The sequence below is a fragment of the Burkholderia anthinoferrum genome, assembly GCF_002925705.1.
In the GTDB taxonomy this organism is placed as follows: domain Bacteria; phylum Pseudomonadota; class Gammaproteobacteria; order Burkholderiales; family Burkholderiaceae; genus Burkholderia; species Burkholderia semiarida.
In genome coordinates this window covers 1-57,671 of record NZ_LFZP01000049.1, presented here as the reverse complement: position 1 = coordinate 57,671, position 57,671 = coordinate 1, and the positions used below count along the sequence as shown (strand labels likewise).

Annotated in this window: 48 protein-coding genes and 2 pseudogenes (1 of these 50 running past the window's edge); 20 read left to right on the top strand and 30 right to left on the bottom strand. The window is 68.7% G+C overall.

What is annotated here, in order from left to right:
* Window positions 1–564, bottom strand: partial view of an amino acid adenylation domain-containing protein gene (locus tag C5F75_RS19290; protein WP_104012646.1) — the start only. 3,450 nt of this gene lie to the left of the window's left edge; 564 of the gene's 4,014 nt are visible here — the first part of the coding sequence; its start codon is at window positions 562–564; its stop codon lies beyond the left edge, outside the window.
* 218 nt (window positions 565–782) lie between these two features.
* Here C5F75_RS19290 and gntB point away from each other — a divergent pair, with 218 nt between their 5' ends.
* The 10 genes from gntB to C5F75_RS19235 all read left to right on the top strand — a co-directional run bounded on the left by gntB (window position 783) and on the right by C5F75_RS19235 (window position 11,611).
* Window positions 783–1,790, top strand: coding sequence for a guanitoxin biosynthesis L-arginine gamma (S) hydroxylase (gntB, locus tag C5F75_RS19285; RefSeq protein ID WP_104012608.1), 1,008 nt, complete (start codon window positions 783–785; stop codon window positions 1,788–1,790).
* Between the two features lie 530 nt (window positions 1,791–2,320).
* Complete coding sequence (locus C5F75_RS19275; RefSeq protein WP_059584621.1) at window positions 2,321–3,469, top strand: acyl-CoA dehydrogenase family protein; 1,149 nt, start codon at window positions 2,321–2,323, stop codon at window positions 3,467–3,469.
* Window positions 3,470–3,504: 35 nt separating this feature from the next.
* Complete coding sequence (locus C5F75_RS19270; protein ID WP_059584619.1) at window positions 3,505–3,909, top strand: thioesterase family protein; 405 nt, start codon at window positions 3,505–3,507, stop codon at window positions 3,907–3,909.
* Window positions 3,910–3,926: 17 nt separating this feature from the next.
* Entirely contained in the window at window positions 3,927–4,946 is a 1,020-nt protein-coding gene (locus C5F75_RS19265; protein ID WP_081075380.1) for an NAD(P)H-dependent flavin oxidoreductase, read from the top strand.
* Complete coding sequence (pheA, locus tag C5F75_RS19260; protein ID WP_104012607.1) at window positions 4,943–6,085, top strand: prephenate dehydratase; 1,143 nt, start codon at window positions 4,943–4,945, stop codon at window positions 6,083–6,085. Before C5F75_RS19265 ends, pheA begins: the two co-directional genes overlap by 4 nt.
* Window positions 6,086–6,159: 74 nt before the next feature.
* Window positions 6,160–6,753, top strand: coding sequence for a hypothetical protein (locus tag C5F75_RS19255; protein WP_144029757.1), 594 nt, complete (start codon window positions 6,160–6,162; stop codon window positions 6,751–6,753).
* On the top strand, window positions 6,750–7,274 hold the full coding sequence (locus C5F75_RS19250) for a shikimate kinase (protein ID WP_226094029.1): 525 nt from the start codon (window positions 6,750–6,752) through the stop codon (window positions 7,272–7,274). Before C5F75_RS19255 ends, C5F75_RS19250 begins: the two co-directional genes overlap by 4 nt.
* 154 nt (window positions 7,275–7,428) lie before the next feature.
* Window positions 7,429–8,874, top strand: coding sequence for an efflux transporter outer membrane subunit (locus C5F75_RS19245; protein ID WP_104012606.1), 1,446 nt, complete (start codon window positions 7,429–7,431; stop codon window positions 8,872–8,874).
* Window positions 8,871–10,070, top strand: a complete 1,200-nt coding sequence (locus tag C5F75_RS19240) for an HlyD family secretion protein (protein ID WP_104012605.1) — start codon at window positions 8,871–8,873, stop codon at window positions 10,068–10,070. Before C5F75_RS19245 ends, C5F75_RS19240 begins: the two co-directional genes overlap by 4 nt.
* Before the next feature lie 2 nt (window positions 10,071–10,072).
* Window positions 10,073–11,611 carry a DHA2 family efflux MFS transporter permease subunit gene (locus tag C5F75_RS19235; RefSeq protein WP_059639816.1) on the top strand — a complete coding sequence of 513 codons (1,539 nt, stop codon included), beginning with the start codon at window positions 10,073–10,075 and terminating at the stop codon, window positions 11,609–11,611.
* A gap of 214 nt (window positions 11,612–11,825) precedes the next feature.
* On the opposite strand, the gene C5F75_RS19230 is transcribed toward C5F75_RS19235, so the two are convergent.
* Genes C5F75_RS19230 through C5F75_RS19210 form a run of 5 tightly spaced genes read right to left on the bottom strand, consistent with a single transcriptional unit; the run spans window position 11,826 to window position 15,414 of the window.
* Window positions 11,826–12,137 carry a DUF1330 domain-containing protein gene (locus C5F75_RS19230; RefSeq protein ID WP_059584607.1) on the bottom strand — a complete coding sequence of 104 codons (312 nt, stop codon included), beginning with the start codon at window positions 12,135–12,137 and terminating at the stop codon, window positions 11,826–11,828.
* The gene (locus C5F75_RS19225; RefSeq protein WP_059585100.1) at window positions 12,134–12,490 is read right to left on the bottom strand and encodes a non-heme iron oxygenase ferredoxin subunit; all 357 of its coding nucleotides are present in this window, start codon (window positions 12,488–12,490) and stop codon (window positions 12,134–12,136) included. Before C5F75_RS19225 ends, C5F75_RS19230 begins: the two co-directional genes overlap by 4 nt.
* Window positions 12,491–12,504: 14 nt before the next feature.
* Complete coding sequence (locus tag C5F75_RS19220) at window positions 12,505–13,032, bottom strand: aromatic-ring-hydroxylating dioxygenase subunit beta (protein ID WP_059584605.1); 528 nt, start codon at window positions 13,030–13,032, stop codon at window positions 12,505–12,507.
* A complete protein-coding gene (locus C5F75_RS19215) occupies window positions 13,033–14,292 on the bottom strand; it encodes an aromatic ring-hydroxylating oxygenase subunit alpha (protein ID WP_050018149.1) in 1,260 nt (419 codons plus the stop codon).
* Between the two features lie 15 nt (window positions 14,293–14,307).
* Window positions 14,308–15,414 (bottom strand): 3-deoxy-7-phosphoheptulonate synthase, encoded by a 1,107-nt coding sequence (locus C5F75_RS19210; protein WP_063896793.1) that lies wholly within the window; start codon window positions 15,412–15,414, stop codon window positions 14,308–14,310.
* 207 nt (window positions 15,415–15,621) lie between these two features.
* On the opposite strand from C5F75_RS19210, the gene C5F75_RS19205 reads away from it, so the two are divergent.
* Window positions 15,622–16,062: an acyl-CoA thioesterase gene (locus C5F75_RS19205; protein ID WP_060011819.1), complete on the top strand. Its 441-nt coding sequence runs from the start codon at window positions 15,622–15,624 to the stop codon at window positions 16,060–16,062.
* Window positions 16,063–16,103: 41 nt separating this feature from the next.
* On the opposite strand, the pseudogene C5F75_RS19200 reads toward C5F75_RS19205, so the two are convergent.
* The 3 genes and pseudogenes from C5F75_RS19200 to C5F75_RS19190 all read right to left on the bottom strand — a co-directional run.
* Window positions 16,104–16,301, bottom strand: a pseudogene (locus C5F75_RS19200) (LuxR C-terminal-related transcriptional regulator); the annotation flags it as partial.
* A 306-nt stretch (window positions 16,302–16,607) separates the two neighbouring features.
* Window positions 16,608–17,546 (bottom strand): LysR family transcriptional regulator, encoded by a 939-nt coding sequence (locus tag C5F75_RS19195; protein ID WP_059584601.1) that lies wholly within the window; start codon window positions 17,544–17,546, stop codon window positions 16,608–16,610.
* Between the two features lie 1,028 nt (window positions 17,547–18,574).
* On the bottom strand, window positions 18,575–19,012 hold the full coding sequence (locus tag C5F75_RS19190; RefSeq protein ID WP_059584599.1) for a hypothetical protein: 438 nt from the start codon (window positions 19,010–19,012) through the stop codon (window positions 18,575–18,577).
* A gap of 297 nt (window positions 19,013–19,309) precedes the next feature.
* On the opposite strand from C5F75_RS19190, the gene C5F75_RS19185 reads away from it, so the two are divergent.
* Entirely contained in the window at window positions 19,310–20,047 is a 738-nt protein-coding gene (locus C5F75_RS19185; RefSeq protein WP_059584597.1) for a sulfite exporter TauE/SafE family protein, read from the top strand.
* 280 nt (window positions 20,048–20,327) lie between these two features.
* Here C5F75_RS19185 and C5F75_RS19180 read toward each other — a convergent pair whose 3' ends face one another.
* From C5F75_RS19180 to ftrA, 5 genes are all read right to left on the bottom strand, one after another.
* On the bottom strand, window positions 20,328–20,906 hold the full coding sequence (locus tag C5F75_RS19180) for an NnrU family protein (RefSeq protein ID WP_104012604.1): 579 nt from the start codon (window positions 20,904–20,906) through the stop codon (window positions 20,328–20,330).
* A gap of 301 nt (window positions 20,907–21,207) precedes the next feature.
* On the bottom strand, window positions 21,208–21,831 hold the full coding sequence (locus C5F75_RS19175; RefSeq protein WP_104012603.1) for a TfoX/Sxy family protein: 624 nt from the start codon (window positions 21,829–21,831) through the stop codon (window positions 21,208–21,210).
* The gene (locus tag C5F75_RS19170) at window positions 21,828–22,937 is read right to left on the bottom strand and encodes a malate/lactate/ureidoglycolate dehydrogenase (RefSeq protein WP_060012004.1); all 1,110 of its coding nucleotides are present in this window, start codon (window positions 22,935–22,937) and stop codon (window positions 21,828–21,830) included. The genes C5F75_RS19175 and C5F75_RS19170 overlap by 4 nt, the downstream gene beginning before the upstream one ends.
* Before the next feature lie 60 nt (window positions 22,938–22,997).
* Window positions 22,998–24,452, bottom strand: coding sequence for a M20 family metallopeptidase (locus C5F75_RS19165; RefSeq protein ID WP_059639823.1), 1,455 nt, complete (start codon window positions 24,450–24,452; stop codon window positions 22,998–23,000).
* A 269-nt stretch (window positions 24,453–24,721) separates the two neighbouring features.
* Window positions 24,722–25,684 carry a transcriptional regulator FtrA gene (gene ftrA / locus C5F75_RS19160; protein WP_059584588.1) on the bottom strand — a complete coding sequence of 321 codons (963 nt, stop codon included), beginning with the start codon at window positions 25,682–25,684 and terminating at the stop codon, window positions 24,722–24,724.
* 113 nt (window positions 25,685–25,797) lie between these two features.
* On the opposite strand from ftrA, the gene C5F75_RS19155 reads away from it, so the two are divergent.
* Complete coding sequence (locus C5F75_RS19155; RefSeq protein WP_060012006.1) at window positions 25,798–26,217, top strand: rhodanese-like domain-containing protein; 420 nt, start codon at window positions 25,798–25,800, stop codon at window positions 26,215–26,217.
* A gap of 90 nt (window positions 26,218–26,307) precedes the next feature.
* Window positions 26,308–26,634: a superinfection immunity protein gene (locus C5F75_RS19150; RefSeq protein WP_006480800.1), complete on the top strand. Its 327-nt coding sequence runs from the start codon at window positions 26,308–26,310 to the stop codon at window positions 26,632–26,634.
* Window positions 26,635–26,664: 30 nt separating this feature from the next.
* Here the strand turns inward: C5F75_RS19150 and C5F75_RS19145 are convergent, their stop codons facing one another.
* The 7 genes from C5F75_RS19145 to C5F75_RS19115 form a co-directional block, all read right to left on the bottom strand.
* Window positions 26,665–27,825, bottom strand: a complete 1,161-nt coding sequence (locus C5F75_RS19145) for a cytochrome P450 (RefSeq protein ID WP_060012008.1) — start codon at window positions 27,823–27,825, stop codon at window positions 26,665–26,667.
* 115 nt (window positions 27,826–27,940) lie between these two features.
* Window positions 27,941–28,207: a YodC family protein gene (locus C5F75_RS19140; RefSeq protein ID WP_059584584.1), complete on the bottom strand. Its 267-nt coding sequence runs from the start codon at window positions 28,205–28,207 to the stop codon at window positions 27,941–27,943.
* Window positions 28,208–28,550: 343 nt separating this feature from the next.
* A complete protein-coding gene (locus C5F75_RS19135; protein WP_059584582.1) occupies window positions 28,551–29,411 on the bottom strand; it encodes an isocitrate lyase/PEP mutase family protein in 861 nt (286 codons plus the stop codon).
* 144 nt (window positions 29,412–29,555) lie between these two features.
* Entirely contained in the window at window positions 29,556–31,223 is a 1,668-nt protein-coding gene (locus C5F75_RS19130; RefSeq protein ID WP_104012602.1) for an ankyrin repeat domain-containing protein, read from the bottom strand.
* 202 nt (window positions 31,224–31,425) lie between these two features.
* Window positions 31,426–31,851 carry a GNAT family N-acetyltransferase gene (locus C5F75_RS19125; protein WP_104012601.1) on the bottom strand — a complete coding sequence of 142 codons (426 nt, stop codon included), beginning with the start codon at window positions 31,849–31,851 and terminating at the stop codon, window positions 31,426–31,428.
* A 54-nt stretch (window positions 31,852–31,905) separates the two neighbouring features.
* Window positions 31,906–32,766: a MurR/RpiR family transcriptional regulator gene (locus C5F75_RS19120; RefSeq protein ID WP_027781175.1), complete on the bottom strand. Its 861-nt coding sequence runs from the start codon at window positions 32,764–32,766 to the stop codon at window positions 31,906–31,908.
* Between the two features lie 55 nt (window positions 32,767–32,821).
* A complete protein-coding gene (locus C5F75_RS19115) occupies window positions 32,822–33,175 on the bottom strand; it encodes a NirD/YgiW/YdeI family stress tolerance protein (RefSeq protein ID WP_104012600.1) in 354 nt (117 codons plus the stop codon).
* 233 nt (window positions 33,176–33,408) lie between these two features.
* Between C5F75_RS19115 and C5F75_RS19110 the strand changes: the two genes are divergently transcribed.
* The 3 genes from C5F75_RS19110 to C5F75_RS37260 are packed head-to-tail and all read left to right on the top strand — an operon-like array spanning window position 33,409 to window position 35,643.
* The gene (locus C5F75_RS19110; RefSeq protein WP_059584573.1) at window positions 33,409–34,071 is read left to right on the top strand and encodes a response regulator; all 663 of its coding nucleotides are present in this window, start codon (window positions 33,409–33,411) and stop codon (window positions 34,069–34,071) included.
* On the top strand, window positions 34,068–35,444 hold the full coding sequence (locus C5F75_RS19105) for a sensor histidine kinase (protein WP_104012599.1): 1,377 nt from the start codon (window positions 34,068–34,070) through the stop codon (window positions 35,442–35,444). The genes C5F75_RS19110 and C5F75_RS19105 overlap by 4 nt, the downstream gene beginning before the upstream one ends.
* Before the next feature lie 46 nt (window positions 35,445–35,490).
* Window positions 35,491–35,643, top strand: a complete 153-nt coding sequence (locus C5F75_RS37260) for a hypothetical protein (protein WP_258048570.1) — start codon at window positions 35,491–35,493, stop codon at window positions 35,641–35,643.
* 834 nt (window positions 35,644–36,477) lie between these two features.
* Here the strand turns inward: C5F75_RS37260 and blaPEN-B are convergent.
* A complete protein-coding gene (blaPEN-B, locus tag C5F75_RS19095; RefSeq protein WP_104012598.1) occupies window positions 36,478–37,416 on the bottom strand; it encodes a PEN-B family class A beta-lactamase in 939 nt (312 codons plus the stop codon).
* A gap of 136 nt (window positions 37,417–37,552) precedes the next feature.
* On the opposite strand from blaPEN-B, the gene penR reads away from it, so the two are divergent.
* The gene (gene penR, locus C5F75_RS19090) at window positions 37,553–38,443 is read left to right on the top strand and encodes a beta-lactamase transcriptional regulator PenR (RefSeq protein ID WP_099317717.1); all 891 of its coding nucleotides are present in this window, start codon (window positions 37,553–37,555) and stop codon (window positions 38,441–38,443) included.
* Window positions 38,444–38,927: 484 nt separating this feature from the next.
* On the opposite strand, the gene C5F75_RS19085 is transcribed toward penR, so the two are convergent.
* The 5 genes from C5F75_RS19085 to mreB form a co-directional block, all read right to left on the bottom strand.
* Window positions 38,928–39,179 carry a hypothetical protein gene (locus C5F75_RS19085; RefSeq protein WP_006482135.1) on the bottom strand — a complete coding sequence of 84 codons (252 nt, stop codon included), beginning with the start codon at window positions 39,177–39,179 and terminating at the stop codon, window positions 38,928–38,930.
* A 96-nt stretch (window positions 39,180–39,275) separates the two neighbouring features.
* Window positions 39,276–41,498, bottom strand: coding sequence for an amylo-alpha-1,6-glucosidase (locus tag C5F75_RS19080; RefSeq protein ID WP_059584565.1), 2,223 nt, complete (start codon window positions 41,496–41,498; stop codon window positions 39,276–39,278).
* Window positions 41,499–41,653: 155 nt separating this feature from the next.
* Window positions 41,654–48,754, bottom strand: a complete 7,101-nt coding sequence (locus C5F75_RS19075; protein WP_104012597.1) for an autotransporter-associated beta strand repeat-containing protein — start codon at window positions 48,752–48,754, stop codon at window positions 41,654–41,656.
* 711 nt (window positions 48,755–49,465) lie between these two features.
* The gene (locus C5F75_RS19065; RefSeq protein ID WP_059584562.1) at window positions 49,466–50,125 is read right to left on the bottom strand and encodes a YdcF family protein; all 660 of its coding nucleotides are present in this window, start codon (window positions 50,123–50,125) and stop codon (window positions 49,466–49,468) included.
* A 187-nt stretch (window positions 50,126–50,312) separates the two neighbouring features.
* Window positions 50,313–51,347, bottom strand: a complete 1,035-nt coding sequence (gene mreB / locus C5F75_RS19060; protein WP_059584560.1) for a rod shape-determining protein — start codon at window positions 51,345–51,347, stop codon at window positions 50,313–50,315.
* 272 nt (window positions 51,348–51,619) lie between these two features.
* Here mreB and C5F75_RS19055 point away from each other — a divergent pair, with 272 nt between their 5' ends.
* Entirely contained in the window at window positions 51,620–54,022 is a 2,403-nt protein-coding gene (locus C5F75_RS19055; RefSeq protein ID WP_059585097.1) for a patatin-like phospholipase family protein, read from the top strand.
* Window positions 54,023–54,117: 95 nt separating this feature from the next.
* Here C5F75_RS19055 and C5F75_RS19050 read toward each other — a convergent pair whose 3' ends face one another.
* Together C5F75_RS19050 and C5F75_RS19045 are read right to left on the bottom strand one after the other, a co-directional pair.
* On the bottom strand, window positions 54,118–55,248 hold the full coding sequence (locus C5F75_RS19050; protein ID WP_104012596.1) for an ATP-binding protein: 1,131 nt from the start codon (window positions 55,246–55,248) through the stop codon (window positions 54,118–54,120).
* Between the two features lie 64 nt (window positions 55,249–55,312).
* Window positions 55,313–56,023 carry a response regulator gene (locus C5F75_RS19045; RefSeq protein ID WP_059584557.1) on the bottom strand — a complete coding sequence of 237 codons (711 nt, stop codon included), beginning with the start codon at window positions 56,021–56,023 and terminating at the stop codon, window positions 55,313–55,315.
* 220 nt (window positions 56,024–56,243) lie between these two features.
* Here C5F75_RS19045 and C5F75_RS19040 point away from each other — a divergent pair, with 220 nt between their 5' ends.
* A complete protein-coding gene (locus C5F75_RS19040) occupies window positions 56,244–57,158 on the top strand; it encodes a glutaminase (protein WP_059584555.1) in 915 nt (304 codons plus the stop codon).
* A gap of 97 nt (window positions 57,159–57,255) precedes the next feature.
* Here C5F75_RS19040 and C5F75_RS19035 read toward each other — a convergent pair.
* Window positions 57,256–57,597, bottom strand: a pseudogene (locus C5F75_RS19035) (transposase); the annotation flags it as partial.
* Between the last annotated feature and the right edge of the window lie 74 nt (window positions 57,598–57,671).

Genomic DNA, 57,671 nt, shown 5'->3' with positions numbered 1-57,671 from the left:
CTGCCTGCCACGCTCCGCGTTGTAGAAGTGACTCAATTCGCGCAGGAACAAACGAAACGACCAGCCATCGTGAATCAGGTGGTGCTCGATGTGCAGCAGCGCATGATCATGCTCGCTGCGCTTGAACAGAACCCAGCGCACCAGCGGCAGCGTGCCGACGTCGATCTTGGCGCCCGTTTCTACCCTGATCAGCGATTCGATGTACGCGTCGCGCGCGTGCTCGGCCGTCTTCGACATGTCGACGACTGGCACCGTGACGGGCCATGCGGGTTCGATGCGCTGCACCGGCTCGCCGTCGTGCTCGACGAATACCGTCGACAGGCTCTGATGGCGCTGAACGAGCCGCCCGAGCGCACGCTCGAGCGCGCCGATGTCGAGAGCGCCGCGCAGGTTGAGGACCGCCTGGAAGTTGTACGCGATGCTGTCCGGCACCAGCATCTCGAGAAACCACGCCTGCTCCTGCGACATCGACAGCCGCGCCTCCGTTCCCGCCGGGTAGCTGCGGCCGGCGGATTCGCTCAACCGATCAAGGACATTGCCCGTCTCATCGAAATGTTTGCTCACGACCACTCCCTTGTTTTCTCGTTGCTGAAAATTGGCATGCGACCGTACTCGATCGACATGCCTGAAAGTCCGAATCACAATGGAAGAAGAACACGGGACATGGCCGTCTCACAACCTGCGAAATTTCACTGTCAATTTCCACAGCGAAATTTCACAGATGCTGTGCAAAACACGTTCGTATAACTTGGTTCGCATTTCAAAACAGGCAAGGAATCGATATGCGCGAACAGAATACGGGCGTGTTGAGGAAGTTCCGGATAGACGCCGTACTCAAGGCCGATCTCGACCCGCTGTACCGGAAGAACAACTGGCGCGGGCTACTGGGCTGGATGGGCGACCTTGCGACGATCGCCGGCGCGATCTGGATGACAAGGCTGACGCCGTACGCGTATCCGCTGACCGTGCTGATCGTCGGATCCCGCCAGCGCGCACTCGCGTCGCTATTGCACGAAGCGGCGCATCTGACACTCGCACGCAATGGCCGCTTGAATCGTTTCATCGGCGAATATCTTTCCGGTCTCCCGGTTTTTCAGGATTTCGAATCGTATCGCCAGTCTCACGTCATGTCGCATCACCGGTTTCTCGGCGATCCGACGCGCGATCCGGACTACATCTACTATATCGACTCGGGCCTTCAGCGCGCCGAGGATCGATTCGAGTTCTGCTTCGGCCACGTGCTTCGTACCCTGATGTTGCTGAACGTGTTCAGCTACGCCAACTACCTCGTCCGTCATCGCGTTGCGTCGCTGCTCAAATCGCGGCGTGGCGCGATAAAGCTGATCCTGGTCCATGCCTTCCTGTTAGCAGTCCTTGGCATTGCCACGAACCCCGCAGGGTACCTGCTCTTCTGGCTGATTCCGTACCTGACGTCGTTCCAGGTCATCGGGTGGCTATCCGAGGTATCCGAGCACTTCGGCCTGTTCGGCAGGGAAACCGACGAATTGCTGATGACCCGCAACCGATTTCCGTCATGGTGGGAACGCTGGTTCATCGGCATGCATGGCGACAATCTACACCTCACGCATCATCTTCTCGCGGCCATCCCGTACTGGAACCTGCCTGCGGCCCACCGAATCCTGATGCGGGACGAACACTATGCGCGCGCCAACGCCCGCACCGGCGGAATCGTGTCGCGCGGAAGCCACCCGCTGTCGGTAATGGAACAGATCCTCGAAGGCTACAAGGCACCGGCCACCCCGTCTCACGCACCGCAGTCGAACTCATGAGCGTACGTGTAATCGTCCTCGTCGCCCGCATCGCCGCGGCCATGTCCACGCGGTCCTGCCGACAGGATCGACCGATCATGGCGGCACGCATGCGATCCCGTCGTGGTTTGCGCGCGCGGCAGCGTCGTTAGTCGAGAAGTCCGTCGGGCACCTGGCACGCGATTTCAGTCGCGATGCGGCACGAACACGGTGCCGTGTCGGTACCGCACGCTCGGCGAGCGGCTCGCGCCGCGAGTATCGGATCGACCATGTACGCCCGCCGGCGGCGCATCACGTCGGCCTGCGCGAGGTCGGCCCTCCGGTGCCCGGCGGGCGTTTCAAAACAAAGAGACCATCCGCGAGCGCCGATGTACGCGACGCGCGTCAAGATCCCCTCCGGCAATCGCGCTCCGCCGCGCCCATCGCCTCGCCGATCACGCTCGCTTCACTCCCCGCTGCGCGCCGTATCGAAGTGCAATAACTGACAGTTTCTCGTCCGGGCGCTTTTCATTAGATTGGCGACACGATCCCTGCAAAGCCCGCGCCCCGACATGACTCTCACCGACAGCGAAGCACAGCACACGACGACCGCCGCGTACCGGGACATCGCCGAACGCCATGCGCGTTCCGCCCCTTGCGGCGCCTTCCATCGCGACGCATGGGATGCCTTGTCGGACGCGGGACTGTGGCGCCTGCCGGTACCGCGCGAACTCGGCGGCGCGGGCGGCACGTGGCACGACTTCGTCGATGCCTTCGAAGCGGTCGCCGCGGCGCTGCGCTCCGTCGGCTTCGCAATGGCGCTCGCCAATCAGGCGACGCTGATTCGCGCGATCGCCGCATACGGTTCCGACGCGCAGCGCACACGGCATCTGCCGTCGCTGCTGTCCGGCGCCATCGGCGCCACGGCGATCTCCGAGAAAGGTACCGGCACCGAAGTGCGCGCGCTCGAAACGTGCCTCGTTCGCGACGGCGACCACTACCGGCTCGACGGCCACAAGTACAACATCAGCCACGCGCCCGAAGCGCGCCTGATGATGATCGTCGCGACGCTGACCGGCGACGGCAAGCCGGCCACCGCGCTGGTGCTGATCGATCCCGAACGCGCGGGCGTGCGGCGCAGCGCCCCGCAGGCGACGTTCGGCGTCGCGGATCTTCCGATCGGCGATCTCGCGCTGTCCGGCGTGCGCGTCGACGCCGACGAACTGCTCGGCACGCCCGGCGACGGGCTGCGCCTGCTGATGGACATCGCGTCGATGAATCGCGCGCTGTTCGGCCTGCTGTGCGCGAACGTCACCCAGCCGTTTCTCGCCGACGCGCTCGCGCATGCCAGCGGCCGCAAGACGCTCGGCGTCGCGCTGGACGCCCATCAGCACGTGCAGCGCCGGCTGGTGGACGTCCAGGTCGGCATCGAACGCACGCGCTGGACGGCGCGCGCGGCGCTCGATCAACTCGTCGGGCAACGTCCCGAGGCGCTCGCGAACTGTTCGATCGCGAAGCTCGCGGGCGCGCGCGATCTCGCGCAGGCCGCGCTGCACCTGCTCGCGATTCACGGCAGCGACGGCTACCGGCGCGGCCCGCTCGCCACCTTCGTCGCCGACGCGCTGGCGATGGGCTCGGCCGGCGGCACCGAGGAAATGCATTACCGCAACATCTTCAGCCAGATGCAACGACGCGCGGCCGCCACGGCGCGCGCGGCGTGAGCGTTCACCCTTCCATCCCCCTTCAGGAGCTGCCCTTGACTATCCAGACTGGCCTGCGCGCCCGCGCCACTCACCGCGTCGACACGATTTCGCTCGCCGATCAATGGGGAGGCGAAGCGCACGCGCTCGCGAGCCCGATCATGATCATCTTCATCGAACAGACCTGCATGCAGGCGACCGACCATCTGCTGCCGGCCGGGCAGATGACGGTCGGCTACAACTTCGAGATCAAGCATCTCGCGCCGACGCCGCCCGAATGGGAGGTGACGGTCGACGCCGAACTGATCGAGGTCGACGGCCGCATGATGACGTACCGGGTCGAGGTGCGCGACGCGGTGGGCGTCGTCGGCGAAGGCGTGCATACGCGCTGCGCCGTCAGCCGCGACGGCTTCCACCGCCGCCTGGACGAGCGGCGCGACAGCGCGGCGCTCGTGCGCTGACGAGCCGGAGCCTGACCATGATTCCGCTTCCGCTGCAGGGTCTCCGGCTGCCGGTGATTGCGTCTCCGATGCTGATCGCGAGCTATCCCGAGATGGTGCTCGCCCAGTGCAGGAGCGGGATCGTCGGCGCATTTCCGGCGCTCAACGCGCGGCTCAGCGCGCAGCTCGGCGACTGGATCGACACGATCGACGGCACGCTGCGCGCGTACCGGGAGGCCGATCCCGATGCGCCGGTCGGCCCGTACGCGGTCAACCATATCTGCCATCCGTCGAATCCGCGCGTCGAACAGGATCTGCGCATCTGCATCGAGCGCCGCGTGCCGCTGATGATCACGAGCCTGCGCGCGCCGTCGCGCGACGTCGTCGACGCGATCCACGCCTATGGCGGGATCGTGCTGCACGACGTCACGACGGTGCGACATGCGCAGAAGGCGCTGGAAGCCGGCGTCGACGGCCTCGTCCTCGTCGCGGCGGGCGCGGGCGGCCACGCCGGCACGCTGTCGCCGTTCGCGCTGGTCACGGAAGTGCGGCGCTTCTACGACGGCTTCATCGCACTGTCCGGCGCGATCGCGACGGGCGACGCGATCGCCGCCGCGCGCGCGCTCGGCGCCGACTTCGCGTACATCGGCACGCGCTTCCTGGCGTCGCACGAAGCCAACGTGGTGCAGCGCTACAAGGACACGATCGTCGAAGCCAGCGCTGCCGACATCGTCTACACCGATGCATTCACCGGCGTCCACGGCAACTACCTGCGCCAGAGCATCGAGGCGGCCGGGCTCGACGCGCGCCGGCTCGCACGGGTCGACGGCGCGCAGCTCGATTTCTCGCCGGACGGCGGCGCGAAGCAGTGGCGCGACATCTGGGGGGCCGGCCAGGGCGTCGGCGCGATGGACGCGGTGCTCAGCGTGGCCGACATCGTCGAACGCCTCGCGGCCGAATACGCGCGCGCCGTCGCACGCATGCAGCCGGGCGCGGCGGCGCACGTCGCCGCGCACCGGCCGGCCGTTTCCCCCGCTTCACGGATCGACACGCCATGACGCCGACCGAACTTGCCGCGCCGTCGTCCGTCGACGATGCGATCGCACGACGCCGCGCGCGGATCGACGTGATCGACGACCAGCTTCTCGAACTGATCGGCCAGCGCATCGCTCACGCAACCGAGATCGGTCATCTCAAGCGGCATGCGGGGCTCGCGGTGCGGCAGCCCGCCCGCGAAGCGTCGATCGTGGCCGAGCTGTGCACGCGCGCGCCGTGGGGGCTGCGCGACCGCGACCTGCGCGCCATCTGGCAGACGCTGTTCAGCGCGAGCCGTGACGCGCAAGCGCTGCCGTCCGTCGCGTTCCTCGGCCCGTCGGGCACCTACACCGAAACCGCGATGCTGCGTCATTTCGGCGAATTCGCCCGCGGGCAGGCGCACGAGACGATCGACGCCGTATTCGACGCGCTCGCGCGCGGCGACGCGGAATGCGCGGTCGTACCGATCGAGAATTCGTCCGAAGGCGCCGTGACCCGCACGCTCGACCTGCTGATCGCGCAGGCGGCGAGCGTCACGGGCGAGATCGAACTGCCGGTCGCGCACTGCCTGCTGAGCGCCAGCGGATCGCTCGCCGGCGTCGACAGCGTGGTCGGCCATCCGCAGGCGCTCGCGCAATGCCGCGAGTGGCTCGACGCGCATGCGCCCGGCCTGCGCCGCATCCCGGTGTCCAGCAACGCGGTGGCCGCGCGCGAGGCGGCGCACCTGTATGACTGCGCGGCGATCGCCGGTGAGCCCGCGGCCGCGCTTTACGGACTGCGAATCGTTGCCAGCGCGATCCAGGATCACCCGGACAACCACACGCGCTTCGTGATCGTCGGTGGCCAGGCGCCCGCGCCGACCGGCCACGACCGCACGAGCATCGTGCTGCGGCCGACCGATGCGCCCGACGCGCTCGCGCGCGTATTCGACGCGCTCGCCCGACACCGCGCCCCGCTGCTGTGGGTCGGCGTGCGCCCGGCACGCGGCGCCGGCCATGCGTATCGGTACTGCATCGATTTCGGCGGGCACCTGCTCGATCCGAACGTGCGCGCGGCGCTCGACGAGATGGCGCTCGCCGCGTCCGAGCTGCGCGTTCTCGGCGCCTATCCGCGAGCCGCGGGTTGTCCCGACCGGCACGCCGACGGCCCGGCCGCATCATGACGACGGCGCCCGCTTCGTCCCGCGTCGCCGCCCGGCTGCTCGCGATTCGCGACGGTCGCGACGATCGCCTGCTCGTGCTGTGCGGCATCGCCGCGGCGGACTGCCTGTCGCTCGCCGCCGGGCGATGGCTGCGCGCGTTGCGCGCCGAATACGACGACGAACTGGAGCTGCTGCCGTTCGTGCGCGGCACACCCGACGCCGCCGGCACCGCGTGCCTGCTGCGGCGCTGCGAGCGCCTCCGGCTTCCCGCGGTGGCGATCGGCGACAGCCTGGCGACCGCCTATGGCCGCTGGCGCGCATGCCTGCCCGCGGCGCCGCTGACCTGGCGAGTGCTCGAGACGTCCGCCGCACGGGCCGCGACGCCGCTGCCCGGCGGCCTCCTGGCGCGCTGGCCGGTACGCCCGGCCGAGCCGGTCGACTGGCCGCGCTCACGCCGCGTCGTTGCGGATCTCGGCGTGGCGTCGCCGGCACTCGGCGCGCGAATCGGCGCGCTCGCCGACGCACTGTGCGACGGCACGCTCGTCATCGCCGGCATTGCGCTGGACACGGCTCCGGGCGCGCCTCACACCTTCGTCACCGATGCGCTGGACCCGCTCGCCAACTACGTCCGGATGCAGCGCATCGCCGCCGTGACCCGCCGCGCGCCGTCGCTTCGGAGCCGCCTGTGAGCCCGCGCCCGCAAGCCGGCCCGATGCGCATCGCGCTCGTCGGCATGCCCGGTGCCGGCAAGACGACCGTCGGCAGCGCACTGGCCCGCGCACTCGCGCTGCCGTTCGTCGACGCTGACCGGGAACTCGAACGCCGCTTCGGCGCGCCCGTCGCCGCGCAATTCCATGCGGGCGACTTCCGCGCACGCGAAGCCGACGTCATCGACGCGCTGACCCGCGGGCCGGCGCTCGTGCTCGCGACCGGCGGCGGCGCCGTGCTGCGCGACGACACGCGCGCCCGGCTCGGCCAGCGCTGTTTCGTGATCCATCTCGCGAGCGATCTCGACACCCTGTGGCACCGCACGCGCGGCGACGCGTCCCGCCCGCTGCTGAACGTCGCCGACCCGCGCGCGGCGCTCGCCGCGCTGCACGACACGCGCGAATCGCTGTACCGCGCGTGCGCGCACTGCCGCATCGATACCTCCGGCCAGTCCGTCGCACAAACGCTCGCGGCCGCGCTCGACGCACTCGCCATCGCGTAACCCGCGCGCCTCTGTCCTTCCCTTTCCGCTTTTCGACGATGCCGGCCGCCGGTGCGGCCGACTGCCATTTCTACCAGTTGCCGACCGTCGAATAATATCTAAAGATATATTTTTAGATACAGACCGTTCGCCTTCACGCGACAGGAAATCGACCATGCCCCTCCTCATCGACCGAGCGTGCGGCGCGCGCCGCCTGGTTCCCGCGCTCGCCGCGCTCGCGATCGCCGGCTGCGCCCCGTTCGGCCCGCAACGCCCGGCGGCGTGGATCACGCCCGTCGAGCAACTCGATGCGGGCGCCGCGATTCGCTCCGCCGGCGCCGGCTCGCCGACGATCATCGAACGCTGGTGGACCGCGTTCGGCGACGCGCAGCTGGATCGCCTCGTCGACGATGCGCTGGCCGGCGCACCGACGCTGCAGGCGCAGCGCGAACGTGTCGCGCAGGCGCTGGCCGACGCCGACGTCGAAAACGCCGCGCTGCTACCGCAGCTCGGCGCGACGGCGAGCGCGGTGCCGACGCGCCTGCCGGGCAGCTATCGGACGCCGCCGCCCGCGGCCGGACACTGGCAGGTCGACGCGCAGGCGCTCCTCGGTGCGTCGTGGGATCTCGACATCGCCGGCCGGCAGCACGCGCTGGCGCGCGCCGCCGCGCTGCGCGCGGATCAGCAGCGCGCGCTCGAGCATGCGGCCGCCGTGTCGCTGCAGGCGGCGATCGTCGAAACGTACCTGCAGCTCGCGCTCGAACAGCAACTGCTCGCGATCGCGCGCGATACGCTGCAGCAGCACAGCTATCTGCTGCGCCTCACGTCGCAGCGCGCCGACGCCGGCCTCGACATGCAGGTGGCCGTGCTCAGGGCGAGCGAACCCATTCCGCACGCGCAGGCCGACATCGACACGCATGCGGCTGCCTCGGCCCGGCTGCGCCACCGGCTCGCCGCGCTCGTCGGTCGGGGGCCCGGTTACGCCGACGCGCTGACGCCCGCCGGGCCGCCGGCGGCGGCGTTGCCGATGCCGGCCGTCCTGCCCGCGGCGCTGATCGGCCGCCGGCCGGACGTCCTGGCCGCGCGCTACCGGGTCGAAGCCGAAGCGGCGAACATCGATGCCGCGCGCGCCGCGTTCTATCCGGATGTCAATCTGCTGGCCTTCGCCGGCGTGCAGAGCTTCGGGTTCCGCGCGCTGTTCCACGGCAACAACGGCACCCTCGGCGCGGGCCCCGCGATCACGCTGCCGATTTTCGAGGGCGGGCGCCTGCGCGCCGGCCTGCGCGCGCAAACCGCCGCCTACAACGCCGCCGTCGCGACGTACGACGACACGGTCGTCAACGCGCTCGCGCAGGTCAGCGACACCCTCGTCCAGATCGACACGCTCGGCCGGCAGCGGGCGCTTCAGCGCGAAGCGCTGGCGCGCGCGCAACGGACCTACACCATCGAAACGCAGCGCTACCGCAAAGGCATTTCCGGCTATCTCGACGTCCTGCTCGCCGAAGGCCGGCTGCTCGAGGATCGCGCATCGGTCGCCCGCGCGGATGCGTCGTTCGCGATCGAGCACGCCCGCCTGATCGCCGCGCTCGGCGGCGCCACTTCCACTGGAGTCGCACAATGAACCGTCCCGAATCCCCCGCCGCCGAGCCCTCGCTGCAACGCGCGCGCCGGCGCTACTTCCGCTGGTTCTTCATCGCGCTCGCCGGCGCGGCCGGCCTCGCCGCCGCCGCGTGGGCTACCACGCGCGGCACCGAGACGACCGACGACGCATACGTGTCCGGCGACGTCGTCCAGATCTCGCCGCAGATCGGCGGCACCGTCGACGCCGTGCGCGTGCAGAACGCCGACTGGGTCCGGCCCGGCGACCTGCTGTTCAGCGTCGACAAGACCGATGCGCGGCTCGCGCTGGACGAAGCGGTCGCGCAACTTGCGCACGCGGTGCGCCAATACCGCACCGCGCATGCGGACGTGGTGCGCGAGGAAGCGCAGATCCGGGTGCGGCGCACCGAATGGGCCAAGGCGAACGACGACCTGCAGCGCCGGCTGAGCCTCGCGCAAGACGGTGGCGTGTCGCGCGAGGATCTTCGCCATGCACGCGACGCGATGGACGGCGCGGCAGCCGCGCTGAACGCGCAGCAGGCCGCCTACGACGCGACGCTCGCGCGCACCGACGGCACGTCGATCGACACGAATCCGCTCGTGCGCGCGGCGGCGGCCCGCGTTCGCAGCGCGGCGCTCGCGCTGCGCCGCACCGAAATACACGCGCCGCTCGGCGGGCTCGTCACGCGCCGGGCCGTGCAGGTCGGCCAGCACGTGTCGCCCGGCACGCCGTCGCTGGCGCTCGTGCCGCTCGATCACGTGTGGGTCGAGGCCAACTTCAAGGAATCGCAACTGCGCGGCATGCGCGCCGGGCAGCCGGTCGAGCTGTTCTCGGACCTGTACGGCAGCGACGTGGTGTTCCACGGGCGCGTCGTCGGGCTCGAAGCCGGCACCGGCGCCGCCTTCGCGGCCGTGCCCGCGCAGAACGCGACCGGCAACTGGATCAAGGTCGTCCAGCGCGTGCCGGTCCGGATCGCGCTCGATCCCGCCGAGCTGCGCGCGCACCCGCTGCGTATCGGCCTGTCGATGACGGCCTCGGTGCCGGTCGATCGCGGCCCCGGCACCGCGTCGGCGTCGCCGCCCGCCCGTGCGCCAGAAGCGCGCCGGTCGATCGACGCCACGTCGATCTATCGTGAGGATGACGAAGCGGGCGACGCGCTCGTCGCCGAGACGATTCGCGCGAACAGCGGCGCCCGTCCGCTCGCGCCGGGAGCCTGACGATGCGCTTCTTCTCCAGGAACGCGGCGCCGAAACTGCCGCTGGAGCCGCTTGCCGGCATGCCGCTGGCGCTCGTCGCGATCGCGGTCAGCGTCGCGAATTTCATGCAGACGCTCGACCTGACGATCGCGAACGTCGCCGTCCCGACCATCGCGGGCGATCTCGGCGTCGCACCGGACATGGGCACGTGGATGCTGACCTCGTTCGCGACGCCGCTCGCGATCACGCTGCCGCTCACCGGCTGGCTCACGCAGCGCTTCGGCCAGGTGCGGCTGTTCCGCGTGTCGGTGCTGCTGTTCGTGGTCACATCGATCCTGTGCGGGATGGCGCCGAACTTCGAGTCGCTGCTGGTGTTTCGCGCGCTGCAGGGCGCCGCGTCGGGCCCGATCACCGCGCTGTCGCAGGCGCTGCTGATGGCGGTGTTCCCGTCGACGCGCCGCCACGTCGCGCTGGCCGTGTGGCAGACCACGACGTTCGTCGCGCCGGTGCTCGGGCCGATCGCCGGCGGCTGGATCACCGACAACCTGAGCTGGCCGTACATCTTCTACGTGAACGTGCCGCCGGGCGTACTCGTGCTCGGCGTGCTCGCACGGCTGCTGAAGGGGCGCGACAACGCGACGCGGCGGCTGCCGGTCGACGTCGTCGGGCTGCTGCTGCTCACCGCCGCGTTCGGGTCGTTCCAGTTGCTGCTCGATCGCGGCCAGAACCTCGACTGGTTCGCCTCCGACGAAATTCGCATGCTGGCGGTCGTGGGCATCGCGTCGTTCGTCGCGCTGGTCCTCTGGGAGCTGACTGACGACCATCCGATCGTCGACCTGCGGCTGTTCGCGGACCGCAACTTCACGACGAGCACGCTCGCGATCACGGTCGGCTTCGGGCTCTACTTCGGCGCGCTGGTGCTCGTGCCGCTGTGGCTGCAGACCCAGCAGGGATACACGGCCACCTGGGCCGGCATCGCCACCGCGCCGCTCGGCGTCGCCGGGATCGTGATCGCGCCGCTGCTCGGCCGCTTCCAGGGCCGCACCGATCCGCGCCTGCTCGCGACCGTCGCGCTCGTCGGCTGGGGCGCCGCGTCGTTCTGGCGCATGCATTTCAACAGCGACGTGACCCTCGGCGACATCGCCGCCAATTCGCTGCTGATGGGCGCCGCCACCGCGTTCTTCATCACGCCGCTCGTGTCGCTTTCGCTCGCCGGGCTGCCCCGCGAGCGGCTGCCCGCGGCATCCGGGCTGCAGAACGCGCTGCGCCGGATCGGCACGAGCGTCGCGACCTCGGTCGCGCCGACCTACTTCGAGCGTCGTTCCCGCGTGCACAACACCTATCTCGTCGACCACATCACGCCGTACGATTTCGCGTCCGCCGACTGGTTCGCGCGGCTCGATCACGCGGGGCTGTCGCCGTCCGGCGCACTCGCGTCGGTCTCGCATGCGATCGACGTCGAAGCGCACATGCTCGCGCTGAACGATTTCTCGTTCGGCTGCCTGCTGCTGTTCGGCGCGACGCTGCTGGCGGTCTGGTCGATCCGCTCCCGCCACGCGTGACGCGCGACGGAAAACATCCGGAAGCCGTCTCGCCCGGCAGGAGCGACTGACCGGCTAACCGGGCGGCGGGCGGCGCAAGCCCCTGCCGGACCGCATCGCCGTCATGGATGAATCGGCCTGGCGGGCCGCGCTCGACGGCACCGCGAATGAAAAAAGGGGCTGCGCGCCGATCGACACGGCGCGCAGCCCCTTCAACTGCGCCGCTTAACGCGGATCAACGCGGGTCGCTGGGCGCCGGCACGTAGCCGTCGGCGAGGATGCCGATCGTCCGCGCGGCCGGCTCGCGCAGGCGCTTGGCTGCCTGATAACCCTCCGACCGATACCACTCGCGGGCGCGCTCCGCCGACTCGAATTCGAGCACGACGACGCGCTTGGGCGCCCAGTCTCCTTCCAGCGTCTCGACTTCGGCGCCGCGCACGAGGAAGCGCCCGCCGTACTCGGCCACCGTCGGCGCGCCGAGCCGGCGGTACGCCTGGTAAGCGTCGACGTCGTGCACGTCGATGTCGAATATCACGTACGCGCTCATGATCGCGCCTCCGCGGGCGCCGGCGCCGCCGCGTCGGCCGGCGCGAGCTGCACGAACACGCGGCCGTTCTCGATCTTCACCGGGTAGGTGTGCACGCACGTCGTCAGCGGCGCGCACAGCGCCATGCCGGTCCGCACGCTGAAGCGCCCCTGGTGCAGCGGGCATTCGATCTCGTCGTCGAGCAGGAAGCCGTCGCTCAATCGCGCGTCGCCATGCGTGCACTGGTTCTCGGTCGCGAAGATCTCGTCGCCGACCGCATACAGCGCGATGTCGCGGCCGCCCACCCAGACGCCGAGTATTCCGTCGGCGCGCACCGTTTCCGGCGCGACTGCATCGATCCATTCCGTAGTCACGTTCGGCACCTCGTTCAGATCGGGTAAATCAGCGAGTTCGGAATCATCTCGCTGTCGTAGACGCAGATGCGCGACTCGAAACGCAGCCCGTGCGGCGTCCGCAGGATGCGGTCCAGGTAGCGCCCGGTGTTGTACACGTCGCTCATCTGCTCGGTCTTCGTGCGCAGCACCGCGTAGTTCGTCTCCGCCTCGATCACCGTGTCGTCGAGATACGTGACGAGCGGCAGCCCGATCACGTGGCGCTGATAGTACGGATCGAAGAACAGCGTCTCCTTGATCCCGTAGACGCGATCCTTCAGCATGCCCTTGCTTTCGAAATCCATCACCGCCAGCGGCAGGTTGCGCTCGTGGTTCTCGCGCGGCACCACCGTGTACCGGCATTGCTCGATGAAGAATTCCGGCCACGCGTCCCAGTCGCCGCCGTCGAGCACGGCCGCATATCTCGCGTTGAGCTGGACGAGCGAATAGAAATCCTCGAAGGTCGCGCCGCCCGCGTGCGGCTCGGCGGCCGGCCGGGCCGTTCTTGTCGTGATCGTGCTCATTCAGGCCTCCATCACTTGGCGCCAGTACTGGTACATGCCGCGCACCAGCGTTTCGCTGACCATGTGTTCGGTCTGCTCGTCGATCTGCCGGCCGCCGAGCTCGTTGTAAACGTTGCCGTGCTGGATCTGCTCGAAGCTCTGCTGCACGCATTCGATGACCTCGCCGTCGTCCGCCGACACGAAGCCGGCCGGCCCGAACAGATTGGCCTGGCGCAGGCGGCGCCGCGTCATCTCCTCGGTGTCGGTCTCGAAACCGAAATGCGTCCACACGTAGTCGAACACGCCCGGGCCGATCGGCCGGATGCGCCGCGTCGACAGCGCATTGACCTGCTGCTGGATGATGACGCTCGGCATCAGCGTGAGCATCACGACGGTCGGATCGCCCCACCACGGTTCGTGCACGACGTCGAGGAAGCGGTCGTCGTGCAGCGTCATGCGTTCCTTGAAGCTCGTCACGTTGTGGGTCACTTCTCCGCCGCCGCCGCCGCTGCGGATCGACACCATCGCGCCGTGCCGGTGATGCGCATCGGTCACGAGCCGGGCGGGATTGTCCGCGCGCCACAGGCCGAAGTTGACGAACCAGGTGTGCAGCAGCCCCGCGTGATACGGATCCTTGATGTTCTCGACCATCAGCTTCCAGTTGCTCGGCACGCGCTGCCGCGTATAGCCGAGCACGGTCAGCTTCGGGCCGTGGAACAGGCGGTCGTAGTAAGGCAGGATGCGCGGGCCGAGGAAATCCTCGAACGATTCGACGTTCTCGTCGAACGACGCGAACACGGCGCCGCCGCGCGTCGACACGCGCAGGCGCCGCAGCGCATGCTTGCCCGGCTCGAAATCCGCCGGCATGCCGCCGTTGATCGTGCCGCCCTGACGCACGCCGCGCCGGAACGGCACGCCGATCAGGTTGCCCTTCAGGTCGTAGTTCCACTGGTGATACGGGCAGTGGAAATCCTTCGCCTTGCCCGAGCGCTCGCGGCAGAACTGCATGCCGCGGTGCGCGCACGCGTTTTCGAAGACGACGATCTCGCCATCCTCCGTGCGCGTCATCACGACGGATCGCTCGCCGACTTCCGTGCGCTGGAAATCGCCGGGAGACGGCACTTCGGCTTCGAGGCCGATGTAGCACCAGTGATTCGCATAGAACAGGCGCTCGAGTTCCCGCTGGTACAGCGCTTCACTCGTATACGCCTCGTATGGCGTGCGGCTGGCGCCGTCGCCTTTCCAGTCGAGCGCGCGGGCGATGTCGATGGGTGAGTTCAAGAGAGCTCCTTTCATTCAGTAAGAAACGGCCTGCCTCGCGACGGCGGCACCGTGCGCGATGAAGCCGGCTGGCGAACGCCGCCGCGCAACCGCCGCGGCAGCCAACTGCTCGATGAGTTCGGCCGTGTGATCCCAGCCGAGACATGCGTCGGTAATGCTTTGGCCGAACACCGGCGGCGTGCCCGGCACCAGGTCCTGCCGCCCCTCGACGAGAAACGACTCGATCATCACGCCCACGATCGCGCGTTCGCCGCGATGCAGTTGCGCGGCGAGGTTGCCGCAGACGTCGATCTGCGCGCGGGTCTGCTTGCCGCTGTTGCCATGGCTCGCGTCGATCACGACGTACGGGGGAAGATGCGCGTCGCGCAGCGCGGCGCAGGCGGCCGCGACGCTGGCGGCGTCGTAGTTCGGGGTCTTGCCGCCGCGCAGGACGATATGCGTGTCGGGATTGCCGGACGTGGTCGCGATTTCCACGCTGCCGGAAACGGAGGGCCTCAGGTAACTGTGCGACACGCGCGACGCGCGGATCGCGTCGATCGCGACCTTCACGTTGCCGTCGGTGCCGTTCTTGAAGCCGATCGGCAGGTCGAGCCCCGAGGCCGCCTGGCGATGGATCTGCGATTCGGTCGTCCGCGCGCCGATCGCGCCCCAGGACACGAGGTCGTCGAGATACGGCGCGGTCATCGGATCGAGAAATTCGGTCGCGGCCGGCAAGCCCAGCGCATTGATGCCGAGCAGCACCTTGCGCGCGACGCGCAAGCCGTCCTCGATCCGGAAGCTGCCGTCGAGATACGGGTCGTTCACGAGCCCTTTCCAGCCGACCGTGGTGCGCGGCTTTTCGAAATAGACGCGCATCACGATCTCGAGCACATCGGCGTACCGCTCGCGCAGTGGCGCGAGCCGGCGCGCGAACGCCAGCGCGGCGTCCGCATCGTGGATCGAACACGGGCCGACGATCAGCGCAAGCCGGTCGTCCTCGCCCGCGATGATGCGCGCCAATGCGCGCCGCGCATCGCCGATCGACCGTGCCAGGCCGGGATCGCACGGCAACTCGGTGCGCAACCGCTGCGCACTGATCACCGCCACGCCTTGCGTCAACGCTGCCTCAACGGGTTTTTCCATTTAACGCTCCACTCTCGCTGATCGGATGCCGATTTACGGAGGCAATTAGAGCGCGGTCAAATCCCCGGTGATACTGTCATTTATCTCAGAAGCATTTCACATGGTGGATATCTGTGATTTCCGACAGTATTCCGATATGCGGATCACGTCTAACTTAACTCCTGACAAAACACGTTCTCACCTGCTGTTCTGCCAAGGAGCCTCGCAATGACAAGAAAATATTTTGAAACGCGAATCGACGTGAAGTATCGGGAAACGGACGCGATGGGCCATGTGAGCAGCCCCGTCTATTACGACTATCTGCAGCACGCGTACCTGACCTACATGCACGATCTGCTCGAGCTGCCCTATTCGGAAAAGCTGCCGCACATCATGGTCAAGACCTCGTGCGAATATCTGAAGCCCGCGCAGTACGGCGATACGATCACGGTCCGCAGCAGCGTCACGCGCTTCGGATCGAAGAGCTTCGAACTGGAATACCTGATGGTGCGCGACGGGCAGGCGGACGCCGACGATTCGGCCGACGATCATGCGGTGGTTGCGCGGGCCGTATCCACGCACGTGATGTTCGACTACGGCAGCAAGACCACGGTGCCGGTGCCGGAAGAGTTCAGGACGCGCGTGCTGTCGTTCCAGGGCGCGATCTGATGCCGCAGCCGGGGGGCCACGAACGGCCACCCCGGCGCCGTTCAAGCAAACACGATCAGGCCCATCAACACGGCTTTCACGACCGCATTGGTCTTGTTGGACGCGTTGAGCTTGACGATCGATCTCGAGATGTGGAAATTGATCGTCCGCTCGGTCAGGCCGAGAATGATGCCGATCTCATACGCGGTCTTCCCCTCCGCCGCCCATCGCAATACCTCGCATTCGCGCATGCTCAACGCGACATCCACGGGAGCCTCTATATTCGCCGCACACTGAATCATTCGTTTCTCCATCCAGAATAAGACGCCAATGTTTCAGATTCATTTCCGCCGCTCATCTCGATTCACATGCCCCTCGGATTGGATGTTTATTATTTAAAGGCGTCACGAATATTCGGCGAATTCAAAAGCAACGATCTTCCCACCCATTATCTCCGGTGTTGTCACAATGGAATCGAGCATACCGAATCGATTTACGCTTCGGAAGATGCACGAGACGCAATGTATCAATGACGTTGACGCACGCCACCAGAGTTGCACGACACGTCATATCGAAACGGCCGCACGACTGGCGGGCGCGATCGCATCGGCCACGCGCGGCGCGCAGATACTGCGCACGCAATCGCGCAGCCAGCGATGCGCGGGGTCGCGATCGAAACGCGGGTGCCAGATCTGCGAGACGGTCAGGTCCGCGATCGGCAACGGCAGCGTGAAGCTGTACATGCCGGCGCGGGACCGCTCGGTCTGCCGCTCCGGCACGCTGGCGACGAAGTCCGAGCTGCGCGCGAGCGACAGCGCGGTCGGGAAGCTCGATACGACGGTGGTCACCGAGCGCACGATGCCGAGGGAATCGAGCAGCGTATCGATCGGGCCGTTGAACTGCCCGCGGCGCGACACGCCCACTTGCGGGAACGACGCGAAGCGTTGCGGCGTGATTTCGCCGGTCGCCAGCGGATGATCCGCGCGGACCACGCCGATGAAGCGGTCGCGAAACAGCGCCTGCACGCGCAGTTCCGGGCCGGCCTGGCCGATCACGCCGACTTCGAGATCGATGTCGCCGTTGCGCAGCGCATCGACATGCTTGTTGGGTTTCGGCGCGAAGCGCAGCCGCACGTCGGGCGCGACGCGCGACGCGTGTTCGAGCAGCGCCGGCGCGAAGGTCTCGACGAAGGCCTCGTTCGCGCGAATCGAGAACGTGCGCTTGAGCGTACGCATGTCGACCCGCTCGCACGGGCACATGACCGAATGCGCCTCCACGACGAGCGCATGCACCCTGTCGCGCAACTCGAGCGCACGCGGCGTCGGCACGAGATCGCGCCCGGCCCGCACCAGCAACGGATCGCCCGTCATCACCCGCAGTCGCGCGAGCGACCGGCTGAGTGCGGACGGACTGAGGCCGAGCGCGTTGGCCGCGCCCACGACGCTGTTCTCGGACAACAACGCGTCCAGAACGACGAGAAGATTGAGGTCGATGGAAGTCGCCATGTTGCGCTCTTGCTGTACTGTCGGGACCGGCCGGCCGATGGGCCAGCGGCATCGTGCCTCGGGCGTATGTGCTCCGTGATTCGCGATAGACCGGAAATCGGCAGTCGCGCCGCCGAGCCCGACGCACGATCGTGCGTCCGCCGAAATGGCGGGCAGTGAATGGCGGGGAGTATTCGTGCCGCTGAGAAAAATCCGCTGCGGATTTATTGCACTTGTGAACGATTGTGCACCGCGTTGCAATAAATCGCAACCCGACACGATGCGTATCAGGTTTAAATGAAACGATGAACGCGAATGAACAATAAAACAAAACCGATTCGATTGCGTCGCGCCGCGCATCGCGCACGCAAGCAGGCCGGTGAAGCAAGGCCTGCCTCGGCGGAGCCCGCGCGAGCCTTGACAGGCGCTGCGCGGCCGGCCGGCACGGCGTGCGCGCAAAGCACCGCACGGTCCGCTCATCGCGATCGAATAACAGAACTTTTAGACTCTTCTATTGACTTTCTCGACAATATTCCGTCTTGGCTCGCATACGTTTCACGAAACAAATCCCGATCAACCGATTTTGCGAAAATCTTCCGGCGATTCGAGAAAACCGGCTGGAGTGTCCGCCGCGCCCGTTTTGCGACTCGATCGGCATTTCACCGGAGTTCGGTGATGTTTCGTCCGACTCGCCCGGCTGGAATGTCCACCGTTGTCAAAACCGCGCTTCAATCTGCTCGGTCCGGCCGCGCATGCAATCGGCGCTGCACTCGCCCATACCTCGCTGCTGCAGCTTGCCCGTGCGCTCTCCCGCGAACCGTCCGCCCCAGGGTGAACGATTCCGCTGTGGCCTCGCCCGCGCCGCAAACAACAGGAATCCTCATGAAATTCGTCGACGCCGGATTACCCGGCGTCCGTCGCGATTCATGCTCGGCGATCACGGAGGCTTGCCGGGCCACCCGGCGCCATCGGCGCTTGCCGGCGGACGTGCGAAACGACGGCGCGACGATGTGCGCTCGACCCATCGCCGCTCGCGGGCGAACCGCCGGTCAGTCGTCGTGCTTGTGGCGCTTTTTGTTCTTGTGCTTGTTGCCGTGGTAATGATCGCTGGAACGCGAGTTGTTGCGCGACACGTGGCCGCCCAGCGCCGCACCTGCGCCGCCGCCCACGGCAGCGCCGACGAGGCTGCCGGCCGTGCCGCCCATCGCGTTGCCCGCAGCGGCGCCGGCGCCGCCGCCCAGAGCGCCGCCGACGACCGCGCCCGTGCGTTCCCGCTTGTTCGACGTCACCGCACCGCCTGCGCCACCGCCCACGGCCCCGCCGATGATCGCCCCCGTGCTCCCGCCGACCGCGTTGCCGACCGCCGCGCCGGCGACGCCACCCAGCGCGCCGCCCAGTGCGTTATTCGTGTCGCCTGCCACGGCAGGCAGCGACGCCACCGCAGTCGCACCGACCACCACTGCCATCCCGGCCAATTTCTTCAGCATTTTTTTGCCCCTTCCGCTTGATGAGATATCGGTGCGCGAATCTAGCACCTTTCCGCTAAGCCCATCGTAATGAAGCGTTAAATCGGGTGTTTTTTCTGACCGGGATCGCCGCGACGGCGCATCCCGTCGGCACGTTCGCCCCCTGCCACGACGCGACGGACGCTTCGTATCGCAGCCCCGGCCTCTCCCGCCGCGTCGGTCCTTCCCGCGCCCACGATCCTGCATTACCATCGTGCGTCCGCCGCGCCTGCCCGCTTCCGGCTGGCGAGCCCAGCCACCTCCCCGTTCCCGCAACCGATGCTTGCCCTCATCATCCTCGCCGGCCTCTGGGCCGGCCTCCAGAACGCCCTCGCGGGCGGCGGCTCGTTCATCACGCTGCCCGCGCTGATCGTGTCGGGGATGTCACCGCTCGCGGCCAACATCACGTCGACGGTCGCGCTGTTTCCCGGCCAGGTCACGACGGGCTGGGCGAGCCGGAACATGGTGAGCGGCGTCGGCAGGCTGCCGTTTCGCGCACTGTTCGCGATCAGCGTGGCCGGCGGCGCGCTCGGCGGCCTGCTGCTGCTCAAGACGCCGTCGTCGATCTTCTCGCACCTGGTGCCGTGGCTCGTGCTGTTCGCGACGGTCGTGTTCGCGTGGGGCAGTTTCTTCCGCAAACCGGGCGCGGGCGCGCAACATCTCGGCCCCGTCGCGGCCGGGGTCTCGCAGTTCCTGATCGCGGTCTACGGCGGCTACTTCGGCGGCGGCATCGGGTTCCTGATGATGGCCGCGCTGACGATGGCCGGCCTGCCGCCGCGCCACGCGATGTCGACGAAGAATGCGCTCGCGGGCGTGATGAACGCATCGGCCGTCGTGCTGTTCGTGACGTCGCCCGAACTGCACTGGCGGGCGGCGATCGCGCTCGGTGCGGGCGCGATCGTCGGCGGCCTGCTCGGCGCGTGGGCGCTGCATCGCGTGAACGAACGCGTGCTGCGCATCGCGATCGTCTGCATCGGCGCGCTGCTGACCGTCGGGTTGTTCGTCAAACCGATCTGACGCACGCCCGTTGCCGCCGCGATCGCGGCACGCGACGCGCAAACCGCAACACGTCTTTCGCGATCCGGTGCCGAACCGGGTCGCGCTGCCAGGGCTTGTCGCCGTGCCGGAGTCGTAGGCGTTCAACCCGGATTCGCGCGTCCCGTGTCGGTTCGCGGTCCTGACGGCGCGCGCGAACGTCGCGGCGCATTGCTTGCGGCGAAGGCAGCCGTCGTTCGGGCCGGCCGCCGGCGTGAAGCATCGCAGGCCGGCGCAAGGCCGACCGGCGTTCGCACTCCGTTCAGCCGAACGGCCGCACGCCGATCAGCGGGCCGTGCAGGAACCGCGCGAACACGGCCCAGGCGACGAGTCCGGCCGCAACGGCCGCGACGTCGCCGGCCAGCCCGCCGGCCGGATAGCGGACACCGTCGCGGCGATCCCGCGCACGCGACACGACGAAATCGACGATCGACCACACGAAGAACGCGCCGAACAGCACGACTGCGTGCACGGTGCCGTTCACCAGCAGGTGCGCCACCGCCCAGACCATCACGCCGGCCAGCATCGGATGGCCGACGAGCGTCTTGATCCGGTTGCGCGGCACGTACGACGCGGCGATCAGCACGAACGCGACCGCGGTCAGCATGCCCGTCAGGTGGCGCACGCCGACCGGCGACACCCACAGCAGCGTCGCGCCCGCCCGGGCGATCCCGTACCCCCAGATGATCAGCGCGAAACCGACGATCGACGCGATCGCGTAACCGCCCTTCCAGGCCTTCTCGCCGATCCGCTCGATCGTCGCGGACCGCCAGCCGTCGGCGACGATCCGGATCGAGTGCACACCGAGGAAGATCGCTAAACCGAGAATCAGGACGAGCATCGGCTGTCTCCGTCTGGGATGGTGAGTGGGGAAGCGTTCCGCGCGGCGTACGGTGCGCCGTTCGCGGGGCCGGCGGCGAGGCCGGTGCGGGTCGCCAGGCACGGGCGCAACCCGCGCCGATCATAAACGCCGGGGCGGCCGTTGTGAAGCATGCAGGACGTGCGGTGCGTCAAGCTCGATGCATTCGTGCGCCGGATCGTGCGGGCGAGTCGGCACGCGCAGCGTGCGGGTGGGCCGCGACGGGCATACCTGAAATTCAGGAACGCGAAAATCGCGACGCCGTCGCTTCTCGTAACCGGTACTACGCCTGCTTGCGCTTCGCCGCAGGTTTCGGTGCCGGCGCGGGCGATGATTTCGATGCCGGTTTCGCTTTCTGCGCCGACACCGGTTTCGATGCGGATTTCGCCGCCGGCTTCGTTTTCTGTGCCGACGCGGGTTTCGTTGCCGGTTTCGTTGCCGGTTTCGTTGCCGGTTTCGTTGCCGGTTTCGTTGCCGGTTTCGACGCAGCCTTCGCAGCAGCTTTCGGCGCGGCCTTCGGCCCCGCCCCGGCTACCGTCTTCGACGCCGCCCTCGCCTTGCGCTTCGGCGGCCCGGCCAGCAGCGCCGCGCGATACGCGCCGCGGCACCAGTCGAACAGCGCGCCCGCATCCTCGAGCACGTCGGCCGGCGTTTCGTAATAGCCCTCGAGTGCGACGGTGCGCGTGGGCCGCGCATACGAGAACGGCCCCATCCCCGCCGCGACGAACGCCGGCCGGTTCACGTCGTCCACACGCAGGAACAGCGACCCGCGCGACAGGAAGCCGAACATCACGCCGTCGAGCCGCAACGCCGCACCGCTGAAGAACCGTGCAACGGTGACCGTGCCGAGCGGCGCAAGCCGATACGCGATTTCCTCACCGTGCGCCTTCTCCGCCTGCCAGCTCATGCGGACACCTCGCAGCGCCGCGTCCACGCATCGAACTCCGCCGCGTCGACACCCACGGCCGCCGCGCTCTCGCGAATCTGCCGCCACGTCGCGCGGTCGACCGGAATGCCGGCCGTGCCGCGCGCGGCGCGGCTCGCTTCTTCAGGTTCTCCAGGCATCCGCACCGGCGTATCGCCGGCCTGCGGCGACGCCTTCGCCCATGCAACGAATGCATCGGCTTCGCGTTCGGCATCGGCCGCGTCGAACGCGTTCGGATCGATCAGCACCGACAGCATCCCGTTGACGATCGCACTCGTCTTCTGCAGCGTATCGCCGTACGTCGTATGCCCGCCCACCAGCGCACCGCCGAAGATCTCGCACATCGCCGCGAGCGCATAGCCCTTGTGCAGCCCGAACGGCAGCAGCGCGCCGAACGGCTGCTCGTGCATCACGGCCGGATCGTCGGTCGGCTGGCCGCGATGGTCGATCAGCGACCCGGCCGGCACGCGCTTGCCCTGGTTGTAGGCGACGCGCGTCTTGCCGTACGCGATCGCGCTCGTCGCGAAATCGAGCAGCAGCGGCGGCTTGCCCGCTCGCGGATACGCGGCGCAGAACGGGTTCGTGCCGAAACGCGGATCGGTGCCGTGCAGCGGCGCGACCAGCAGGTCGCCCGGCACGTTGACGAAATGGAACGACACGAGCCCCGCGCGCGCGCACTGTTCGGCCCAATGCCCGATGCGGCCCAGGTGGTGAACGTCGCGCAGCCCGATCGCGCAGATGCCCATGCGTCGCGCGCGCTCGATCCCTTCGACCATCGCCTCGAACGCGATCACCTGGCCGAAGCCGCGCCCGCCGTCGATCGTCAGCACCGCGCCGCCGTCGCGGACGATCGACGCGTGCCCGTTCAGTTGCAACTGCCCTTCCCGCCACGACGCGACGTAATTCGGGATCATCCCGATCCCGTGCGAATCGTGTCCGGCGAGATTCGCGCCCACCAGATGATCGGCGACGAGCGTCGCCTCGCGCGGGTGGCTGCCGGCCCGTTCCCAAAGTGCCGCGACGAATGCATGCAGCGGTTCGGCGCGCATGCGCAGCGGTTCGGTATCGGGCGTCGGCAGTGCGGTCATCGGCAACACTCCATCCAGTCGGTTCGGCTCGGGCAATCGATACGTCGAACGCTGCGACGATCAGCGTGCGGTCGCGATCACGTCGGCCACCGCCGCCGTCAGCTTCTTCGCGTACGGCACGTGCAGGAACTCATTCGGACCGTGCGCGTTCGACTTCGGCCCGAGCACGCCGCACACCATGAACTGCGCCGCGGGGAAGCCTTCCTGCAGCACGTTCATCAGCGGAATCGTGCCGCCGAGGCCCATGTACGCGCAGTCGGCGCCGAAGTGGCGGCGCGACGCGGCGTCGAGCGACGACGCGAGCCACGGCGCGAGATCCGGCGCGCTCCAGCCGGTCGCGGCGCCCGCGTCCGGCTTGAACGTGACCTTCGCGTTGTACGGCGGATCGAGTTCGAGCAACGCCTTCAGTTGCTGTACGGCCTGCGCGGCGTCGACGAGCGGCGGCAGCCGCAGCGACAGCTTGAACGCGGTGCGCGGACGCAGCACGTTGCCCGCATCGGCGAGCGCCGGCATGCCGGCCGCGCCGGTGACCGACAGCGACGGACGCCACGTCGAATTCAGCAGCGCCTCGCGCGGATCGGTCGTGGTCGGCAGCACGGGCTTGCCGTCCTGGCCGCACGCCCACGGCAGCCCCTTCCACACCGTGTCGCCGAGAATCGCGGCGGCGGCCTCGGCTTCGCGCACGCGGCTGGCCGGAATCTCGCAATGGAACGCGCCCGGCAGCAGGTTGCCGTTCTTCGCGTCCTCGAGGCGTTCGAACAACTGGCGCATCACACGGAAGCTCGACGGCGCGATGCCGCCATAGACGCCCGAATGAATGCCTTCTTCGAGTACCTCGACCTGCAGGTCGCCGGACACGAGGCCGCGCAGCGACGTGGTGAGCCACATCTGGTCGTAGTTGCCGGCGCCCGAATCGAGGCACACGACGAGCGATACCTGGCCGAGCCGGTCGCGCAACGCGTCGACGTACGGCAGCAGGTCGTAGCTGCCCGACTCTTCGCAGGTCTCGATCAGGCCCACGCAGCGCGGCCGCTCGATGCCCTGCTCGTCGAGCGCGCCGAGCGCCGCGAGGCTCGCGTAGATCGCGTAGCCGTCGTCCGCGCCGCCGCGGCCGTACAGCTTGCCGTTCTCGAACTTCGGCGTCCACGGGCCGAGGTCCGCGCGCCAGCCGTCGAATTCGGGCTGCTTGTCGAGGTGGCCGTACAGCAGGATCGTATCGGTGCTGCCCGAGCGCGTGGCCGGCGACTCGAAGAAGATCACCGGCGTGCGGCCCGGCAGACGGACGATTTCGAGCTTCAGGCCCTTCACCGGCTGCCGTTCGGCCCACTGCGCGGCGTCGGTGACGACGCGCTCGAGATAGCCCCGCTTCGCCCAGTCGGGGTCGAATGCGGGGCTCTTCGCGGGAATCGCGATGTAGTCGGTCAGCGCGTGGAGGATTTCATCGTTCCACTTGCGCTCGATGAAGGTCACGAGCTTGTCATGGTCGAGGACGCGGGTAGTGTCGACGGATGTCATGGTGGGGGTGCCTGGATCGGGCTGACGAAAACCCAGATCATACGCCGATGCTCCCCCGCCGGCGCCCCCTTCCCGGCTGTTCGGACCGCGTTCGGCAACGCGTCGCGCAGCCCGGCCGCGCAGGCGAGCGCGTCGCGCCACAGGCGCCGCGTCGGTTCACCCGCATCCTTCTTCGCGTGCGGGACGGCATCGTTGTTCGGAATGAGCGGCCGCCGCCACATGAGTCGCGCTTTTCATCGTCGCGCACGCGCGGCCCTGCCCGGCGCGCGCTACGTGCCGCCGCGATCCATCCCGCGCCGGTACGCGGCCGGGCTCGTCGCCGCGACGCGCCGGAAATGCCGGCGCAGCGATTCCTCGGAACCGAACCCCGCGCGCGCCGCGATCTGCGCGAGCGACAACGCGGGCTGCGCTTCGAGCATGTCCTTCGCGACGTTCACGCGTTCGCGGATCAGCCACGCGAGCGGCGACATCCCCGTCGCATCCGCGAACTGCCGCTGCAGCGTGCGCGTGCTCATCGCGGCCTGCGCGGCGAGCGATGCGAGCGTGTGCGGCTCGGCCGCATGCGCGCGCATCCAGTCGATCAGCTTCGCGAGCCGGTCGGTGCCGCCCGGTGCGACCGGACGCGGCACGAACTGCGCCTGCCCGCCGTCGCGATGCGGCGGCAGCACGAGGCGCTGCGCGACGCGGTTCGCGATCGCGCCGCCATGATCGCGGCGCACGAGATGCAGCAGCATGTCCAGCCCCGCCGCCGAGCCGGCCGACGTGACGATCCGCCCTTCGTCGACGTACAGCGCATCCGGATTCACGCGCAGCGCCGGATAACGCGCCTGCAGACGTTCCGCATACCGCCAGTGAGTCGTCACGGTCAGGCCGTCGAGCACGCCGGCCGCCGCCAGCACGAACACGCCCGAACAGATCGAGCAGAGCCGCGCGCCGCGCCGGTGCGCGGCCCGCAGCTTCTTCAGCAACGGCTCGGGCGGGCGTTCGTCCGGATCGCGCCAGCCGGGAATCACGATGGTGTCCGCGCGATCGAGCATCGCGAGCCGGTAGGGCGCGGCAACGGTAATGCCGCCTGCCGCGCGCACGGGCCCCGGCTCGCTCGCGCACACCGCGAAGCGATACCAGTCGACGCCGAGTTCCGGGCGCTCGAGCGCGAACAGTTCGACCACGCAGCCGAATTCGAACGTGCAGAGGCGATCGTAGGCGAGCGCGACGACGAGATGATTGTGCATGGCGCGATGTTACCGGAACTTGTCGATCGCGCCACTGCCGCGAAACCGGCCGAACCGCGATACTGCCCTTCATTGCGGCGCGTTCCGTGCCGCTCAACAAGGAGAGCCCGACCATGTCCCACGTCACCGACATCCCGGCCGCCGACAGCCCGGCCGCCCTCGCGCATTTCGAGGCATCGCTGCGCTTCGAGACCGACTGCTGGGACGTACACGATGCCCTCGCGTCCGGCACGCCCGATTTCGTGCTGCTCGACGTGCGCGGCCCCGATCTGTTCGCCGCCGGCCACGTGCCCGGCGCGCGCAACCTGCCGCACCGCAAGATCATCGAAGGCAAGCTCGCCGGTTACCCGGCCGACACGCTGTTCGTCGTCTACTGCGCGGGGCCGCACTGCAACGGCGCCGCGCGCGCGGCGGTCCGGCTCGCGCGCCTGGGCCGCCCGGTCAAGCTGATGATCGGCGGCGTGACGGGCTGGCTCGACGAAGGTTTCACGCTGAGCAACGACGTCCAGCCGGCGGACGCCGAAGCCGCCTGATCGTCACTAAAAGCGCAACAATCAATTGCCTGCACACGAACGGAAAAAGCGCGACAATCAGCCTCATTGCAGTTCGGACGGAGCAGCACCATGCATGATGCAGTCCTGATTCAAGTGGCCGGTTCAGTCGCGGCGATCGCGCTCTATTTCCTGCCGGCCGTCATTGCCGACCGGCGCGGCCGGCACGACAAGCTGACGATCGCGATGTTCAACGCACTGTTCGCATGGACGGGCATCGGCTGGCTGATGACGCTGTACTGGGCATGCCAGCCGAACCCGCGCACCGACGTCGCGCAGACGATCCTCGCGAAGCGCCGCGGCGTCAGCATGCGGACCTTCTCGACCGGCCTCGTCGAACGCGTGCAGCGCCGCGTCGCCGCGCAGGAGCAATGGGCGGAAAAGCAAGGCTGCCGTTAAGCCCCTGCCGTCAAGCCGCTCTTCCCCGCTTCACCGTATCGCGTCGAACTTCGGCATCCTGACGTTGGTCGACGCGCGGTAATCCCACTTCAGCGCGTCGCGCGGCGGCCAGCCGCCCGCGCGCAGCCGCGCCGCGAACGCCCCCGCCGTCACCGCCCGTGCGATCCGCTCGCCCGGACACCCATGCGGCCCCGTGCCGAAACCAAAATTCGGACCCGACACGCGGCCCGGCATCAGCCGGTGCGGATCGCGATGCACGGCCGGATCGCGGTTCGCCGCGGCAAGCACGACGAGGATGGCATCGCCGGCTTCGACGCGCACGCCTTCGATCGTCGTGCGCGCCGCGACGAAGCGGCGCGTGTTCTGCACCGGCGCATCGAAACGCCCGACTTCGGCGACGAATGCGTCGAGCGCGGCGGCATCCGGCACCGTGCCCGCTTCGCCGTTCCATGCCACGAGTGCATTGCCGAGCCATGCGGCCGTCGCCTCGCACGTCTGCGACAGCAACCCGACGAGATTCGCGACGAGCGCGCCGCTCGCGTGCCAGCCCGACGCACGGGCCGCCTGCTGTACCGCGGCGACCAGCGTGCGGTCGTGCGCATGCGACCGCGCGACGCGTTCCGTCATCCGGTCGAGCAGGTGCCGCGCCGCGTCGCTCGCGCGCGCCAGCGCCGCGGCATCCGACAGCGGCGACAGCGCGGCGACGAACTCGACGACCCGAGCAGCAATGTCGTCGAGCTGCGTTTCGTCGAAGCCGAGCAGATCGGCAACCGCGCACACGGGCACCGTCATGCACCACGCGTTCAGCGCATCGACATCGCCGGGCGCCGGCAACCGCCGCGCGGCAAGCACGTCGGCGCGATCGCGCAGCGCATCCGTATCGATCGGCGCGAACGCCGCGCGCAACGCCTGCTTCGGTACGTCGTGTCGCGACGGGCCGTCGTTCATGCGCACCAGTTCGCCGAACAGCGCGCCGGCCGTCGTGCCGCGCAACGCGGGCGGCACCGGCGCGTCCAGCGGCCGCACGCGGCAGGCCGGATGGCCGAGCACGGCCGTCACGGCGGCCGCGCGGCTCGCGACCCACAGGCCGAGCGTCGCGTCGAACGCGAGCGGCGGCCCGTCGACGAGCGCTGCGTAATAGGGATAGGGATCGCGGTGCGTGACCGCGGCAACAGGATCGGTCGGGTTCATGCGCTCAGTATCGGCGCCGCGCGCCGCCGCATGTTTCGGGATGGCGTGAAATGTCGTCGCACGGGCGCCGCGCGCCACGCGTGACACGTCGCGGCATCGCGGCGGCCGGCCGGCGTCAGGCCGCCGACCGCGAGCGGAGCGACTGCATGCGCAGCCGGACCCGTCCGGCCGAAATTGCGCGCGGCTCGGGCACCACCGTGTCGTGATGGAACATTTCCTGCCGGAACTCGCCGCTTTCGTCGAACCACTGGCAGATCAGCCAGTCGCCGTCGTCGAACACGACCGGCCCGGCATACGTGACGGTCATGCGCGGCCCGCCCGTTTTCAGCGTCACGACATCGCCCACGCGAAATCCGACGCGGTGATTTTCTCGGATCGTCATCGCTCTCTCAGCTTTTTATATATTCAATATATTGATATTCCGGCAGGCACTCGCCGATCATTGGAACGTGCCGCAGATTATCAATCAAAAAATCATCCCGCAACTCCCACGCACTGAAACGTTCTGAACTGGAACCTGCAACAATGCGCGGTATCGTCGCGTATGAAGGCCCGCCAAGCCTCATATCCGGCGCGGTTTGCGCGCCGGCGGCAGCCGATCGGAGCGGAATGCGGAGAATAAACGACGATTTTCGCGTCAGCGTCGGCGATTAATGCGGACGCGAAACCGATTGATTATCGTCAACCAATGCTTAAGTGGAAGCGATTCCGGATTTTATTGGGGCTCATTCATCGAACAAAATCGGCGAATTATCCGGCGCCGCAAACCAGCGGTTGATATCGCGCCCCGGCACGGCTGCCCGGCTGAAGGTGAACGTGCCGTCGCGCCGCATCTCCGTCGCCGCGCGCAGGAACGCACCGAACGCGGCCCGCGCCAGCGCGCCGCCGACGCTGACACGCTTCACGCCGAGCGCCGCCAGCGCGTCGAGGCTCAGCAACCCGCCCTGCAGACCCATGACGACATTGACGGGCGCGCCGACCGCCCGCGTCACGGCCGCGATTTCGTCGGGATCCGTGATGCCGGGCGCATAGAGCACGTCCGCGCCGGCGTCGCGATAGGCGACGAGCCGTGCGATCGTGTCGTCGAGGTCGCGGCGGCCGTGCAGGTAATTTTCGCAGCGGGCGGTCAGCGTGAACGGAAACGGCAGCGCGCGCGCCGCGTCGACGGCCGCCGCGATGCGCTCGACCGACGCGTCGCGCGCATAAATCGGCGTATCGGCGCGGCCGGTCGCGTCCTCGATCGAGCCGCCGACCGCGCCCGCCTCGGCCGCCAGCCGGATCGTTTCGGCCACCGTGTCGGGCGCGTCGCCGAAGCCGTTCTCCAGATCGGCGCTCACCGGCAAGCCGCCCGCGGCGACGAGCTCGGCGATATGAGCGAGCATCGCGTCGCGCTCGATCGCGTTGTCGGGGCGCCCTTTCGAAAACGCGTAGCCGGCGCTCGTCGTGGCGAGCGCCTCGAAGCCGGCCATCGCGAGCAGGCGCGCGGTGCCGGCATCCCACGGGTTCGGGATGATGAACGCGCCGGGGCGCGTGTGCAGCGCACGGAAAGCTTCGGCGTGGCGGGCTTGCAGGTCGGAACGGGTCATCGCGAACTCCCGGGAAGGTGTTGACGGATGAGCTTACGCCGGTCGTGCACGCGACGTTTCAGCTTTCGCCGAAATGTCGTCGCGCAACAGGAAAGACGCTGGCGTCGAAGCGGCCCGCCACTACGCCGGGCCGCCCACGTCGGTTCACGTCGATGCGGGCGGTCCGCCGCCGATGCCGAGCAACACGTCGGTGACGGCCTCGGAGAACCGCATCGCGCGACCGTCGATCAGCACGCCCTCCGGATTCGACGGATCGCGTACCGCTTGCGGCACGCCGTGCGCGATCAGCACGCGCGCGCACGCTTCCCAGTCGGGATCGCCGACGCCCTCCGGTTCGTTGACGGACGCCCAGGACAGCGTACCGAGCGCGTCGCTGCCGAATCCGTGCATCTCGCGCCAGCTTGCGCCGTGCGCGAGCAGGAACGCCAGCAGTTCGGCATCGCCGCGGAACACCGCGTGATTCAGCGCGCTCGCGTCCCAGTCGCCGCCTCGCGCGGCGATCGGCCAACCGAGTTCGACCATCGCCTTCACCGCGTCGCGCGAACCCCATGCGGCGGCGTCGGGCAGCAGCCGCAGCCGGTCGTCGGACAGCGCGCCGGGCAATTCGGGATGCTTCGCCTGAATACGCCGTGCGTCGTCGGCATCGGCGCGCGCGCAGGCCGCCATGAACGCGTCTTGCGCATCGAGCGCCTCCTGCGCGCCGGCCGCGCGCAACAGCGCCGCGACCTCGGACAACCCGGTCTGCATCGCGAGCCGATACGCGCTGACGCCCGCGGCGGTCCGCGCGCCGGGATCGGCGCCGGCCGCCAGCAGCGCGGCGACGTGGCGCGCCGGGCAACGCACGGCGATCGCGCGCAGCAACGGCGCGCCCCACGTCTTCGTCGGCCCTTCGCCGGCCGGCTCGTTCGGGTCGCCGCCATGCGCGAGCAGCAACTCGAGCGCGGCCGCGTCCGGCATGTCGAGCGCGCGCCGCAACGCATTGGTCCCGCCCACCCGGGCGCCGTGCTCGAGCAGCAGGCGCGTGCATGCCGGGTTCTCCACCGAGTGATACAGCGATTCGCCGTCGTTCGGATCGGCGCCGGCTTCCAGCAGCATCGCGGTGAGCGCGGGATCGCGATTGACGCCGGCGGCGCCATACAGCGCCGACAGCGGCGCCGACTCGTCGGGCTCGGCGAGCGAGGCCGGCGGATACCGGTTGCCGATCCGCTGGTTCGGATCGACGCCCGCGTCGAGCAGATGGCGCGCGCACGCACGCAACCTGGCCGCGAATTCGGGAAGCTGCCCGAGCCGCGAATGCGTGACGGCGACGAGCGGCGGCAGCTTCAGCACACCGCCGGCGCGCGCGATCCAGCCGGGATCGGCGGCCAGCGCCGCCTTCACCGCGGCGAGATCGCCGGCCGCGCATGCGATCGCCGGGTCCGCCGACACGAGATCGGGATGGTCGAGCAGCAATTGCGCGGCCACGCGCGGCCGGGCCGCGTCGACGCCGCCGGTCACGTCCGCGCCGTACGCGTGGTCGAGCCAGCGCCGCATCAGCAGCGACCGCGCTTGCCGCGCGAGCGCATGCGTGTCGACGAACGCGCCGAGATCGGCCCAAGAAGCAAAACCGTACTCGCGCGCGATGCACGACTGCGCGTCGTGCAGACGAAGCCCGAGCGCGAGCGTTTCGTCATGCGTGCGGTTCGCGGCGGCGGGCAGGAATGCGACGAAGCGTGCGACGGCATCGGCGTCGCCCTGCCGGTACAGGCGCAACAACGCCTTGGCCTGCTTTTTCAGATGATCGGGATGGGCGTCGGGAGGCAGCTTTTTCATGCGGATCCTTGTGCATGGATGGCCGAAGGTCCGCAATACCGCCAGCACGAAGGATGGGGAAAGACCGGGTTTGCCGCGACAGGTGGGTTGAACCCTTTCCGCGGACCCGGAAGCGACCTGCATCGCTGCCCGGTATCGTAGGCGATGGCCGTCGGCATCGTCAATCGCACGGCATCGCGCATGCGCGCAACAGCGACGCCGTTCAGCCCGCGAGTTTCTTCGTCAGGAAGATGCGCGTGTGCCCAGCCGGATAATCGGGCAGTTCGCCGAAGCGGACATAGCCGCGCTTCTCGTAGAACGGCCGCGCCTGGAAGTCGAACGTGTCGAGCCATGCGCTGTGACAGCCGCGCGCGACGGCCTCCTGTTCGGCCAGATCCATGATGCGCGTGCCGGCGCCCTGCCCGCGCGCGGCCTCGGGCACCACGAGCAGGTCGACATGCAGCCAGCCGAACGCCGTGCCGCCCCACAGGCCGCCGACCACCGCGCCGGCCGCGTCGGTCGCGATCACGGCCAGCGGCCGGAAGTCGACCGGGCCGGCCTGGCTTTCGTTGAAGCGAATGAGCGGCGCGACGATCTGCTTGCGCACGTCCGCGTCGCCCGCGTCGGTCACTGCATAGGTCAACGTCATCGATTACGTCGGGTCATCAATGAAGGTTCGCTGAAACCGCACATCCCGCGCCCGTCAAACGACGTACGCGCCCTTCGCGTGCAGTTCCGCCTCGGTCCGCTCGAGCGCGGCGATCGCATCGCTGCCTTCGAGCGCCAGCAACTGCGCGACCAGCGCCTCGGCCATCGCGTGCGCGGCCACCAGCGACGGAAAGAACGACGGGCTGTCGTGCGTGAAGATCAGTTGCGCGTCCGCGTGCAGCGCGATCGGCGACACCGCGCTGTCGGTGATCGCGACGATCCGGCTGCCCTGCGCCTTCGCGGCCTGCGCGACGCGCGTCGCCTCGGCCGAATACGGCGCGAAGCTGACGATCACGGTCACGCTCTGCTTCGCGATCGTCCGCAACTCCATTTCAAGCGAACCGGCGACGCCGTTGAGCAGCGACACGGTCGGACGGAACAGCCGGTAGCCGTAGACGAAACCGAACGCGACCGGATAGCACGAGCGAAACCCCGCCACGTGCACGTGCGATGCCTTGCGGATCAGCCTCGCCGCATCCGCGAGCGCGTGCTCGTTCTGCGCGGCGGTCGCCGACAGGTTGTGCTGCTGCGCGGCGAGCAGATCGTGCGCGAGCGACGCCTTCGCGTCGGGCCGCACGAGCGAGCGCGCGCGCTGCGTGAGCGGCTCGGGCCGCGTGCGCACGCGCGCGACGCACAGGTCGCGCAGCTCGTTCCAGCCGGGAAAGCCGAATTGCTGCGCGAGCCGCACGAGCGACGCGGGCTGCACCTGCGCGCGCTGCGCGACCTTGCGCATCGACGACGTGGCGACTTCGTCGGGATGATCGAGCAGGAAGGCGGCGCCCGCCTGGAATTGCGGGCTCAGCTCGGAAAATTGCGCCCGGATCCGGGACGCGAGTTCGTCGAAATTGGCGGCCATCTTGGTGGGAACGGAAACCGGTCGTCCATGGTATCACCGGCCCCGTGCCCACCGGTCAGCGCAGCACTTCGACGTGATCGGCGTCGACCTTCACGCTGCCCGACCATTTGCGCTCGAATTCGCCGGTCACCTTCACTTCGTTCTTGTCGCTGACGGGCTGGCCCGCTGCCCACAGCTTGTGGTCGATCTCGACGCGGATCGTGCCGGTCGCGTCGGCGAATTCGTAATCCTCGCCGCCGACGTGCTTGACGATGCGCCCCTGCAACTGCACGTGCTGGTCGTCCTTGCCATTCGCGAGCAGCTCCTTCACCGTCGTCGTGGTCAGCGCGGACGGCCCCGTGTATTGCGCATGGGCGGCGGCAGGCAGCGTGGCGAGTGCAATCATCAGGATTCTGGCCAGGTGTTTCATGATCTCGTTCCTCTTCTTCGATGTGGCGCCGCGCTTCGTTGAACGCGACGGCGCCAGATTACGGACCGTAAGATTAAGCAAACCTGAAGGGCATGCCGAAGTGACACGGCGCCGCATCGGACGAGTACGAAACGGGGCCGCGCACCGCGCGCATTTAAGCCAGACCTAAGATGCGCACGCTTATCATGGGAACCCCGGGCGCCGCGGCGCCCCCGTTGAAGAGACACGAATCCATGCGCGTACTGCTCGTCGAGGACGATCCGCTGATCGGCAGCGGGCTCGAACAGGGCCTCAAACAGGAAGGCTTCGCGGTCGACTGGGTGAAGGACGGCGACGCCGCGTCGCTCGCGCTGCGCACGACCGGCTACGGGCTGCTGCTGCTCGATCTCGGGTTGCCGAACCGCGACGGCCTGTCGGTGCTCGCCGCGCTGCGCCGCCGCGACGAAAACCTGCCCGCGATCATCATCACCGCGCGCGACGGCGTGCCGGACCGCATCGCGGGCCTCGACAGCGGCGCGGACGACTATCTCGTCAAGCCGTTCGAGCTCGACGAATTGCTCGCCCGCATCCGCGCGGTCAACCGCCGCCATGCGGGCCGTGCGCAGACGACGCTCGCGATCGGCCCGCTGCGGCTCGATCCCGTCAAGCACCTCGTCTGGCTCGACGACGACGAAGTGCCGCTGTCGCCGAAGGAATTCGTGCTGCTGCACGAGCTGATGCGCGAACCGGGCGCGGTGATTTCGCGCGAACAGTTCGAGGAACGGCTGTATAGCTGGGGCGAGGAAATCGAGAGCAACGCGGTGCAGGTGCATATCCACAACCTGCGCAAGAAACTCGGCCACGACGTGATCCGCACGGTGCGCGGCGTCGGCTACCGGATCGGTGACGGCACGTGACGCGCGTGCAACGCGCTATCGCGCGCTGGCGCAACGCGTCGCTGCGGCGGCGCCTGCTGACGTGGCTGATGCCGGCGGCCTGCGTGATCGGCCTGGTCGCGAGCGCCGGCACCTACTGGGGCGCGCTGCGCGAACTCGACGACCTGCTCGACGACCAGATGCGCAGCATGTCGAAACAGATTGTCGTCGGCCCGAACGGCGAGCTGTCGTTCAGCAACCGCGCCAGAGGCAAGCACGGCTTCGAGGCGAGCGACCCCGATGCGGTGCTGCTGCAGGTGTGGCGCAACGGTACGCTCGTGTATTCGACCGACCGCGACTCGAAGCTGCCGCCACCCGCGCAGCAGGGCATCGCGAGCGTCGACGTCGGCGGCCAACCGTGGCGCACCTATGTGACGGAGCGCGGCGGCACGACGATCCGGCTCGCGCAGGCGCGGCATGCGCGCTGGGAAGCGATCGCGGGCATCGCCGTTCATCTTCTGTGGCCGGTGTTCTCGATGCTCCCGCTGCTCGCGCTGGGCCTGTGGTTCGGCATCGGCGCGGGGCTGCAGCCGCTGCGGGCGATCGCGGCAGGCCTGAAACGCAGGAATGCGAACAACCTCGAGCCGGTCGACGTCGCATCGATGCCGAACGAGGTCCGTCCGCTCGCCGAGGCGATCAACGACCTGCTCGCGCGCCTCGACCGCTCGTTCACGCTGCAGCGGCACTTCATCGCCGATGCCGCGCACGAGCTGCGCACGCCGATCATGGGGCTGTCGATCCAGTCCGAACTGCTGCGGCGCGCGGCGACCGCGGAGGAGCGCGAGCGCATCCTGGCGCAGATCCACGCGGGCACGACGCGCCTCGGCCACCTCGCCGAACAGTTGCTGACGCTCGCGCGCCTCGAACCCGATGCGCAGGCGGCCGTCGCCGCGTCGGCGCCGGTCGATCTCGCCGCGCTGTGCCGCTCGGTGGTGTCGGACCGCGCGCGCGTCGCCGACGCGCACCGCATCGATCTCGGCGCGATCGTCGACGCACCGGTGATGGCCGCGGGCAATGCCGACACGCTGCGCGTGCTGCTGAACAATCTCGTCGACAACGCGATCCGCTATGCAGGCGAAGGCGCGCGCGTCGACGTGTCCGCGCGCATCGACGGCGCGACGCCCGTGCTCGAGGTGGCCGACGACGGCCCCGGCATTCCGGAGGCAGAACGCACCGACGTGTGGGAGCGCTTCTATCGCGGCGAAGGCGCGCAGGCAGTCACGTCGTCGGGCAGCGGGCTCGGGTTGTCGATCGTCAAGCGGATCGCCGAACAGCATCGCGCGACCGTCGCGCTCGCGACCTCGCGCGGCGGGCACGGGCTGACCGTCACGGTGCGCTTCCCGCGGCCGGCCTGATGCGCGGGCGGCGGACGGCTTGTCCACAGATTATGTTGGCAAGCTTGTGGACAACCCCTCCATTAACGGCACCAAGCCGTTGATCGGAAAGGGTTTGTCATCGGTGCGCGGCAAACGCGCCGGACTGCGGCAAGCACGCGCTCACATCGGCCGCTTCACGCTGGCGGCCGCCGACGAAGCCGACTTGCTCGTCGTCTGAAGGCCGACGCGGCGTTCATGAATCGGCAGCCGGGATTCATCTCGACGCAGCTTCATCCAGAAGGTCGGCGTGGCCGATATCTGCACGGCGCGAGTCCGCGTGTGCGACGTGTGGCGGCGCGTGACATCGGCCGAATCGCGACCGCCGACTTCTCCACAGAAAATGTTGGCAAGCTTGTGGATATCCTGCGCACCACGACGCTAAACCCTTGATCCGATGGACTTTGGCACGCGTGATGCAGACGCGGCGCACGAGATGGCCGTCGCGCGCACCCTTCGCCGCACATCGCGTCACGACGCCGCGACAACGGACGCCCGATCCCCGTCATGTCATGACCATCGCATGCGGACCGAACCTGCATCGCCCACTTACCCACAAATTTTGTTGGCAAGCATGTGGATAGCCTGCGCATACCGCGATCAAGCATTTGATCCGAAAGACTTTGTCCGCGCCGCCTAGAAAACGGCACACGGGCGGCCAAGCGCCGGTTGCATGCCGCTGCGGTACGTGATGCGCCGCCCGCCGTGCCGGCCGCGGTGCTTGTCCACAGATTGTGTTGGCAAGCGTGTGGATAGCCTGCGCATACCGCGGCCAAGCGCTTGATCCGAAAGACTTTGTCCGCACTGCTTCAAACGCGGCACGACGGCGCGCGCCGCGCGGCGCGCCCGCCGTTCGGGGGCTTGTCCACACTTTTTGTTGGCAAGCATGTGGATATCCTGAGCATGCGCGAGCTAAGTCGTTGATCGCACAACGTTTGGTCGCGCGGGTCACGACTGCGGCACGATGCGCCCGCGGCGTGCGCGATGCCTGTCGCGCCCTGCCGTGCCGCGCTGCTCAGCCGAACGTCCGCGCGACGATGCGCGCGACCGACGCGATCACGTCGTCCTTCGCCCGCGCATCGGCTCGCGTCTGCGTGTAGTACACGGCCAGCACGATCGGCGCGCGCGACGTCGGCCAGATGACGCCCGCGTCGTTCGTCGTCCCGTAGTCGCCGGTGCCGGTCTTGTCGCCGACCGCCCACCCGGCCGGCACGCCCGCGCGGATCCGCTTGTCGCCGACCTTGTTGCCGCGCAGCCACGTGACGAGCTGCTCACGCTGCGCGGCCGGCAACGCGTCGCCGAGCGTCAGCACGCGCAGGCTGGCGGCCATCGCGGCCGGCGTCGTCGTGTCGCGCGGGTCGCCCGGCAACGCGGTATTCAGTTCGGTCTCCCATCGATCGAGACGGAACGTGTCGTCGCCGATCGAGCGCGCGTAGGCCGTGACCGCCGACGGGCCGCCGATCAGCTTCATCAGCAGGTTCGCGGCCGAGTTGTCGCTGTACTGGATCGTGGCCTCGCACAGCGCGGCGACCGTCATGCCCGCGCCGACGTGCTTCTCCGATACCGGCGAATAGTTGACGAGATCGGCCTTCGTATACGTCACGCGCTGTTGCAGCAAGCCCGGTTGCTCGACGCTCCGCGCGAGCACCGCCGCGCTCAGCATCGCCTTGAACGTGCTGCAGAACGGGAAGCGCTCGCCCGCGCGATGCTCGATGACCCGGCCGCTCGCCGTGTCGATCGCACACACGCCGAGACGGCCGCCCGCGTCGCGTTCGAGATCGGCCAGCGTCGTCGCAGCAGCAACAGGCGCAATGGCGTCCGCGGCAGCCGCCGCTGCCGCCGTGGCGGCGTCCGGCGCAGCGGCCTGTCGCGACGCGCATGCGGTGACGGTAAGAACGAGCGGCGCCGTCGCGGCGGCCAGCAACAGGGATCGACGTTTCGATGAGTAGGTCATGTCGGTTGTCTCGTGGTGGAATGGCGGCGAAACGTGGTTGGCGCGTTGAAAACGGCCGGCCGCCGAGGCAGCACTATCGGCACTTTACGGTTGCCTGACAAGCAACGATAATTGAGCGCTGACAAAAGAAATTCTTATGACGAAGCTTCGCCCTCATCTTCCGCTCAATGCGTTGCGCGCGTTCGAATCGTCGGCGCGCCACCTGAACTTCACGCGCGCCGGCCTCGAGCTGAGCGTGACCCAGGCCGCCGTCAGCCAACAGGTGCGCTCGCTCGAGGAGCGGCTCGGCTGCACGCTGTTTACGCGGCTGCCGCGCGGCCTCGGGCTGACCGACGAGGGGCGCGCGCTGCTGCCGGTGCTGAGCGACGCGTTCAGCCGCATCGAGACAGTGCTCAAGCAGTTCGACGGCGGGCGTTTCCACGAGGTGCTGACGCTCGGCGTCGTCGGCACCTTTGCCCTAGGCTGGCTAATGCCGAGGCTGAAGCAGTTCGGCGACACGCACCCGTTCGTCGAGCTGCGGCTGCGGACCAACAACAACGTCGTCGACCTCGCCGCCGAGGGCCTCGATTTCGCGATCCGCTTCGGTGAAGGCAACTGGCCGGCCACGCGCAACGAGCGGCTGCTCGATGCGCCGCTCACCGCGCTGTGCGCGCCGGACATCGCGGGGCGCGTCGCGCGGCCGGCCGATCTCGCGAACGAAACGCTGCTGCGCTCGTATCGCACCGACGAATGGCACGGCTGGTTCGACGCCGCGCGGCTCGAACCGTGGGCCGTCAACGGGCCGGTGTTCGATTCGTCCCGGCTGATGGTCGAGGCCGCGATGCAGGGTGCGGGCGTCGCGCTCGCGCCCGCGTGCATGTTCTCGCGCGAACTGCAGCTCGGCCAGCTCGCGCGGCCGTTCGACATCGACGTGCGCGCGGGCGGCTACTGGCTCACGTCGCTGAAGTCGAAGCCGCTGACGCCGGCGATGACGCTCTTTCGCGACTGGATCGTGGCGGAAGCGGCCGGTACGGCGCCGGGCGCCTAACGCGGCCGCGCTTGTCCACAGAAAGTGTTGGCAAGGATGTGGATATCCTGGGTACGCGGTACCTAACCCCTTGATCGCGCAAGCATTCGCGCGCCGACGCACGGCGCGGGCAGCCTTTGCACGCGGGCTTCGCGCACCGCTCGCATTCGGGCCGGATCCTCAACTCGTGCGACGCAATCGATTGCGAGTTGTCCACAGATTTTGTTGGCAAGCCTGTGGATATCCGCCAGATCGGACGCGTAACATCTTGATACACAAGGGGATTCCATCCATGGACCTTGACCGGTCAATGGCGTGGCACCGGAATGATTGTGGAACCGCGCGCCGCGCATGCGTGGCGCGCCCGGCCGAGGGCCGGGGCAGTTCTCCACAGATTGTGTTGGCAAGCGTGTGGATATCCTGCGTATCGGGCACCTAACTGATTGAGCGCACGGGGTTTTGTGCCGCGTGCGCAGAATCGGGCAGCGCCTGCGCCACCCGTACGTCAATGGCGGTCGAGCCCGCCGCGCAATTCGCTCGCCTTGTCGCGCAGCGCTTCGTAGCCCGAACGCGCATGCTCGGGCAGGTCGGGATCGCCGATCAACGCGCCCAGCGTTTCGATCAGGCTGAACAGAATGCCCTTCGCCGCGCCGACCGCGATGCTCTGCGATTCGATCGACTTGTGCAGGTGGTCGACCGCCGCTTCCAGATTCTCGAGCTTGTGCTCGCCGTCGTCGGGCCGGTTGTCGGTCGTCATCGTCTACCTCCGCCATTGTTCAAGGGTCATGTCACGATTCTATGCCGCCGCGCGCGAACGTGGCGCGACATCGCGCAACGTTCGCGCGGCGCCCCGCTACAGCACCGCGACCACCTTGACGCGGCCCGGCCGCTCCGCCGCCGCGACGACTTGCCCGTCGACCCGGCGGAACGTCAGCGACACGGTTTCGTCGCCGACGCGCAGCGCATCGATCCGCAGCCAGTCGACGCCTTCCGGCAATGCCGGGCGTTCGACGCGCACCTCGTGGCGCGACGCGTCGATGCTCACGCCGAGGCACGCCTGCAGCATCATGAACGGCGCGCCGGCCGCCCACGCCTGCGGCAGGCAGGCCACCGGATACGCGGTCGGCGGTTCGCCGCGTCGGCGCGGGAACCCGCAGAACAGTTCCGGCAGGCGCATCTCGAAGCTCACCGCCGCCTCGAACAGCGCACGCAGCAGGTTCACCGCGGCCGTCTTGTCGCCGTAGCGCGCCAGGCCGCGCGCGATGAGCGCATTGTCGTGCGGCCACACCGAACCGTTGTGATAGGCCATCGGGTTGAAGCGCGGCTGGCCGGCCGCCAGCGTGCGGATGCCCCAGCCCGTCTGGAACAGCGCCGAGCCGAGCACGCCGGCGACCGCCGCGCCGCGCTCGGCGTCGGGCAGCCCGAACGCAAGCAGATGGCCCGCGTTCGATGCGAACACGCGGCACAGCTCGCCATGCCCGTCGAGCGCGATCCCGTAGAAATCGCCTTCCGGCATCCAGAACAGCGCATCGACCTGGTCGCGCAGCGTCTTCGCGCGCAACGCGTAGCGCGTCGCGTCGGCCGCATGGCCGCGCCGGTGCGCGCACGCCGACATCGCGTCGAGCGCCGCGCACGCGTAGGCCTGCACCTCGACGAGCGCGATCGGCCCGTCCGGGAAACGGCCGTCCGCATGGAACACCGAATCGTGGCTGTCCTTCCAGCCCTGGTTCGCGAGGCCGCGCTCCGACGTGCGCTGGTAGTCGAGCAGTCCGTACGGATTGCGGTCGCACTTGTCGATCACCCATTGCACGGCCCGCTCGAGCGCGGGCCACAGCTCGTCGATCAGCGCATCGTCGCCGGTGCGCTCGGCATAGGCGCCCGCGAGCACGATGAACAGCGGTGTCGTATCGACGCCGCCGTAGTACAGCGCGAACGGCACCTCGCCCGTTGCGGCCATCTCGCTGCGGCGGAACTCGTGCATGATCTTGCCGGGCTCCGCGTCGCGGAACGCGGAGGTCTCGCGCGCCTGATGCTCGGCGAGAAAGCGCAGCACGCCGCGCGCGAGCGACGGCTGCAGCCACAGCATCTGCAGCGACGTGATGATCGCGTCGCGGCCGAACGGCGTCGAGAACCACGGAATGCCCGCATACGGGTACGGCCCCGTGTCGAGCTGCGTCGTGAGCAGCCCGAGATCCGCGAGCGAACGATCGAGCCACGCGTCGAACAGCGGATTGCCGGTGTTCACGCGCGCCATCGACTCGCGCCGTGCCCGCATCTCGCGATGCACGCCGACGAGCGCCGTGCGCAGCGCGACGCGGCCGCACCCGGGCCCTTCGCCCTGCGCGGGCCCGAGCGTCGCATCGACGGTCAGGTAGATCGACACGCACGCCTGCGCGGCGATCGTCAGCGTGTAGTCGGCACGATCGACCGACAGCGCGTCGGGCGCCGGCGAAAAATGCACGGTCACGTTGCGCTCCACGCCGTCGAGGCCGTCGTAACGCAGCCGCACCGCGCCCGCGTCGACGCGCGGCGCGCCCACCGTGCCGCGCTTGGGCCGCCGCGTGCCGCGCACTTCGAACATGTCCTTGAAATCGGCCGCGAACGACAGCGACAGCGGCACCTCGGCTTCGCTCGCGCCGTAGTTCGTCAGCGTCAGCGCTTCGTGCAGCACGTCGCCCGCGAGCACGCGCATGCGCTCGATATGGATCACGCCCTCGGGCGTCTCGTGGCCGCCGAGCGGCGGCAGCGGGCGGTTCGTCAGGTGCGCGGTGAACGACGCGTTGTCGGCGCTCGTCGCGCCCGACAGCAGCGACGGCGCGCGGCCGCCGAACGTCAGGCGCCACGTCGACAGCACGCGCATGTCGTCGACGAACAGGCCGTCGTCATGGCCGGCGATGTCGCCGAGCGCGTCGCTGACCACGAACGCGTCGCCGGATTTCAGCACGTACTGGTTGTTGCGCGCGAGGACCTGCGGATCGGCTTCGGGCGCGATGAAAGCGGGACCCGACGCGGTGGCCGGGGGAATCGGCGCGACTTGCGGCGCCTGCGTCGTCGTGGCTTCGGCGTGATTCGGCATCGATGCTCCTGTGTCGAGGCGCAACGCGCGGCGCGCGTCGCGTGTTTCGCACAGGATAGGCCAGAACGGCGAACGTGCGCAGCGACGAAACGGCCGCGGCGCCAGACGACGTTGCTTCGTCGCATGGCGCCGCGGACGGGCACGTCAGTCGCCGGTCAGAATTTCCACAGGATGTTGCCGAGGATCGCGTTGTCGCGCACGCCGCTGCCGTATTGGCCGCTGTACGTGAGGCCGAGCGTCAGGCGCTTCGTGATGTTCGCGTCGATGCCGGCTTCGAGCACCGCGCTGTCGCGAGCAATCGGCACGCCCGATACCTGGAACGACGTGCCGCCGTTCGCGAACGTGAACGCCGACGACGGCCGCACGTTGCCGAACGCATGCCGCCAGCCGACCGTCCCGCGCGCGGTGAACGTGCCGCTCGCGATCGAGCCGAGCTGCGACGCCGCACGCAGGCCGAGCGTCGAGAAGCCGACGTGGGTCGTCTCGCCGCCGGCGCGCAGCGCGGCCGCGCCGCCGGTTTCCGTATAGCCGTCGGTATGCAGGTTCACGTACGCGAGGCTCGCGAACGGTTCGATCGCGACCGGGCCGACCGGCAGCGCGTAGCCGACTTCGCCGAACACCTGCGCCGAATGCGCGTTGTAGCCGGCCGAGTCGTGATCCGAGAAGCCCGCGAAGCCCGGATAGCGGTCGCTGTTGATGCGATACCACGTGTACGACGCGCCGCCGCGCACGCCGAGCGCGCCGTACTGCGCGCCGCCGTACAGCGACAGGTAGTAGCTGTTCACCGCCGCCGACGAACTCTGGTCGTTGTCGAGCGAGCTGTGCGTGACGCCCGCGGCCAGACCCGCACGCCACTTGTCGTTGAACGCCATGTCGGCGCCGGCGATGAAGCCCGTCATGCTGCGGTTGATCGACGATGCGTTGCCGTCGCCGGCGAGCCGGCTGCGGCCGCCGAACGCCTGCCCCCACACGACCGGCTGATAAGGCGTCCCGCCGTAGCACCCGTCGCGCGAACCGATCCGGCGTTCCGGCGGCAGCGTCGGGTCGGCCACGCCGGCCGTGTTGTCGCCGCACAGCGCGGCGCCGCCCGACGACAGCGCCGCGAGCGGGCCCGATCCGGGCGCGAGACCCTGACGGACGCGATCGGTCACCGCGTCGCGCACATAGCGGCTGTCGAGCAGCAGCATGCTCTTCAGGCTCGCCTGCAGTTCGCCGCCGAGCAGCCCGTACGCGCGGCGCGCGGTCGGCGCGTCGGCCGTCAGCACCGTGTCGTACAGCGGATTGCCGGTGCCGAGCGCGGCCACCGCGGTCGCGACCGAGCGCTGGTTCGGCGTGGTGGCGACGTCGGGCAGCGACGTGCCGTTCTGAGCCAGTTGCAGATAGACGTGACCCGGATCGTAGCTGAGGGTCGGCGTGAGGAACGCATAGTTCGCGCTCACCTGGGTGAACGCGCCCTGCACGCCCGACGACGCGCTGAGGATCGTGTACGTCGTGCCCGGCTGATAGGTGCTCTGGTTCGCGAGCACCTGCACGGTGCCGCCATTCAGCGTCGCCGTGCCGCTCGCCGCGAGGCTGCCGCTTTGCTGCGGCGTCGCGGCGACCTGGAACGTCGAACCCGGCTGGAACGTGACGTTGCCGCCTACGTTCAGCGCCGCGCCCGGCTGCGTGGCGGCCGCCGTCGCGCCGCCTTGCACCACGAGGCCGCCGATCGTGCCGGTGCCCGTCAGCGTCGCGCCGTTCTGCACGGTGACGGTCGACTGGCCGAGCGAACCGTTGACGGCGAGCGTGCCCGCGGCGACCGTGGTCGGGCCGCTCAGCGTGTTCGTGCCGGTCAGCGTGAGCTGCCCGCTGCCGGCCTGGGTCAGCGAACCGGTGCCGGACAGCACGCTCGCGATCGTCACGTTGCCCGATTGATTGACGATCAACGCACCGTTGTCGACGACGTCGCCGGCCACGCTGCCCGACGTGCCGCCGTTGCCGAGTTGCAGCGTGCCGCCGGCTGCGATCGTGGTGCCGCCCGTGTACGTGTTGGCGCCGGTCAGCACCTGCGTGCCGCTCGCCACCGTCACGCCGCCCGAGCCGCCGATCGTGCCGCCGAAGGTATTGCTGCCGCTGCCGTTCAGCGCCAGCGCGTTCGCACCGAGATTCACGTTCGTGCCGGCCGCACCCGACAGCGCACCGATCGTTTGCGTGCCGGTCGCGCCGCTCACGTCGAACGTCGCACCCGTGCCCGCGAGATTCACCGCGCCCGTCGATGCGAGGCTGCCGCCCGCGCCGAGCGCGAGCGTGCTGCCGCCGGCGATCGTCGTGCCGCCCGTGTACGTATTCGCACCCGTCAGCGTTTGCGTGCCCGTGCCGGCGAACGTCACGCCGCCCGTCCCGCCGATCGCGCCGCCGAACGTACCGTTGCCGCTGCCGTTCAGCGTCAGCGCATTCGCGCCGAGATTCACGTTCGTGCCGGCCGCGCCGGCCAGCGTGCCGATCGTCTGCGCGGCCGTCGCCCCGCTCACGTCGAACGTCGCCCCAGTGCCCGCGAGGTTCACGGCGCTCCCCGACGCGAGGCTGCCGCCCGCACCGAGGGCGAGTGTGCTGCCGCCGGCGATCGTCGTGCCGCCCGTATACGTGTTGGCCCCCGTCAGCGTTTGCGTGCCCGTGCCGGCGAACGTCACGCCGCCCGTCCCGCCGATCGCACCACCGAACGTACCGTTGCCGCTGCCGTTCAGCGTCAGCGCATTCGCGCCGAGATTCACGTTCGTGCCGGCCGCGCCGGTCAGCGTACCGAACGTCTGCGCGCCCGTCGCGCCGCTCACGTCGAACGTCGCCCCCGTGCCCGCGAGGTTCACGGCGCTCCCCGACACGAGGCTGCCGCCCGCGCCGAGTGCGAGTGTGCTGCCGCCGGCGATCGTCGTGCCGCCCGTGTAGGTGTTCGCCCCCGTCAGCGTTTGGGTGCCCGTGCCGGCGACCGTCAGGCCGCCGGCGCCGCCGATCGTTCCTCCGAACGTACCGTTGGTGGTGCCGTTCAGCGTCAGCGCATTCGTGCCGAGGTTGACGTTCGTGCCGGCCGCGCCGGTCAGCGTGCCGATCGTCTGCGCGCCCGTCGCGCCGCTCACGTCGAACGTCGCACCGGCGCTGGCGAGGTTCACCGCGCCGGTCGAGGCGAGGCTGCCGCCCGCGCCGATCGCCAGCGTGCCGCCGCCGCTGATCGTCGTGCCGCCGGTGTATGTGTTCGCGCCGGTCAGCGTCTGTGTGCCGCTGCCGGCCAGCGTCAGGCCGCCGGTGCCGCCGATCGCGCCGCCGAACGTGTTGCTGCCGTTGCCGCTCAGCGTCAGCCCGTTGCCGCCGAGGTTCACGCTCGTGCCGGCCGCGCCGGTCAGCGTGCCGAGCGTTTGCGAGGCGGTCGCGCCGCTCAAGTCGAACGTCGCCCCCGCGCCCGCGAGGTTCAGCGCACTGCCGGACGCAAGGCTGCCGCCCGCGCCGAGCGCCAGCGTGCTGCCGCCGGCGATCGTCGTGCCGCCCGTGTAGGTGTTCGCGCCGGACAGCGTCTGCGTGCCGGTACCCGACAACGTGAGGCTGCCCGTGCCGCCGATCACCCCACCGAACGCGCCGCTCGCCGTGCCGCCGAGCGTCAGTGCGTTGGCTCCGAGGTTCACGTTCGTTCCCGCGACGCCCGACAGCGCGCCGAGCGTCTGCCCGCCTGTCGCACCGCTCAGATCCAGCGCCGCGCCGGCACCGGCGAGATTCATCGTGCCCGTCGGCGCGAGGCTGCCGCCCGCGCCGAGTGCCAGCGTCCCCGCATTGACCGTCGTGCCGCCCGTATAGGTGTTCGCGCCGGTCAGCGTCGTGGTCGCCGCGCCGTTCTTCACGAGGCCGCCGCTTCCGTTGATCGCGCCGGTCAGCCCGAGATCGTTGCTGCCGCCAAGCGTCAGCGTCGAGCCGGTCGCGAGATTGACCGCATTGCCGACCGACAAGGCCGCATTCGTATCGAGCGTGGCCGCGCCGCCGACGGTCAGCGCGCCGGAACCCAGCGCTCCGCTGTTGCCGAGCACGAGGCTGCCGCTATTGAGGTTCGTGCCGCCGCTGTAGATATTGACGCCGTTCAGCGTCTGCGTGCCGGTGCCCGACAACGTGAGGCTGCCCGTGCCGCCGATCACCCCGCTAAACGTGCCGCTCGCCGTGCCCCCGAGCGTCAGTGCATTGGCGCCGAGGTTGACGTTCGCTCCCGAGACACCCGACAGCGCGCCCAGCGTCTGCCCGCCTGTCGCACTGCTCAGATCCAGCGTCGTGCCGGCGCCCGCGAGATTCATCGCGCCGGTCGATGCAAGACTGCCGCCCGCGCCGATCGCCAACGTGCCCGCGTTGATCGTCGTGCCGCCCGTGTACGTGTTCGTGCCGGTCAGCGTCGTGGTCGCCGCGCCGTCCTTCACGAGGCTGCCCGTGCCGGCAATCGCGCCACCGAGCGTAAGACTGTTGCTGCCGCCGAGCGTCAGCGCGGCGCCCGTGCCCAGATTGATCGCATTGCCGACCGACAAGGCTGCATTCGTATCGAGCGTGGCCGCGCCGCCGACGTTCAGCGCGCCGGCGCCCAGCGCCCCGCCGTTGCCGAGCACGAGACCGCCGCTATTGAGGTTCGTGCCGCCGCTGTAGGTATTGGCGCCGTTCAGCGTCTGCGTGCCCGTACCCGACAACGTGAGACTGCCGGTACCGCCGATCACCCCGCCGAACGTGCCGCTCGCCGTGCCGCCGAGCGTCAGCGCGTTGGCGCCGAGGTTCACGTTCGTTCCCGCGACGCCCGACAGCGCGCCGAGCGTCTGCCCGCCCGTCGCACCGCTCAGATCCAGCGTCGCGCCGGCGCCCGCCAGATTCATCGCGCCGGTCGATGCAAGGCTGCCGCCCGCGCCGAGCGCCAACGTGCCCGCGTTGATCGTCGTGCCGCCCGTGTACGTGTTCGTGCCGGTCAGCGTCGTCGTCGCGGCGCCGTCCTTCACGAGGCTGCCCGCGCCGGCAATCGTGCCCCCCAGCGTAAGGCTGTTGCTGCCGCCCAGTGTGAGTGCGGCGCTCGCGTCGAGATTGATCGCATTGCCGACCGACAGGTTCGTGGTCGTATCGAGCGTCGCCGCGCCGCCGACGGTCAGCGCGCCGGTGCCGAGCGCCGAGGCGTTGCCGAGCACGAGTCCGCCGGCGTTCAGCGTCGTGCCGCCCGCATAGTTGTTCGCGCCCGACAGCGTGAGCGCCGCCGCGCCGTTCTTCACGAGACCGCCGCCGCCGGAAATCGCGCCGCCGAGGCCGAGATCGGTGCTGCCGCCGACCGTCAGCGTCGTGCCCGTCGCGATGTTGACGCCGTTCGCGAGCGACACGTTGGCAGTCGCATCGAGCGTCGACGAACCGTTGACATTCACCGCACCGAGGCCGAGCGACGTATTGCTGCCGACGACGAGGTTGCCGCCGTTCAGGTTGGTGCCGCCCGTGTACGTGTTCGCGCCCGTCAGCGATTGCGTGCCGGTACCCGACAGCGTCACGCTGCCCGAACCGCCGATCGTGCCGGCATAGGTGGCATTGATGCTGCCGCCGAGCGTCAGCGAATTGGCGCCGAGGTTCACGCTCGTTCCCGCGACACCCGACAGCGCGCCGAGCGTCTGCCCGCCCGTCGCACTGCCCAGATCCAGCGTCGCGCCGGCGCCGGCAAGGTTCATCGTACCCGTCGACGCGAGGCTGCCGCCCGCGCCGAGCGCAAGTGTGCCCGCGTTGATCGTCGTGCCGCCCGTGTACGTGTTCGTGCCGGTCAGCGTCGTGGTCGCCGCGCCGTTCTTCACGAGGCCGCCGCTTCCGCCGATCGCGCCGGTCAGCCCGAGATCGTTGCTGCCGCCGAGCGTCAGCGTCGAGCCGGTCGCGAGATTGACCGTGTTGCCGAGCGTCACGTTCGCGCTCGTGTCGAGCGATGCCGACGCGTTGACGTTCAGCGCGCCGGTGCCGAGCGACGAATTGTTGCCAACCACCAGGCCGCCGCCATTCAGGTTCGTGCCGCCCGTGTAGCCGTTCGCGCCGGACAGCGTCAGCGTGCCGCCATCGTTCTTCGTCAGCGCGCCGCCGCCCGACACCGTGCCGGACAGCGTCAGCCCGGTCGCGCCCTGCACCGTCAGGCCGCCCGCGCCGAGCGACACGTTGTTGGACACGTCGAGCCCCGCCGTGCCCGCCTGCAACGCACCGCCGTTGCCCGTGACGGTCCCGGTGCCGAGCGACGCGTTGTCGTTGATGATCGCCACGCCGCCCGTCAGCGTCGCGTCCTGCGCGGTGGACGCGCCGTTGATGGTCCAGTTGCCGCTCGTGACGTCGAGGTGATTGAAGTTGATGTAGTTGTTGACCGCGATCGTGCCGTTCGCCGCGGCGCCCTGCTGCAGGTTGAGCGTATTGTTGCCGCCCGCGCCGCCGTCGACGACGCCGGTTGCCGCCACGCCGAGCGTGACCGGGCCGATCGTGATGTTGAACGCGCCGCCGGTGCCGCCGGCCGTGTTGACCGACGAGCCCGTCACGGCATTGAACGTGTTCGTGCTGTTCGCCCCCATCGACACGCCGCCGTTGATCGTGCCCGAGTTGGTGAACGTATTGCCCTGCCCCGGCGTGCCGTTCGAACCGAGCGACACGCGGCCGGTGATCGTCCCGCTGTTCGTCATGTTGACCGTGCCGCCGCCGTACGCGGCGACCACCGGCGCATCGGCGCCGACGAGGGTCGCGCCGGGCAGTGGGGACGAGCCGATCGTGCCGGTGTTGTTGATCGTCGACGTGCCGCCCGTGCCGTTCTGGACCGACAGCGCCATGCCGGTCACGCCGCTGATCGCGACGCCGGTCGAGCCGTTCATCGTGCCGTTGTTGGTCACGGTCGTGGTGCTCGCCGCCGCGTTGCCGACCACCGCGCCGCTCGACAGCACGCCGAGCCCCGAGCCGAGCACGGACGGGTCGATCGTGCCGTTGTTGGTCAGCGTGACGTTACTGCCGGTCAACGACATCGCCGTGCCGCCGACCCCGAGCAGCACACCGACGCTTGCACCGGGGTTGACCGTCGCATTCAGGTTGTTGGCGCTGTTCGAATAACTGGGCGCCAGCGGGTTCGCGACGCCGGAGCAGGTCACCGTCGTGCCCGCGGTGCTGCAGGTCGCCTGGGCGGGAACGATGCCCGCGCCCGACAGCGCCAGAAACACGCCCGTGGGCAGCAATAGTCTCGGAAACGGCTCACTCGTTTTTCTCGAACGGGCAGGATTCATGCTTTCCCTCTTTATTGATTTCGGTTTTTGGTATGGGTATTGCGGCCGCACTGGACGGCACGCAGCAGAAAATCGCGGATAAAAGCGTCCTCCCCGGCAATCGCGATGCGCTGTCGGTTTATTCGTGATGATTTTTTTGATCGGCCCGGAAATGCGGATGCGGAACTAGTCGAATGACATGGTGACGGCCCCTGTTTTTGCAGCGACTTTCTGGTTGATTTGATTACTGCCCGCTTTCGTCAGACTAGGCTATATCAAACTAAAACTGTTTTCCAGTCGATATTTTCCCGTCGGATCAACGGCCGACGGTTATGTAGTTTTTTTACTTTCTGACAGATGCGCAGCAATAACATGCAACGCGCTCTTCACCGGCTTTTCTTGATTTTTCGCAAAGACAACGATTGTTCCGCATCGGTGAAAACACCGATATATCGCCCCGATTCAATACACGCGGATTTTTGCAGTGCAATACTTTTACCGCGACGAATGATCCATGCAGATAATCAACATCCGCTTAATAAATCGATCTGACCTCGATTATGGAACTGTCGGCGATACTGTTTTGATTTCTGTCCGCTCAAGACATCTGAAACGAGAATCGCTATTATTTATTCAGTGCTATGACACCCGCGCGGCCGGCGCGGACGACAGAAAACCGGAAAAAGCAACGAAACCACCCGCACCGGAAGCGCGCGCTTCCGGGCCGCCCCGTCACGAAAACAGGCGCATCAGATAAAGCATCGGCCGAAACGAAACCGGCCGCGCGTCGGGATTCACCCACAATCGCACCGCATACACAGCGTAGGCCGGCACCTCGCGCCAGCTCGAATAGAGATCGCGCCACTGGAAGCGGCGCGGATACGCGGCGGAGATGTTCGACCGCGCAATGCCGACGCGCTCGAACGCGAGGCGCGCCCGCGCGAGGTGGTAATACTGGCTGACGATCAGCACGCGCGACAGGCGATGCGCGCGCAGGTAGGCAAGCGTGTGCTGCGCGGTCGCGAGCGTGTTGTCGCCCTGATCGTCGACGGCGATCCGGTCCGCCGGCACGCCGCGCGCGACGAGGTAGTCGCGCATGGCCGTCGCCTCGTTCAGCCCGGGCCCGTCGATCGCGCCGCTGACCAGAAACACCGGGCACTGCCCCGCGCGGTAACAACGCACGCCGACATCGAGCCGGGCCGCGAGCACGGGCTTCGGCGCGCCGGTTTCGTCGAGCGCGTTGCCGAAGATCACGGCGACGTCCGCCGGGTCGCCCGGCATCCGCATGCCGTGGACGACGATCGCGGCCGCCGCCGCGCCCCAGACGCACGCGACGACGGCCAGCACGCGGCCGGCCCGGGCCGCGAAGCCCCGTTTGGTTCGATATTTCAAGGTATTCGGTCTCTCAGGTGTCGCCGGGGGCGTCTGCCGGCCCGGCCCCGAACGGGCGCGTCACGCTAGCACGGCGCGCCCGCGCCTGTCCATGCGATGGGCCGATGCCGGCCGAGCGGGCCGGCCACTGGAAGATCGAAAGAATGTGAGGGCGTGCGCCCGGCCGCGGCCGACAGCACCGCCCGGCTCAATCCGCCGGGCACATCGCGAGCCGCCCCATCGCCTCGCCGGCGCCGCGCACCGCGCAGGTGGACGGCTCGTCGGCGATCCGCGCGACCAGCCCGGTCTCGTCGTACAGCAGGCGTTCGAGCTCGGCGAGCAGCGCGCCGCCGCCCGTGAGCACCGCGCCGCGATTCGCGATATCGGTCACGAGTTCGGCCGGCGCGTTTTCCAGCACCGACTTCACCGCGCCGATCACCTGCTTGAGCGGTGCGGCCAGCGCATCCGCGACGTCGTGGTTGGACAGCTCGACCGAGCGCGGCAGGCCGTCGCCGATGCCGCGGCCGACGGCGCGGGTCGACGTGCGCGGCACCGCGCTCGTGGCCGAGCCGATCGTCTTCTTCACGTGCTCGGCCGTCTGTTCGCCGAGCAGCACGCCGTACAGGTTGCGGACATGGTTGACGATCGCCGCGTCGAACTGGCTGCCGCCGACGCGGATCGCCTCGCGGTACACGATGCCGCCGAGCGCGATGACCGCGACTTCGGTCGTCCCGCCGCCGATGTCGATGACCATCGAGCCGACCGGCTCGGTCACCGGCAAACCGGCGCCGAGCCCGGCCGCCAGCGGCTCCTCGATCAGTTCGACCTCCGATACGCCGGCCGCGAACGCGGCCTCGCGGATTGCGCGGCGCTCGACGGCCGTCGCGTCGGACGGCACGCACAGCGTGACCTCGACGCGGCGGCCGAAGCGCGAGCGGGTGCGCGACATGTCGATGAAGCTGCGGATCATCTGCTCGGCTGCGTGCGCGTCCGCTATCACGCCGTGCCGCATGGGCCGCACGGCTTCGAGATGCCCGGGTTCGCGGCCGAGCAACGCCTTCGCGAGCTCGCCGACGGCCTCGAGGGTGGGCCGAGCGTCGCTCGCGCCGCCCTTGCGGAAGCAGACGACCGACGGCTGGTTCAGCACCACGCCGCGTTCGTGCGTATAGATTCGCGTACTCGCCGTTCCCGGGTCGATCGCAACGGGTTGCGCAAACAACTTTCCGAACAGCGGTGTCGACATATCAAACCTTTGTGAAGGAGCGGGCCGGGACAGCCGCGCCGCACTTTTTCGCCGCGCGTGCATGCCGCCCCATCACGAGCTTAGCGGCAAATCGTTCCGATACTTTAGCCAATTCCAATGATTTTTTCGCGACGAAATTGCCGAAAACGGCGTCCCGCGCACGTCCGGCTACGCAACAGCCGCTCGCATCGGGCCTGTAAAACACGGTAATCTCTCGGTCTTGCCTGTTCCCGGCAGGCCTCCGACGCACGATCACGCCAGGTATGTTCACCATGACAGCGACCGTTTCCTTCCGCTGGGCGCCGCTGCGCCCGCTCTGCACGACGCTCGTTGCCTTCTGGTGCTGCGCGGTTGCCGCGCAACCGCTGCCGGCCGCCGAATCCGCCGCCGCCCCGACCATTGCGGCCGCAGCCAACCCCGCGGCTGCCGCCGCACCCGCCGCCGCGGCGCACACCTGCGCGGCCGACGGCGGCCCGGCCGGCCGCCCGTCGATCGGCCTCGTGCTGTCCGGCGGCGGCGCGCGCGGCTACGCACACCTCGGGGTCCTGAAAGTCCTGGAGGACAACCGGATCCCGATCGACTGCATCGCGGGCACCAGCATGGGCGCCGTGGTCGGCGGCCTGTACGCGAGCGGGATGGCGGCCGACGAGATGCAGAAGCGGCTGTCGGAGGTCAACCTGGCCGATATCGCGTTCGACGTGACGGACCGCGCGGACCTGCCGCAAACCAGCCGGGAAGACGAACGCCTGTACATCAACGGGCTGACGCTCGGCTTCGGCAAGAAAGGCGTCAAGGCGCCGGTCGGCCTCGTTCAGGGCAACCGGCTGCAGGCGCTGCTCGCGAACTGGACGGCCGCCGTGCCGACCAACCAGCCGTTCGACCACCTGCCCATTCCGTATCGCGCGGTCGCGACCGACCTGCAGACCGGCCAGATGGTCGTGCTCGACCACGGCTCGCTGCCGCTCGCGATTCGCGCGAGCATGGCGATGCCGGGCCTGTTCGCGCCGGCCGAGATCAACGGGCGCGCGCTCGTGGACGGCGGGCTCGTCAGCAACCTGCCCGTCGACACCGCGCGGCAGATGGGCGCGAACATCGTGATCGCCGTCGACATCGGCTCGCCGCTGCGCCCGCTCGATGCACTCGCGTCGCCCGCCGACGTGATGCAGCAGATGGTCGGTATCCTGATCCGCCAGAACGTGACCGCGCAGCGCAAGCAGCTCGACGCGCACGACGTGCTGCTCACGCCGGACCTCGGCTCGCTCGCGTTCACCGATTTCCAGAACGCGAAGCAGGCGATCGCCGCCGGCGAGATCGCCGCGACCGCGGCGCTGCCGAAGCTGCGGCGTTTCGCGCTCACGCCGGAACAGTACGCGGCCTACCGGTCCGCGCACGCGCAGCCGCTGCCGCCGCCGATCCGGATCACGCGCATCGACATCAAGACCAGCGGCGGCGTGCCCAAGCGCGTCGTCAGTAACGCGCTGCACGTGAAACCCGGCGACATCTACGATCCGAAGACCGTCAGCCAGGATCTGCTCGGGCTCACGACGGGCGGCAACTTCGAGAGCGTCACGCAGCAGATCGTGAGCCGCGGCGACGACAACGTGCTCGAGATCGACGCGCGCGAGAAGTACTGGGGGCCCAACTTCCTGCTGTTCGGGCTCGGCATGTCGAGTAGTTCGACCGACGAAGGCGGCTTCCGCCTGCACGTCGGCTACCGGCGGCCGTGGCTCACGGAATCGGGGCTCGAATTCCGCGCGGACACGACGATCGGCAGCGACCTGCAATCCGCGCGCATCGAGTTCCGCCAGCCGCTGTCGATGGCATACGGCGTCTATCTGTCGCCGTACGCGGAATACCAGCGCCGCTACGCGAACCTGTACGACGACACCGGCGACGTGAAGATCACGCAGTACCTGATGCAGACGGCGCGCGCCGGACTCGATCTCGGTTTGCCGATCGGGCGGCTCGGCGATTTCCGGATGGGCGTCGGTTACGTGACCGGGCACGGCTCGCCGACCTACAACCTGCCGTTCGACGACGGCAGCGGCCAGGCGCTGCTGTGGCCGAGCTTCACGTCGCAGGCGCTGATCGCGCGCGCCCGGCTCGTGATCGACCAGCTCGACGATCCGCTGTTCCCGCGCAAGGGCTATTTCACCGAGCTGCGCGTCGAACGCTCGCTGGTGTCGCGCAACGGCGGCTCGGCGCAGGAATTCTCCGACGGGATCAACAACGCACCCTATACCGAGATCTACGGCAAGGCGATGATCGCGCAACAGTTCGGCCGGCACAGCGTCAGCGCGACGATCGAGGGCGGCAAGAGCATCGGCGGCACCAACCTGATCAACGCGTTCAACTTCACGCTCGGCGGCTTCCAGCATCTGTCCGCGTACGCGGCCGACCAACTGAACGGCAACGAGCTCGCGTACGGGCAGGTCACGTACATGAACCAGTTGATGACGTTCAACGCGTCGCCGGTCAAGGCGCTGTCGGTGGGCGCCAGCGCGGAAGTCGGCAACGTGTGGTCGAGCGGCCAGCAGATCGGCGGCGGCGCGCTCAAGCAGAGCTATACGTTCTTCACGAGCCTGTCGACCGCGTTCGGGCCCGTCTATATCGGCGTCGCGCTCGCCCCCGGCGGCCGACGCAACTTCTACCTGCAGCTTGGCCGCACTTATTGAGCATGCGCGGATGCCGCTGCGGCGGTATCCGCGGCGCCGTCTCGACGGCGGCCATCGACTTCACGGATGCCGCGGATCGGCCTTGCGGCGTGGCGCTAGACCGGCCAGCTGATCTCGAACCGCGCGCCGCCGAGTTCGACCGGATCGACGACCGCGATGCGGCCGTTGTGCGCATGGAGCACCTGTCGCGTGATCGACAGGCCGAGCCCGTAGCCGCCGGTACGGCGGTCCAGGCGCACGAATGCGTCGAAGATCCGTTCGCGCTCGCTCTCGGGCACGCCGGGGCCGTCGTCCTCGACGAAGATCCCGATGTTGCCGTGCACGAGCGAGATCCCGACGACGATCCGCGATTGCGCGTACTTGCTCGCGTTGCGCAGCAGGTTGCGCATCGCATACGACATCAGCCGCCGGTCCATCTTCACGCGCAGATCCGACCCGATCGCGATGCGCGACTCGATCGCACGGTCCGGATACAGCAGTTGCGCGTCGCTCACCTGATGCTCGAACCACGCGACCGGCGCGGTCATCTCGAGGTTCGACTGCAGCGAGCTGTATTCGAGCCGTGCATACGTGAGGCTCATGTCGATCAGCTCCTCAAGCTCGGTCACGTCCTGCGCGATGCTCTCGAGCGCGCCCTGGTATTCGGCCGCCGAACCCGGTTCGCGCAGCATTTCGAGCGCGAAGCGCACGCGCGCGAGCGGCGTGCGCAGTTCGTGCGAGATCCCGTTCGTCAGGTCGCGCTGCGCGGCGATCAGCCGCTCCATGCGCATCGCGAGCGCATTGAGCGTGCGCGCGAGCGGGCCGATGATCACGCTGTGCGATTCGCGCGCACGCGTGTTGAAGCGGCCGCCGGTGAAGTCGATCGCCCGCTCGCGCACCATCACGAGATCCGACCAGACCGGCCGCATCCACCGATACGCGGCGAGCGCCGGCGCGGTGAACACGAACGCGAGCACGATCCAGATATCGCCCGGCAGCGAATCGAACGCATGCCACACGACCTCCGGCGACAATTCGACGCACAGCGCGAGTGCGGGCACCAGCGCGGTCAGCAGGACGAGGCCGAGCAGATGCAGGTAGGTGCGCAGGTACAGGCGCGACCAGCTCGGAATGCGGTCGGCGCGCGTGTCGGTCCACGCGCGGCGGAAGTGCAGCCAGCGCCATTTGACGTAGCGCAGCGTCGGCAGCGGCGGTGCATCGGGGTGCGAACGGGTTCGTCGGATCATCGCGGCTCCCGGCCGGCGGCCGGCATGCCCGCGCGGAACGTGGCGGCGTCGCGCGAAGGCGGCCTCATTCCCACGCGTGCTTGCTGAATTGATAACCCTTGCTGCGGATCGTCTTGATCCGCTGCGGGTTGCTCGCGTCGTCGCGCAGCTTGCGGCGCAGCTTCGAGATACGCCCGTCGATCGTGCGGTCGAGGCCGTCGAATTCGACACCGCGCAACTGCAGCATCAGATCGTCGCGGCTGACGACTTCGCCCGCGTGACACACGAGCGCCCACAGCAGGTCGAATTCGGCCGACGTCAGATCGGGCGTGCTGCCGTCGGGCAGCACGACGGTGCGGTCGGTGCGGTCGATCGAGAACTTCCCGAACGCGTAGCGCTCCGGCTGCGGCGCGGTGCCTTCGGCCACGCGCGCGGGCGCGCGGCGCAGTTGCGCCTTGATCCGCGCGAGCAGGATGCGCGGCTCGACCGGCTTGTGCACGTAGTCGTCCGCGCCGAATTCGAGGCCGAGCAGCTCGTCGAACGGCTCGTCGCGCGCCGTCACCATGATGATCACGCCGTCGTACTGCTTGCGGGCCTCGCGGCAGATTTCGAAGCCGTCCTTGCCGGGCAGATTCACGTCGAGGATGACGAGATCGGGACGAATGGACAGGATCGCCGGCACCGCGGCGTCACCATGCAGCACAGTGTCGACTTCATAGTCGTTCTTGCGCAGGTAGCCGGCGATCAGCGTGGACAGACGGGTGTCGTCTTCGACGAGCAGGATGCGAAAAGACATGGGCAGCGGTCGGGTCATCGGGGAAGCTGCGGCGGCGCCGGCCGGTGCCGGACGCCGGCCATCGGCCGAAACGTACCGCATGATACTGCGCCCGCCGCTTGCCTGTTTGGCTGTCTCGAAAATAAGGGCAGGATTCTGGCCGCGCTTGACGAATCGGCGCCGGGACGGTTCCATACGGGCTCGCCGGAATCCCGGCCCTGCTTCCATCCTGCCTGACGCGATGAATTACCAGACGATTCTTGAACGCATCCACACCGAACTCGCCCCCTGGATCGGCCAGGGACGGGTGGCCGACTACATCCCCGAACTCGCGAAAGTACCCGCCGACAAGTTCGGGATGGCGGTCGTGACGCTCGACGGAAACGTTTACACGGTCGGCGATGCGCACGAGCGCTTCTCGATCCAGAGCATCTCGAAGCTGTTCGCGTGCACGCTCGCGTTCCAGTTGCTGGGCGACGCGCTGTGGGAACGGGTCGGCCGCGAGCCGTCCGGCACCGCGTTCAATTCGCTGGTTCAGCTCGAAAGCGAACGCGGCAAGCCGCGCAATCCGTTCATCAATGCGGGCGCGCTGGTCGTCACCGACGTGCTGTGCCGCCGCTTCGTGAAGGCCGAGACGGCGCTCGTCGAATTCGTGCGGCGGCTGATCGGCGCGAACGACATCGACTACGACTCGCGCGTCGCGACATCGGAGTTGCAGCACGCGGAGCGCAACCGCGCGATGGCGCACTTCATGGCGAGCTTCGGCAACATGCAGATGCCGCCCGATACGGTGATCGACGCGTATTGCCGGCAGTGTGCGATCGAGATGAACTGCGTCGAGCTCGCCAGCGCCGCGCTGTTTCTTGCGAACGGCGGCGTCGCGCCGGCGACCGGCGAGCGGATCGTCGATTCGAGTTCCGCGAAGCGGCTGTCGGCGCTGATGCTGACCTGCGGCACCTATGACGCGGCCGGCGATTTCGTGTATCGCGTCGGGCTGCCGGCGAAAAGCGGCGTCGGCGGCGGGATCGTCGCGGTGCTGCCCGGGGAGATGGCGGTGTGCGTGTGGGCGCCGGGGCTGGATGCGAACGGGAATTCGTTGGCGGGGACCAGGGCTTTGGAATGGTTGACTACGTATTCGGGGCGGTCGATTTTTTGAAGCGTCGAAGTCAAGCGTGCCTCATGTGGCGCGACGGCGGCAGATTCATATCGGCGCGAGCTAGAGCGTTTAACGGGGAATTCGGCCATCGGCAGCGAACGCCGCGCGTCTTCAGGTCATTGAACACCTTCATCCAGAACTTGGCACCCTCTGTGTTCTCGATCCAGAGGCCCAGAATGTCACGGGTGCCGTCGGGCAGCACGCCCAGCGCCAGGTACACCGCCTTGTTGCGCACGACGGCGTCTTCGCGAATCTTGACTCGAAGGGCGTCGAAGCCGGCGAAGCGCCGTTCGTGCTTGGGTATCAGGATGGGTTCGAAGCTGCCGTCGCGGTCGCGAGGCACCTCGATGCGAATCGGGCCGTCTTCGGTCAGGACCGTCTTGGCGCCCCGTCCGTTGCGCTGATTCGTGGCGTTGGCCGGCTTGGCCGCACCGGAGGGAGGTATCCGGAATTTAGTGTGTGAGGCGGGTTGAGATTCAGACTCCAATGTTGAATCGTTCTGGGTAAAGCAGT

Bases quoted from the DNA above. Each gene is read 5' to 3' on its own strand.
- C5F75_RS19120 (WP_027781175.1), bottom strand. From the start codon at position 32,766: ATGGCCGCCAATTTCGACGAACTCGCGTCCCGGATCCGGGCGCAATTT.
- C5F75_RS19045 (WP_059584557.1), bottom strand. From the start codon at position 56,023: ATGTCTTTTCGCATCCTGCTCGTCGAAGACGACACCCGTCTGTCCACG.
- C5F75_RS19080 (WP_059584565.1), bottom strand. From the start codon at position 41,498: ATGCCGAATCACGCCGAAGCCACGACGACGCAGGCGCCGCAAGTCGCG.
- C5F75_RS19145 (WP_060012008.1), bottom strand. From the start codon at position 27,825: ATGAACCCGACCGATCCTGTTGCCGCGGTCACGCACCGCGATCCCTAT.
- C5F75_RS19235 (WP_059639816.1), top strand. From the start codon at position 10,073: ATGCGCTTCTTCTCCAGGAACGCGGCGCCGAAACTGCCGCTGGAGCCG.
- gntB (WP_104012608.1), top strand. From the start codon at position 783: ATGCGCGAACAGAATACGGGCGTGTTGAGGAAGTTCCGGATAGACGCC.
- blaPEN-B (WP_104012598.1), bottom strand. From the start codon at position 37,416: ATGACCTACTCATCGAAACGTCGATCCCTGTTGCTGGCCGCCGCGACG.
- C5F75_RS19155 (WP_060012006.1), top strand. From the start codon at position 25,798: ATGTCCCACGTCACCGACATCCCGGCCGCCGACAGCCCGGCCGCCCTC.
- C5F75_RS19205 (WP_060011819.1), top strand. From the start codon at position 15,622: ATGACAAGAAAATATTTTGAAACGCGAATCGACGTGAAGTATCGGGAA.
- C5F75_RS19240 (WP_104012605.1), top strand. From the start codon at position 8,871: ATGAACCGTCCCGAATCCCCCGCCGCCGAGCCCTCGCTGCAACGCGCG.
- mreB (WP_059584560.1), bottom strand. From the start codon at position 51,347: ATGTCGACACCGCTGTTCGGAAAGTTGTTTGCGCAACCCGTTGCGATC.
- C5F75_RS19230 (WP_059584607.1), bottom strand. From the start codon at position 12,137: ATGAGCGCGTACGTGATATTCGACATCGACGTGCACGACGTCGACGCT.
- C5F75_RS19180 (WP_104012604.1), bottom strand. From the start codon at position 20,906: ATGCTCGTCCTGATTCTCGGTTTAGCGATCTTCCTCGGTGTGCACTCG.
- C5F75_RS19210 (WP_063896793.1), bottom strand. From the start codon at position 15,414: ATGGAAAAACCCGTTGAGGCAGCGTTGACGCAAGGCGTGGCGGTGATC.
- C5F75_RS19050 (WP_104012596.1), bottom strand. From the start codon at position 55,248: ATGATCCGACGAACCCGTTCGCACCCCGATGCACCGCCGCTGCCGACG.
- C5F75_RS19055 (WP_059585097.1), top strand. From the start codon at position 51,620: ATGACAGCGACCGTTTCCTTCCGCTGGGCGCCGCTGCGCCCGCTCTGC.
- C5F75_RS19265 (WP_081075380.1), top strand. From the start codon at position 3,927: ATGATTCCGCTTCCGCTGCAGGGTCTCCGGCTGCCGGTGATTGCGTCT.
- C5F75_RS19220 (WP_059584605.1), bottom strand. From the start codon at position 13,032: ATGAGCACGATCACGACAAGAACGGCCCGGCCGGCCGCCGAGCCGCAC.
- C5F75_RS19185 (WP_059584597.1), top strand. From the start codon at position 19,310: ATGCTTGCCCTCATCATCCTCGCCGGCCTCTGGGCCGGCCTCCAGAAC.
- C5F75_RS19245 (WP_104012606.1), top strand. From the start codon at position 7,429: ATGCCCCTCCTCATCGACCGAGCGTGCGGCGCGCGCCGCCTGGTTCCC.
- C5F75_RS19075 (WP_104012597.1), bottom strand. From the start codon at position 48,754: ATGAATCCTGCCCGTTCGAGAAAAACGAGTGAGCCGTTTCCGAGACTA.
- C5F75_RS19130 (WP_104012602.1), bottom strand. From the start codon at position 31,223: ATGAAAAAGCTGCCTCCCGACGCCCATCCCGATCATCTGAAAAAGCAG.
- C5F75_RS19040 (WP_059584555.1), top strand. From the start codon at position 56,244: ATGAATTACCAGACGATTCTTGAACGCATCCACACCGAACTCGCCCCC.
- C5F75_RS19125 (WP_104012601.1), bottom strand. From the start codon at position 31,851: ATGACGTTGACCTATGCAGTGACCGACGCGGGCGACGCGGACGTGCGC.
- C5F75_RS19190 (WP_059584599.1), bottom strand. From the start codon at position 19,012: ATGCTGAAGAAATTGGCCGGGATGGCAGTGGTGGTCGGTGCGACTGCG.
- C5F75_RS19140 (WP_059584584.1), bottom strand. From the start codon at position 28,207: ATGACGATCCGAGAAAATCACCGCGTCGGATTTCGCGTGGGCGATGTC.
- ftrA (WP_059584588.1), bottom strand. From the start codon at position 25,684: ATGCACAATCATCTCGTCGTCGCGCTCGCCTACGATCGCCTCTGCACG.
- C5F75_RS19135 (WP_059584582.1), bottom strand. From the start codon at position 29,411: ATGACCCGTTCCGACCTGCAAGCCCGCCACGCCGAAGCTTTCCGTGCG.
- C5F75_RS19170 (WP_060012004.1), bottom strand. From the start codon at position 22,937: ATGACCGCACTGCCGACGCCCGATACCGAACCGCTGCGCATGCGCGCC.
- C5F75_RS19175 (WP_104012603.1), bottom strand. From the start codon at position 21,831: ATGAGCTGGCAGGCGGAGAAGGCGCACGGTGAGGAAATCGCGTATCGG.
- C5F75_RS19110 (WP_059584573.1), top strand. From the start codon at position 33,409: ATGCGCGTACTGCTCGTCGAGGACGATCCGCTGATCGGCAGCGGGCTC.
- C5F75_RS19085 (WP_006482135.1), bottom strand. From the start codon at position 39,179: ATGACGACCGACAACCGGCCCGACGACGGCGAGCACAAGCTCGAGAAT.
- pheA (WP_104012607.1), top strand. From the start codon at position 4,943: ATGACGCCGACCGAACTTGCCGCGCCGTCGTCCGTCGACGATGCGATC.
- C5F75_RS19165 (WP_059639823.1), bottom strand. From the start codon at position 24,452: ATGACATCCGTCGACACTACCCGCGTCCTCGACCATGACAAGCTCGTG.
- C5F75_RS19275 (WP_059584621.1), top strand. From the start codon at position 2,321: ATGACTCTCACCGACAGCGAAGCACAGCACACGACGACCGCCGCGTAC.
- C5F75_RS19150 (WP_006480800.1), top strand. From the start codon at position 26,308: ATGCATGATGCAGTCCTGATTCAAGTGGCCGGTTCAGTCGCGGCGATC.
- C5F75_RS19195 (WP_059584601.1), bottom strand. From the start codon at position 17,546: ATGGCGACTTCCATCGACCTCAATCTTCTCGTCGTTCTGGACGCGTTG.
- penR (WP_099317717.1), top strand. From the start codon at position 37,553: ATGACGAAGCTTCGCCCTCATCTTCCGCTCAATGCGTTGCGCGCGTTC.
- C5F75_RS19115 (WP_104012600.1), bottom strand. From the start codon at position 33,175: ATGAAACACCTGGCCAGAATCCTGATGATTGCACTCGCCACGCTGCCT.